The organism is Escherichia sp. 94.0001, from assembly GCF_013369155.2.
Taxonomy (GTDB): Bacteria; Pseudomonadota; Gammaproteobacteria; order Enterobacterales; family Enterobacteriaceae; genus Escherichia; species Escherichia coli_F.
In genome coordinates, this window is record NZ_JABWMS020000001.1 from 170870 (window position 1) to 228334 (window position 57465).

Here is a 57465-nt window from a genome sequence, read left to right on the forward strand (position 1 = left end):
CAACGGCAAATTCACCCAGGCCCAGCGTGAAATCTACGACATTGTGCTGGAGTCTCTTGAAACCAGCCTGCGGCTGTATCGTCCGGGAACTTCCATTCAGGAAGTCACTGGTGAAGTGGTGCGCATCATGGTTAGCGGTCTGGTAAAACTCGGCATCCTGAAAGGTGATGTTGATGAACTGATCGCTCAGAACGCCCATCGTCCTTTCTTTATGCATGGCCTTAGCCACTGGTTAGGACTGGATGTCCATGACGTTGGCGTTTATGGCCAGGATCGCTCGCGCATTCTGGAACCGGGCATGGTACTGACCGTAGAGCCGGGGCTGTATATTGCGCCGGATGCAGAAGTGCCAGAACAATATCGCGGTATCGGCATTCGTATTGAAGACGACATTGTGATTACCGAAACCGGTAACGAAAACCTCACCGCCAGCGTGGTGAAAAAGCCGGAAGAAATCGAAGCGTTGATGGCAGCTGCGAGAAAGCAATGAGCGTAATCATCGTCGGTGGCGGCATGGCGGGCGCGACGCTGGCGCTGGCTATTTCCCGGTTAAGTCACGGGGCGCTGCCGGTACATTTGATTGAAGCGACCGCGCCAGAGTCTCATGCTCATCCGGGCTTTGATGGACGAGCTATTGCGCTGGCGGCGGGTACTTGTCAGCAACTGGCGCGCATCGGCGTCTGGCAATCTCTGGCTGATTGCGCAACCGCCATCACCAGCGTGCATGTCAGCGATCGTGGTCATGCCGGATTCGTCACCCTCGCCGCAGAAGATTACCAACTGGCGGCGCTGGGGCAGGTTGTCGAATTGCATAATGTCGGGCAACGGCTGTTTGCATTGCTGCGCAAAGCACCTGGCGTAACGCTGCATTGCCCTGATCGCGTGGCTAACGTTGCCCGTGCTCAGAGTCACGTTGAAGTGACGCTGGAGAGTGGCGAGACGCTGACGGGCTGCGTGCTGGTAGCCGCTGATGGCACCCATTCCGCGTTAGCCACCGCGTGCGGCGTTGACTGGCAGCAGGAGCCTTACGAACAACTGGCTGTGATTGCTAACGTTGCGACTTCCGTTGCGCACGAAGGGCGCGCTTTTGAACGCTTTACGCAACATGGCCCGCTGGCGATGTTGCCGATGTCTGACGGACGCTGTTCGCTGGTCTGGTGTCATCCACTGGAACGGCGCGAAGAGGTGCTGTCGTGGAGCGACGAGACGTTTTGCCGTGAACTCCAGTCGGCCTTTGGTTGGCGACTTGGGAAAATTACCCACGCTGGTAAACGCAGTGCTTACCCGCTGGCGTTAACCCGCGCCGCCAGACCTGTTACCCATCGTACCGTGCTGGTGGGCAATGCGGCGCAAACTCTGCACCCGATTGCCGGGCAAGGGTTCAACCTCGGTATGCGAGATGTGATGAGCCTTGCGGAAACGCTGACTCAGGCTCAGGCACGTGAAGATGACATCGGTGATTACGGCGTATTGTGCCGTTATCAGCAGCGTCGGCAGAGCGATCGAGAAGCAACCATCGGCGTCACGGACAGCCTTGTACATCTTTTTGCCAACCGTTGGACGCCGCTGGTTGTCGGGCGCAACATCGGGCTGATGGCAATGGAATTATTCACTCCGGCACGCGATGTGCTGGCGCAGCGCACCCTCGGTTGGGTGGCGCGTTGAAGGCGGTTTTAAGGAATAAACAATGCAAAGTGTTGATGTAGCCATTGTTGGCGGCGGCATGGTGGGGCTGGCGGTTGCCTGCGGCTTGCAGGGCAGCGGCTTACGCGTTGCCGTACTGGAGCAGCGCGTACCGGAACCTCTGGCGGCGGATGCACCACCACAACTGCGCGTTTCGGCTATCAATGCCGCCAGCGAAAAATTACTCACCCGTCTTGGCGTCTGGCAGGAGATTCTCTCCCGCAGAGCCAGTTGCTATCACGGCATGGATGTGTGGGACAAAGACAGTTTTGGTCACATTTCGTTTGACGATCAAAGCATGGGCTATAGCCATCTTGGGCATATCGTTGAAAATTCAGTCATTCACTACGCGCTGTGGAACAAAGCACAGCAGTCCTCAGATATCAGCCTGTTAGCCCCTGCAGAATTACAGCAGGTCGCCTGGGGAGAGAACGAAACCTTCCTGACGCTGAAAGACGGCAGCATGTTAACGGCGCGTCTGGTGATTGGCGCAGACGGCGCTAATTCCTGGTTGCGCAACAAAGCCGATATTCCGCTGACTTTCTGGGATTATCAGCATCACGCGCTGGTGGCGACCATTCGCACGGAAGAACCGCATGATGCGGTGGCGCGACAGGTTTTCCATGGCGAAGGCATTCTGGCCTTTTTGCCGCTTAGCGATCCGCATCTTTGCTCAATTGTCTGGTCACTGTTCCCAGAGGAAGCACAGCGGATGCAGCAGGCAGGCGAAGACGAATTTAATCGCGAGTTAAATATCGCTTTTGATAATCGCCTGGGCTTATGCAAGGTTGAGAGTGAACGCCTGGTGTTCCCGCTGATTGGGCGTTATGCGCGCCAGTTTGCCGCGCACCGTCTGGCGCTGGTGGGCGACGCCGCGCATACCATTCACCCGTTGGCGGGGCAGGGGGTGAATCTCGGCTTTATGGATGCTGCAGAGCTGATTGCTGAACTGAAACGGTTGCATCGTCAGGGTAAAGACATCGGTCAGTACATTTACCTGCGTCGCTATGAGCGTAGCCGCAAGCACAGTGCGGCGCTGATGCTGGCAGGTATGCAGGGATTCCGCGATCTGTTTTCCGGGGCTCATCCGGCGAAAAAACTGCTGCGTGATATTGGCCTGAAACTGGCCGACACGCTTCCTGGCGTTAAGCCACAACTTATTCGTCAGGCAATGGGATTAAACGATTTGCCTGAATGGCTGCGCTAAAAATTTCTCTTCTGCTGTTTATTTGATACCCATCACACTTTCATCTCCCGGTTTTTTCGCCGGGAGATTTTCCTCATTTGAAATAAACTAATTTCACCTCCGTTTTCGCATTATATTTTCTAATGTCACGAATTTTTGATTTGGTGTTTTTTGACATTTTTTCAGTTCTTAATGTTGCCTTATTCAAATTAACTTTCTCATCTAATTATCTTTGTATAGAGATTGGTTCTTTTTTTGGTTTTTTATTCTGTTGTGATTTTGGCGTTTTTTAACCATAAGCTAATGTGATGATCAATTTTACCTTATGGTTAACAGTCTGTTTCGGTGGTAAGTTCAGGGAAAAGAGAACGATTGCGTTGGGGACCGGGAGTGGCTCCGATGCTGGGTTTCGTGGTGATAATTTCACCATGAAAAAGTTGTCAGCCCCGCTTATTCAATGAGGACAAGATGGCACAACAGACTCCTTTGTACGAACAACACACGCTTTGCGGCGCTCGCATGGTGGATTTCCACGGCTGGATGATGCCGCTGCATTACGGTTCGCAAATCGACGAACATCATGCGGTACGTACCGATGCCGGAATGTTTGATGTGTCACATATGACCATCGTCGATCTTCGCGGCAGTCGCACCCGGGAGTTTCTGCGTTATCTGCTGGCTAACGATGTGGCGAAGCTCACCAAAAGCGGCAAAGCCCTTTACTCGGGGATGTTGAATGCCTCTGGCGGTGTGATAGATGACCTCATCGTTTACTACTTTACTGAAGATTTCTTCCGCCTCGTTGTTAACTCCGCCACCCGCGAAAAAGACCTCTCCTGGATTACCCAACACGCTGAACCTTTCGGCATCGAAATTACCGTTCGTGATGACCTCTCCATGATTGCCGTACAAGGGCCGAATGCGCAGGCAAAAGCTGCCACACTGTTTAATGATGCTCAGCGTCAGGCGGTGGAAGGGATGAAACCCTTCTTTGGCGTGCAGGCGGGCGATCTGTTTATTGCCACCACCGGTTATACCGGTGAAGCGGGCTACGAAATTGCGCTGCCCAATGAAAAAGCGGCGGATTTCTGGCGTGCGCTGGTGGAAGCGGGCGTTAAGCCCTGCGGTCTGGGCGCGCGTGACACGTTGCGTCTGGAAGCGGGTATGAATCTGTATAGCCAGGAGATGGACGAAACTATTTCTCCTTTAGCCGCCAACATGGGCTGGACCATCGCCTGGGAACCGGCTGATCGTGACTTTATCGGTCGTGAAGCTCTGGAAGCGCAGCGTGAACATGGCACAGAAAAACTAGTTGGTCTGGTGATGACCGAAAAAGGCGTGCTGCGTAATGAACTACCGGTACGTTTTACCGATGCGCAGGGCAATCAGCATGAAGGCATTATCACCAGCGGTACTTTCTCCCCGACGTTGGGTTACAGCATTGCGCTGGCACGCGTGCCGGAAGGTATTGGCGAAACGGCGATTGTGCAAATTCGCAACCGTGAAATGCCGGTAAAAGTGACGAAACCTGTTTTTGTGCGTAACGGCAAAGCCGTCGCGTGATTTACTTTTTGGAGATTAATTGATGAGCAACGTACCAGCAGAACTGAAATACAGCAAAGAACACGAATGGCTGCGTAAAGAAGCCGACGGCACTTACACTGTTGGCATCACTGAGCACGCTCAGGAGCTGTTAGGCGATATGGTGTTTGTTGACCTGCCGGAAGTGGGCGCAACGGTAAGCGCGGGCGATGACTGCGCGGTTGCCGAATCGGTAAAAGCGGCGTCAGACATTTATGCGCCAGTAAGCGGTGAAATCGTGGCGGTAAACGACGCACTGAGCGATTCTCCGGAACTGGTGAACAGCGAACCGTATGCAGGCGGCTGGATCTTCAAAATCAAAGCCAGCGATGAAAGCGAACTGGAATCACTGCTGGATGCGACCGCATACGAAGCATTGTTAGAAGACGAGTAACGGCTTTATTCCTCTTCTGCGGAAGAGGATTAGGGTGAGGAACATTTACGCCTCACCCTCACTCTCTTCGCAAGGAGAGAGGTTCACAATTCACTGCACGTTTCAGGAACCATCGCTCATGACACAGACGTTAAGCCAGCTTGAAAACAGCGGCGCTTTTATTGAACGCCATATCGGACCGGACGCCGCGCAACAGCAAGAAATGCTGAATGCCGTTGGCGCACAATCGTTAAACGCGCTGACCGGCCAGATTGTGCCGAAAGATATTCAGCTTGCGATACCACCGCAGGTTGGCGCACCGGCGACCGAATACGCCGCGCTGGCGGAACTCAAGGCTATTGCCAGTCGCAATAAACGCTTCACGTCTTACATCGGCATGGGTTACACCGCCGTGCAGCTACCGCCGGTTATCCTGCGTAACATGCTGGAAAATCCGGGCTGGTATACCGCGTATACTCCGTATCAACCTGAAGTCTCCCAGGGCCGCCTTGAAGCACTGCTCAACTTCCAGCAGGTAACGCTGGATTTGACCGGGCTGGATATGGCTTCGGCTTCTCTTCTTGACGAAGCCACTGCTGCTGCCGAAGCAATGGCGATGGCAAAACGCGTCAGTAAACTGAAAAATGCCAACCGCTTCTTCGTTGCTTCTGACGTGCATCCGCAAACCTTAGATGTAGTACGTACACGCGCAGAAACCTTTGGTTTTGAAGTAATTGTCGATGATGCACAAAAAGTGCTCGATCACCAGGACGTCTTCGGCGTGCTGTTACAGCAGGTCGGCACTACCGGTGAAATTCACGACTATACCGCGCTTATCAGCGAACTGAAATCACGCAAAATTGTGGTCAGCGTCGCCGCCGATATTATGGCGCTGGTGCTGTTAACCGCGCCGGGTAAACAGGGCGCGGATATTGTCTTTGGTTCGGCGCAACGCTTCGGCGTGCCGATGGGCTACGGTGGCCCACATGCGGCATTCTTTGCGGCGAAAGATGAATACAAACGCTCAATGCCGGGCCGTATTATTGGTGTATCGAAAGATGCTGCGGGCAATACCGCGCTGCGCATGGCGATGCAGACTCGCGAGCAACATATTCGCCGTGAGAAAGCGAACTCCAACATTTGTACTTCCCAGGTACTGCTGGCAAACATCGCCAGCCTGTATGCCGTTTATCACGGCCCGGTTGGCCTGAAACGTATCGCTAATCGCATCCACCGTCTGACCGATATCCTGGCAGCGGGCCTGCAACAAAAAGGTCTGAAGCTGCGCCATGCGCACTATTTCGATACTTTGTGTGTGGAAGTGGCCGACAAAGCGGGCGTGCTGGCGCGTGCCGAAGCGGCTGAAATCAACCTGCGTAGCGATATTCTGAATGCGGTGGGGATCACCCTTGATGAAACCACCACGCGCGAAAACGTGATGCAGCTTTTCAGCGTACTGCTGGGCGATAATCACGGACTGGACATCGACACGCTGGACAAAGACGTGGCTCACGACAGCCGTTCTATTCAGCCTGCAATGCTGCGCGATGACGAAATTCTCACCCATCCGGTGTTTAATCGCTACCACAGCGAAACCGAAATGATGCGCTATATGCACTCGCTGGAGCGTAAAGATCTGGCGCTGAATCAGGCGATGATCCCGCTGGGTTCCTGCACCATGAAACTGAACGCCGCCGCCGAGATGATCCCAATCACCTGGCCGGAATTTGCCGAACTGCACCCGTTCTGCCCGCCGGAACAGGCCGAAGGTTATCAGCAGATGATCGCGCAACTGGCTGACTGGCTGGTGAAACTGACCGGTTACGACGCCGTCTGTATGCAGCCGAACTCTGGCGCTCAGGGCGAATACGCGGGGCTGCTGGCGATTCGTCATTATCATGAAAGCCGCAACGAAGGGCATCGCGATATCTGCCTGATCCCGGCTTCTGCGCACGGCACTAACCCGGCTTCCGCGCATATGGCAGGAATGCAGGTGGTGGTTGTGGCGTGTGATAAAAACGGCAACATCGATCTGACTGACCTGCGCGCGAAAGCGGAGCAGGCGGGCGATAATCTCTCCTGCATTATGGTGACCTATCCTTCCACCCACGGCGTGTACGAAGAAACGATCCGTGAAGTGTGTGAAATCGTGCATCAGTTCGGCGGTCAGGTTTACCTTGATGGCGCGAACATGAACGCCCAGGTTGGCATCACTTCGCCGGGCTTTATTGGCGCGGACGTTTCGCACCTTAACCTGCATAAAACTTTCTGCATTCCGCACGGCGGTGGTGGTCCGGGTATGGGACCGATCGGCGTGAAAGCGCATTTGGCACCGTTTGTTCCGGGTCATAGCGTGGTGCAAATCGAAGGCATGTTAACCCGTCAGGGCGCGGTTTCTGCGGCACCGTTCGGTAGCGCTTCTATTCTGCCAATTAGCTGGATGTACATCCGCATGATGGGCGCAGAAGGGCTGAAAAAAGCAAGCCAGGTGGCAATCCTCAACGCCAACTATATTGCCAGCCGCCTGCAGGATGCCTTCCCGGTGCTGTATACCGGTCGCGACGGTCGCGTGGCGCACGAATGTATTCTCGATATTCGCCCGCTGAAAGAAGAAACCGGCATCAGCGAGCTGGATATTGCCAAGCGCCTGATCGACTACGGTTTTCACGCGCCGACTATGTCGTTCCCGGTGGCGGGGACGCTGATGGTAGAACCGACTGAATCTGAAAGCAAAGTGGAACTGGATCGCTTTATCGATGCGATGCTGTCTATCCGCGCAGAAATCGACCAGGTGAAAGCCGGTGTTTGGCCGCTGGAAGATAACCCGCTGGTGAACGCGCCGCACATTCAGAGCGAACTGGTCGCCGAGTGGGCGCATCCGTACAGCCGTGAAGTTGCAGTATTCCCGGCAGGCGTGGCAGACAAATACTGGCCAACAGTGAAACGTCTGGATGATGTTTATGGCGACCGTAACCTGTTCTGCTCCTGCGTACCGATTAGCGAATACCAGTAATTTACTGATCCGACTATCTTCTAAAGGCGCTTCGGCGCCTTTGACACTGATGTCAAACTCAACATTGCCTGATACACCTCGTTTATCAGGCCTACATAGTCTGTGCAATGTATTGAATTTGCACGATTTTGTAGGCTGGATAAGGCGTTCACGCCGCATCCGGCATAATAAAAGCACTTTGTCATCAATAATTTGAAAGGCGCTTCGGCGCCTTTATTTTTTTAGGAAAACAAATGACTATAGCACTTGTGACCGGTGGCAGTCGCGGCATCGGGCGGGCAACTGCATTACTGTTGGCGCAAGAAGGATATACGGTGGCGGTTAATTATCAGCAAAACCGCCACGCAGCGCAGGAAGTTGTGAACTTAATAACTGAAGCAGGTGGCAAAGCGTTTGCGCTCCAGGCGGATATCAGCGACGAAAATCAGGTCATCGCAATGTTTACAGCAATCGATCAGCACGATGAACCGCTAGCCGCGCTGGTCAATAACGCCGGGATCTTGTTTACCCAGTGCACCGTAGAAAACCTTACCGCAGAGCGAATCAACCGGGTACTTTCCACCAATGTGACGGGATATTTTCTCTGTTGCCGCGAGGCGGTAAAACGCATGGCGCTTAAAAATGGCGGTAATGGCGGTGCTATCGTCAACGTCTCTTCAGTGGCCTCACGGCTGGGATCTCCGGGGGAATACGTTGATTATGCGGCCTCGAAAGGGGCGATTGATACGTTAACCACAGGGCTGTCGCTGGAAGTCGCCGCGCAGGGGATCCGCGTTAACGGCGTGCGGCCAGGGTTTATTTATACCGAAATGCACGCCAGCGGTGGCGAACCTGGACGCGTTGATCGCGTTAAGTCGAACATCCCCATGCAGCGTGGCGGACAGGCGGAAGAGGTCGCGCAGGCCATCGTCTGGCTGTTAAGTGATAAAGCCTCTTATGTCACGGGAAGTTTTATCGATTTGGCGGGTGGAAAATAAAACAGGAAAGTTATCTGACCGGATGCAACGAGTATTGCATCCGGTACTTCATCGACTTAAAGCTTCTCGCCGTTGCTGGCAATCACCTCTTTGTACCAGTCAAAGCTCTTCTTACGTGAACGCGACATATCGCCAGTACCGTCGTCATGTTTATTCACATAGATAAAGCCGTAGCGTTTGCTGTACTGCCCGGTGGTGAAAGATACACAGTCGATGCAGCCCCACGGTGTGTAGCCCATCAGGTCCACGCCATCGTAAGTCACCGCTTTTTTCATCTCTTCGATATGGGCGCGCAGGTAATCAATGCGGTAGTCGTCGTTGATGCTGCCGTCTTCTTCCACTTTGTCGTAAGCGCCAAAACCGTTTTCGACAATAAACAGCGGCTTCTGATAACGCTCATACAGTTCGCATAGTGCATAGCGCAGACCCACCGGATCAATCTGCCATCCCCAGTCCGACGCTTTAACAAATGGGTTCGGTACACTGCCTTCAAAACCAGAGATCGCATCGCCGGTGCCGCCTTCGGCCTTCACTGCGTTGGTCATGTAATAGCTGAAACCAAGATAATCGCAGGTGCCTTCACGCAGTACATCGAGATCGCCGTCTTCCATTTTGATGTTAAATCTGCGACGCTCCCACTCGTTCAACACATACGACGGGTAATAGCCGCGTAGCTGCACATCGGTAAAGACGTAGCGTTCGCGCATCGACTCCTGAGCGAACATCACATCGTCCGGGTTACAGGAGTAGGGATAGAGCGGCACCATCGCCAGCATACAGCCGACTTTCATCTCCGGGTTAATACGACGCGCGGCTTTCACCGCCAGGGCGCTGGCGACAAACTGGTGATGCAGCACCTGATACATCGTCTCTTCCGGGTTTTCATGTTCGGTATACACCACGCCAGAGCAGCAGTAACCGAACAGAGGTGCACGCCAGTTACGCTGGTTGTTAATTTCGTTGAAGGTCATCCAGTATTTGACTTTATGCTTATAGCGTTCAAATACCACTTCCGCGAAACGTACAAAGAAATCAACCACTTTACGGTTAGTCCAGCTACCGTATTGCTGCACCAGATGCAGCGGCATTTCAAAGTGGGAGAGGGTGATCACCGGTTCGATGTTGTATTTCAGCAGTTCATCGAACATATCATCGTAGAACTTCAGCCCTTCTTCGTTTGGCTGAGTTTCATCACCTTTTGGGAAAATGCGCGTCCAGGCGATGGAAGTGCGAAAACATTTGAAGCCCATTTCGGCAAATAGCTTGATGTCTTCCTTGTAGTGACCATAAAAATCAACGGCTTCATGGTTTGGATAGTATTTTCCTGGCAAGACTTCTTTGGTGATTTCGCGCGGCACGCCGTGTGCGCCACCGGTCAGAACGTCACAAATGCTCGGCCCTTTGCCGCCTTTGTTCCAGCCGCCTTCGACCTGATGAGCGGCAACTGCGCCGCCCCATAAGAAATCTTTCGGTAAGGTGAGTTTTTTCACTATCATAGGCTCCAGATGAGTCAATTCTTACAGGAAATAGTACCATGCAGCCAAACGACATCACTTTTTTTCAACGTTTCCAGGATGACATTCTGGCTGGGCGTAAAACCATCACCATCCGCGACGAGTCTGAATCGCACTTCAAAACGGGTGATGTGCTTCGTGTCGGGCGCTTTGAAGATGACGGTTATTTTTGCACGATTGAAGTCACTGCAACCTCAACCGTAACGCTGGATACACTGACGGAAAAACATGCAGAGCAGGAAAATATGACCCTGACTGATCTGAAAAAGGTCATTGCCGATATCTATCCCGGCCAGACACAGTTTTATGTGATTGAATTTAAATGCCTTTAAATTGAACTCACGCCTGTTAGTTGAAATTTCGCATTTAATTTCATGATTTTTCGGAGATTAGTCTCAAATCAGAATTTATTTTAGCTAACAGGTGTTCACTGGAACTATTCTCAGTTACGCTGGAGAGGTATACATGTGCGTGTACGTTTCTCCGGAGTAAGTTATGGTTCAGAAGCCCCTCATTAAGCAGGGATATTCGCTGGCAGAGGAAATTGCCAACAGCGTCAGTCACGGCATTGGGTTGGTGTTTGGTATCGTTGGGCTGGTGTTGCTACTGGTTCAGGCGGTGGATCTCAATGCCAGCGCCACAGCGATAACCAGTTACAGCCTCTATGGCGGCAGTATGATCCTGCTGTTTCTTGCTTCGACGCTTTATCACGCCGTTCCCCATCAACGGGCAAAAATGTGGCTGAAGAAATTTGACCACTGTGCCATTTATCTATTGATTGCCGGAACCTACACGCCGTTTTTGCTGGTGGGGCTGGATTCTCCGTTAGCGCGCGGGTTGATGATTGTTATCTGGAGCCTGGCGCTGTTGGGGATTCTGTTCAAGCTGACCATCGCGCACCGATTCAAAATTTTATCTCTGGTGACTTATCTGGCGATGGGCTGGCTGTCGCTGGTGGTGATTTATGAAATGGCCGTTAAGCTCGCGGCGGGCAGCGTTACCTTACTGGCGGTAGGCGGAGTGGTTTATTCGCTCGGGGTGATTTTCTATGTCTGCAAACGCATTCCGTACAATCATGCCATCTGGCACGGCTTTGTGCTCGGCGGCAGCGTGTGCCACTTTCTGGCGATCTATTTGTATATTGGGCAGGCGTAATAATTTACCCCAGCCGTGTCAGGCTGGGGATTAAGCATTTTGGCAGTTATCAAGCAAAATCCACATATTTGGCTCATCATAACCTGCAATCGCGCCGAGAATGTTTGCTCCTGGCCCTAAACTGACACCGTGTAAATAGGACGTTTTTATATTGGCACAGAACAAGCGATCGCCAATGCGGCAGATAGTCCCTTGTGGGTAAAAGTACTGAATGGTGGCTTGTATAGCCATTCCGGGAACATACTTCAGTTTCTCTTCGTGCCATTTTTCACGTTCAACTGCGGTGGCTTCTTGCCACACAGACTCGAATTGCTCGCAGGTAATGATTTCGCAATCATTATGTGTATCAACATACTGATCGGCCAGGTAGGGTCCCAAACATGAAACATCAATTTTTCCGCTGGACTCCTCAATAGTTACCTGACGTAATGCCGTTCCTTCTTCATCTACCTCAAACCAAATCTTAAAACCTTCAAAATCGACAAATATGTAGATCATTCTCTTTCTTTCCTGAAAGATTTGTTAATGCGACGTATCTGGCCACTGCCAGCATAAAATCCCTTTGCTACTTATCTGCGCCAGCTCGCGGCGCCATGGATGACTGAATGTCGGCGAAAATCCGGCAATTAAACCTGCCCGTGATCCTTGTTCTATATCCCAGACAGACAGTCCCTCCGCATTGGCTGAAAACAGATGGATGCCATCGGAAAAAAATCGTCCACCGGCTCCTGCAATGGGCGAAATCTCGTCAGAGGAAATATGACAAAGAAAGGCAACCTGGTTTTTTGCTGATGCTTTGTTGGAAAGGAGCACCTGAATTACGAATTGCTCATCATTTATCCAACTAATGCCAATATCCCAGTCTTCCCGCTGGAGGGGAAAATTTTGCGCCCGGACTTTATCTTCTGTTTCCCAGACGTTACCAGAAAGCCAATTTTCAGGTTCGAAGTGGGCAAGCACGCCAACGGGACTCCATACCCAGCCATCATCAAGCATCCAGGTACCTGATGGTGAGAGATAAAGACCTCCGTGAAAATAATCGAGATAATGCGCTGGCTGTTCTTCACCGCTCTGGTAGGTTGTCGGACCCCGTGCAGTCAGTAAACGGCCCGTTTCAGGATCGGAGGCATCCAGACGGTTCCATGCTGTGCGGTGAATTATCACGGGGCGTTCATTATGAATGATAAAACTTAGCGAGAAAGGAACGGTTTCCGGGTGATAGTCTCCGCCATCCAGCGTCATAGTGATGCGCTTTTCCAGCAGATCGATAACAAGGCCGTAGCGCCCATAATCATGAACTAACGCCGCGAAACGCCCGGATGGATCGCAATGCAGGCGGGGCGTAAGATGCCGATTGCACCATGCCTCGTCCGTTTCTTCGGGTAGCGAGACTGACATCAGCGTTTTTCGGAGCCCGGTGTCCGGGTCGAAAATAGCCAGCTCATGAGAGGCACTGTAGAGCAACCAGTACCTGTCCGGCAGTGCAGTCATGGTTAACACGGGAGTGCCGGAAAGTTCTATAAAGCGAACAGGAGGTAAATGAGATACCGGGCATTCGTGAACAGTGATTTCACCAGAAACACCGTCAAGATATCCCTCCTGATTGATTAACTTAAGCTCATCCTGCCCAATACGCCTGACATTTAATTTTACGCCTTCGTGGGTGACGTCTTTACGGCACGCCTCACACAGAAGAAAGGACTCGGGACCCTTCCTCGTAAAGTACCAATAATAATCGCTTTCGGGATTCGCGAGTAAATGTTCGCATGCGCTAACGTTACTATTATCGTCCATGATCAATTTTCCTTTGGCTGTTAACGCTACTCTTCCAGCGAATAGGGCAGCGGCTCGATATGCAATGTATTCGCATCGTCGCGTACGCGGAAGATGCTGTCCGGTTCCATATCGTTATTCATGACGACCTGTACCACGACCTGACCATCTTCCAGTTTTACCGCAGCCAGCACCGTACCGGTACGACGCCAGTTCTCGCCCATTTTCAGCTCTAAATCTTCACCCGCTTCCGGCAGTCGGCTGGCGCTACCTGCCAGCAGCCAGAGGGCACGTTTGTTGGCACCGCGGAATTTAGCTCGTGCCACCATCTCTTGTCCGGTATAACAGCCTTTTTTAAAGCTGATGCCGCCCAGCGCCTGGAGGTTGGTCGCCTGTGGGATAAACTGCCCGCTGTTGGCGGCATCAATCACCGGAAAACCCGCTTCAATGTTTAATGCCAGCCACTGTTGGCTATTGTTCAGTTCCGCTTCACCGCGCAGTTTATCGGTCAGCGTATTGGCGGTAGCTTCATCGGTTACGATCAGGAAACGTTCTGCTGGGTGTTCAAACCATAGCAGGGTAGTCGCACCTTCTCTGATAACCTGCTTTTCCTTCGAAGGTAATTCACTAAAGAGATTTGCCAGCGCAGCGCGTGCCTGAAAACCGGCAACACCAAGCAGCACACGCTCGTCGTCTGGCGCGATGGTCACTTTAGAGAACACCGCATATTTTTTCAGTTCAGTCAGTTGCGACTCGCGCACGCTGCGCCGTTCAATCCACGCAAAGCCGTCGCCGTCGCGGAACAGACGTAAATTGCTCCACATTTTACCTTTGGCGTCGCAATGGGCGGCGAGCAGGTGCTGATCTTCTGTCATCTGGCTGACATCTGCTGTCACCTGACCCTGCATATATTTTTCGCTGTCCGTGCCAGTAATGGTGGCAAGCGCCCAGTCATCAAGCGTCATCAGCGTCAGCGGTAAACGGGCAGAAGCCGTAGGCTGACGGGGAGGAAAAGGTGTAAAAGCCATAATGGAGTCCTGTTTTACAAACGGCGTATTTATGACTAATGGTAAAAGAGCTATGAGGCAATGCAAGTGCTTTCACTACGCGATCTGTGCCTTCTGATATGCTTTGCGAGGCGACTTCCAAAAAAATGAAGCCCTTGAAATATTGTGGGTTAATTTCGCGATCGCGATTGTGTTTACTGATATTCCCGCAAAAGAAGTCGAAAAACACGTTACAATAGCCTGGTACTGGATTTTCGTGAGACAGGAAGAAGATGGACATTAATAACAAAGCCCGCATTCACTGGGCATGCCGCCGTGGTATGCGCGAACTCGATATTTCAATCATGCCGTTTTTCGAACATGAGTACGACAGCTTAAGCGATGACGAAAAACGCATCTTTATTCGTTTGCTGGAGTGTGACGATCCGGACCTGTTTAACTGGCTGATGAATCACGGTAAACCGGCCGATGCAGAGCTGGAAATGATGGTCCGACTCATCCAGACACGGAACCGGGAACGTGGTCCTGTGGCAATCTGATCTGCGCGTCTCCTGGCGCGCGCAGTGGCTTTCCTTGCTGATCCACGGGCTGGTTGCCGCTGTTATTTTACTCATGCCCTGGCCGCTCAGTTACACCCCGTTATGGATGGTGTTACTTTCGCTGGTGGTGTTTGATTGCGTTCGCAGCCAGCGACGCATTAATGCTCGCCAGGGAGAAATTCGCCTGTTGATGGACGGGCGTTTGCGTTGGCAAGGGCAGGAGTGGAGCATCGTCAAAGCGCCGTGGATGATTAAGAGCGGCATGATGCTGCGTTTACGTTCTGACAGCGGTAAACGGCAACATTTATGGCTGGCAGCCGACAGCATGGACGAAGACGAATGGCGGGATTTACGGCGGATATTGTTGCAACAAGAGACGCAAAGATAAAGATGACGGCAAAGCCTGTGCGCTAAGCCGTCAGTGACGTCAGGCGTAATGCTCTGCCATTTCGTTGAGGATTTGCTCGCACCAGCTCTGAATACGCTCGTCGCTAAGGTCATACTGATTAGTTTCGTCCAGCGCCAGACCCACGAACAGTTGCCCGTCAGCAATCACCGGTTTCGGGCTGGTAAACTCATATCCTTCCGTTGGCCAGTAGCCGACGAACTTCACGCCTTTGGTCGAGAGTTTGTCATGCAGCATGCCGAGCGCATCGAGGAACCACTCGCCGTACCCCAGTTGATCGCCAAGCCCATACAGCGCAACAATTTTACCTTCGAGATTCAGGTCGTCGAGCTGATCCCAGACGGCTTCCCAGTCTTCCTGGATTTCGCCAAAATCCCAGGTCGGGATACCCAGAATGAGCACATCGTACTGCTCCATTAATTTCGGGGAGTCGTCCTTGAGGTTATGTAAGGTCACCAGTTCTGGGCCGATAATATCGCGGATTTTTTCTGCCGCCATTTCGGTATAACAGGTGCTGGAACCATAAAAAAGACCCATATTCATAACGTAAGCTTCTCGATTCTGCTGTGGCTTTTGCGGCTAGTGTATCAGAATCGCTTTAGTCACGGCACAATAAGGCATAATGGATCAAATGAGTGACCATAAGGGGCGCAAGTGAAACAGGATCTGGCACGCATCGAGCAGTTTCTTGATGCTCTGTGGCTGGAAAAAAATCTGGCTGAAAATACGTTGAACGCATACCGTCGCGATCTGTCAATGATGGTGGAGTGGTTGCATCACCGCGGGTTGACGCTGGCGACGGCGCAAAGTGACGATTTGCAGGCATTACTGGCAGAACGGCTGGAGGGCGGGTATAAAGCCACCAGCTCAGCGCGTTTGCTGAGTGCAGTGCGACGATTGTTCCAGTATCTTTATCGCGAAAACTTTCGTGAAGACGATCCCAGCGCGCATCTGGCTTCGCCGAAATTGCCCCAGCGTTTGCCAAAAGATTTAAGCGAAGCGCAGGTCGAACGATTATTACAGGCACCATTAATTGATCAGCCACTGGAGCTGCGCGATAAAGCCATGCTTGAAGTGTTGTATGCTACCGGGCTGCGTGTCTCTGAACTGGTCGGGCTGACAATGAGTGATATCAGCCTGCGTCAGGGCGTAGTGCGGGTCATTGGTAAAGGCAACAAAGAACGCCTTGTGCCGTTAGGTGAAGAGGCGGTTTACTGGCTGGAAACTTATCTGGAACACGGGCGACCGTGGTTGCTAAACGGTGTGTCGATTGACGTGTTGTTTCCCAGCCAGCGCGCGCAGCAGATGACGAGACAAACCTTCTGGCACCGCATTAAACATTATGCTGTGCTGGCGGGGATCGACAGCGAAAAGCTGTCACCGCATGTGTTGCGTCACGCCTTTGCCACTCATTTATTAAATCATGGTGCGGATTTACGCGTGGTTCAGATGCTACTGGGCCACAGCGATCTTTCCACCACGCAAATTTATACGCATGTCGCTACCGAGCGTCTGCGGCAACTTCATCAACAGCATCACCCGCGGGCGTGATGTCTGAAAAGAACGGGAAGATTTATGAAGAAAGGTTTTATGTTATTTACGTTGTTGGCGGCGTTTTCTGGTTTTGCTCAGGCTGATGACGCGGCAATTCAACAAACGTTAGCCAAAATGGGCATCAAAAGCAGTGATATTCAGCCTGCGCCCGTGGCTGGTATGAAGACAGTTCTGACTAACAGCGGTGTGTTGTACATCACTGATGATGGTAAACATATCATTCAGGGACCAATGTATGACGTTAGCGGAACGACTCCGGTCAATGTCACTAATAAGATGTTGTTAAAGCAGCTGAACGCGCTTGAAAACGAGATGATCGTTTATAAAGCGCCGCAGGAAAAACACGTCATTACCGTGTTTACTGATATTACCTGTGGTTACTGCCACAAACTGCATGAGCAAATGGCAGACTACAACGCGCTGGGGATCACCGTGCGTTATCTTGCTTTCCCTCGCCAGGGGCTGGAGAGCCAGGCTGAGCAACAAATGAAAGCCATCTGGTGTGCGAAAGATAAAAAGAAAGCGTTTGATGATGTGATGGCGGGTAAAGCTGCCACTCCGGCAAGTTGCGATATCGATATTGCCGATCATTACGCACTTGGCGTCCAGCTTGGCGTTAGTGGCACTCCGGCAATTGTGCTGAGCAATGGCACACTTGTTCCGGGTTACCAGCCGCCGAAAGAGATGAAAGAATTCCTCGACGAACACCAAAAAATGACCAGCGGTAAATAATTCGCGTGAAACAACAGATACAACTTCGTCGCCGTGAAGTCGATGAAACGGCAGACTTGCCCGCTGAATTGCCTCCCTTGCTGCGCCGTTTATATGCCAGCCGGGGAGTACGCAGTGCGCAAGAACTGGAACGTAGTGTAAAAGGTATGCTGCCCTGGCAGCAACTGAGCGGCGTCGAAAAGGCCGTTGAGATCCTTTACAACGCTTTTCGCGAAGGAACGCGGATTATGGTGGTCGGTGACTTCGACGCCGACGGTGCCACCAGCACGGCTCTAAGCGTGCTGGCGATGCGCTCGCTTGGTTGCAGCAATATCGACTACCTGGTACCAAACCGTTTCGAAGACGGTTACGGCTTAAGCCCGGAAGTGGTCGATCAGGCCCATGCCCGTGGCGCGCAGTTAATTGTCACGGTGGATAACGGCATTTCCTCCCATGCGGGGGTTGAACATGCTCGATCGTTGGGCATTCCGGTTATTGTTACCGATCACCATTTGCCGGGCGAAACATTACCCGCGGCGGAAGCGATCATTAACCCTAACTTGCGCGACTGCAATTTCCCGTCGAAATCACTGGCAGGCGTGGGTGTGGCGTTTTATTTAATGCTGGCGCTGCGCACCTTTTTGCGTGATCAGGGCTGGTTTGATGAGCGTGGTATCGCAATTCCTAACCTGGCAGAACTGCTGGATCTGGTCGCGTTGGGGACAGTGGCAGACGTCGTGCCGCTGGATGCTAATAATCGCATTCTGACCTGGCAGGGGATGAGTCGCATCCGTGCCGGAAAGTGCCGTCCAGGGATTAAAGCGTTGCTGGAAGTGGCCAACCGCGATGCGCAAAAACTCGCCGCCAGCGATTTAGGTTTTGCGCTGGGGCCACGTCTCAATGCAGCCGGGAGACTGGATGATATGTCCGTTGGTGTGGCGCTGTTGTTGTGCGACAACATCGGCGAAGCGCGAGTACTGGCAAATGAACTCGATGCGCTAAACCAGACGCGAAAAGAGATCGAACAGGGAATGCAGGTTGAAGCCCTGACCCTGTGCGAGAAACTGGAGCGCAGCCGCGACACGCTACCCGGCGGCCTGGCAATGTATCACCCGGAATGGCATCAGGGCGTTGTCGGTATTCTGGCTTCGCGTATTAAAGAGCGTTTTCACCGTCCGGTTATCGCTTTTGCGCCTGCGGGTGACGGTACGCTGAAAGGTTCCGGTCGCTCCATTCAGGGGCTGCATATGCGTGATGCGCTGGAGCGGCTAGACACACTCTACCCCGGCATGATGTTGAAGTTTGGCGGTCATGCGATGGCGGCAGGCCTGTCGCTGGAAGAGGATAAATTCGAACTCTTTCAGCAACGGTTTGGCGAACTGGTTACTGAGTGGCTGGACCCTTCGCTATTGCAAGGCGAAGTGGTGTCAGACGGTCCGCTAAGCCCAGCCGAAATGACCATGGAAGTGGCGCAGCTGCTGCGCGATGCTGGCCCGTGGGGGCAGATGTTCCCGGAGCCGCTGTTTGACGGTCATTTCCGTCTGCTGCAACAGCGACTGGTGGGTGAACGTCATTTGAAAGTCATGGTCGAACCGGTCGGCGGCGGTCCGCTGCTGGACGGTATTGCTTTTAATGTCGATACCGCCCTCTGGCCGGATAACGGCGTGCGCGAAGTGCAACTGGCTTACAAGCTGGATATCAACGAGTTTCGTGGCAACCGCAGCCTGCAAATTATCATCGACAATATCTGGCCAATTTAGCGTCATATTATCTATAAAAAAGAGCGTGGATTCGGTACAATCCCGCTCTTATCACCGCATTTTGACTAGCTCAATAAAAGAAATCAGACCATGTTTGAAATTAATCCGGTAAATAATCGCATTCAGGACCTCACGGAACGCTCCGACGTTCTTAGGGGGTATCTTTGACTACGACGCCAAGAAAGAGCGTCTGGAAGAAGTAAACGCCGAGCTGGAACAGCCGGATGTCTGGAACGAACCCGAACGCGCACAGGCGCTGGGTAAAGAGCGTTCCTCCCTCGAAGCCGTTGTCGACACCCTCGACCAAATGAAACAGGGGCTGGAAGATGTTTCTGGTCTGCTGGAGCTGGCTGTAGAAGCTGACGACGAAGAAACCTTTAACGAAGCCGTTGCTGAACTCGACGCCCTGGAAGAAAAACTGGCGCAGCTTGAGTTCCGTCGTATGTTCTCTGGCGAATATGATAGCGCCGACTGCTACCTCGATATTCAGGCAGGTTCTGGCGGTACGGAAGCACAGGACTGGGCGAGCATGCTTGAGCGTATGTATCTGCGCTGGGCTGAATCGCGTGGTTTCAAAACTGAAATTATCGAAGAGTCGGAAGGTGAAGTGGCGGGTATTAAATCCGTGACTATCAAAATCTCCGGCGATTACGCTTACGGCTGGCTGCGTACAGAAACCGGCGTTCACCGCCTGGTGCGCAAGAGCCCGTTTGACTCCGGCGGTCGTCGCCACACGTCGTTCAGCTCCGCGTTTGTTTACCCGGAAGTCGATGATGATATCGATATCGAAATCAATCCGGCGGATCTGCGCATCGACGTTTATCGTGCATCCGGCGCGGGTGGTCAGCACGTTAACCGTACCGAATCTGCGGTGCGTATTACTCACATCCCAACCGGGATTGTGACCCAATGCCAGAACGACCGTTCCCAGCACAAGAACAAAGACCAGGCCATGAAGCAGATGAAAGCGAAGCTTTATGAACTGGAGATGCAGAAGAAAAATGCCGAGAAACAGGCGATGGAAGATAACAAATCTGACATCGGCTGGGGCAGCCAGATTCGTTCTTATGTCCTTGATGACTCCCGCATTAAAGATCTGCGTACCGGGGTAGAAACCCGTAACACGCAGGCAGTGCTGGACGGCAGCCTGGATCAATTTATCGAAGCAAGTTTGAAAGCAGGGTTATGAGGAACCAACATGTCTGAACAACACGCACAGGGCGCTGACGCGGTAGTCGATCTTAACAATGAACTGAAAACGCGTCGTGAGAAGCTGGCGAACCTGCGTGAGCAGGGGATTGCCTTCCCGAACGATTTCCGTCGCGATCATACCTCTGACCAATTGCACGCAGAATTCGACGGCAAAGAAAACGAAGAACTGGAAGCGCTGAACATCGAAGTTGCCGTTGCTGGCCGCATGATGACCCGTCGTATTATGGGTAAAGCCTCCTTCGTTACTCTGCAGGACGTTGGCGGCCGCATTCAGCTGTACGTTGCCCGTGACGATTTACCGGAAGGCGTTTACAACGATCAATTCAAAAAATGGGATCTCGGCGATATCCTCGGCGCGAAAGGTAAACTGTTCAAAACCAAAACGGGTGAACTGTCTATCCACTGTACCGAGCTGCGTCTGCTGACCAAAGCACTGCGTCCGCTGCCGGACAAATTCCACGGTTTGCAGGATCAGGAAGCGCGCTATCGTCAGCGTTATCTGGATCTCATTTCTAACGATGAATCCCGCAACACCTTTAAAGTGCGTTCGCAGATCCTCTCTGGCATTCGCCAGTTCATGGTGAATCGTGGCTTTATGGAAGTTGAAACGCCGATGATGCAGGTGATCCCAGGCGGCGCGGCGGCGCGTCCGTTTATCACCCATCACAATGCGCTGGATCTCGACATGTACCTGCGTATCGCGCCGGAACTGTACCTCAAGCGTCTGGTAGTTGGTGGCTTCGAGCGTGTATTCGAAATCAACCGTAACTTCCGTAACGAAGGTATCTCCGTACGTCATAACCCAGAGTTCACCATGATGGAACTCTATATGGCTTACGCGGATTACAAAGATCTGATCGAGCTGACCGAATCGCTGTTCCGTACTCTGGCACAGGATATTCTCGGTAAGACGGAAGTGACCTACGGCGACGTAACGCTGGACTTCGGTAAACCGTTCGAAAAACTGACCATGCGTGAAGCGATCAAGAAATATCGCCCGGAAACCGACATGGCGGATCTGGACAACTTCGACTCTGCGAAAGCGATTGCTGAATCTATCGGCATCCACGTTGAGAAGAGCTGGGGTCTGGGCCGTATCGTTACCGAGATCTTCGAAGAAGTGGCAGAAGCACATCTGATCCAGCCGACCTTCATTACTGAATATCCGGCAGAAGTTTCTCCGCTGGCGCGTCGTAATGACGTTAACCCAGAAATCACTGACCGCTTTGAGTTCTTCATTGGTGGTCGTGAAATCGGTAACGGTTTTAGCGAGCTGAATGACGCGGAAGATCAGGCGCAGCGCTTCCTGGATCAGGTTGCCGCGAAAGACGCAGGCGACGACGAAGCGATGTTCTACGACGAAGATTACGTCACCGCACTGGAACACGGCTTACCGCCGACAGCAGGTCTGGGAATTGGTATCGACCGTATGGTAATGCTGTTCACCAACAGCCATACCATCCGTGACGTTATTCTGTTCCCGGCGATGCGTCCGGTGAAATAAGCATTACGTTATGCTCACAACCCCGGCAAATGTCGGGGTTTTTTAATTGTGCTGCGCGAAAGCAGACAACAATTTTCTTGCTTCACTATTGGCAGCCTGCATCACCATCCACGGACTGAACGCCCACGGCGTGGCATCAATACCGCGTAAAACCGCTGCTAAATCACACCATTGATAATCCATCACTTCATCATCGTTGATCTGTAACGCACTGGTCGTGCGTGCGGCAAATACCGGACATACTTCATTTTCTACAATGCCATTCGGATCGGTGGCGCGGTAGCGAAAGTCAGGATAGATAGATTCAGGAGGTGTAATTTCCACGCCAAGCTCATAACGGCAACGGCGGATCACCGCGTCTTCGTTGCTTTCTCCCAGTTGTGGGTGCCCACAAACCGAGTTAGTCCACACGCCCGGCCATGCTTTTTTGCTAAGGGCGCGGCGGGTAACTAATAATTGCCCTTTGGCATTAAACAGCCAGCAGGAGAACGCGAGATGTAAGAGAGTGTCTGCCGTGTGTGCGGCATACTTTTCCAGCGTACCCGTGGGAACTCCCTGTGCATTCAATAAAATGACGTGTTCCGTTTGCATAATTTCTCACATGTAATTCTAATCACTCATCATTATAGATAATTGAAGAGTGAAATGATTAACCAAGTGAGCGTTTATCGACAACCGCCCGTTTTGAGCGGATGTCGACAGGTAAAACCATTTAAAAAAGCAGCATCATATATTTGAAGCGACTTTCAATGGCCATTGCAACACAGTCAGAAATGACAGGAATAGAGAGAGTAAAAAGCAACAACAGACTGAATATAGCGCGCATTAAAAGATTCATATTATTCTCCATGCTCATTTTTCTTCAGCTTGCGCATCAGAAGCCACATACGTACTGTCCTGACTTTTAAATCTTTATCAGAGACGGATTCCTTCACCAGATCAGCATGATGCTGATAGCCATTAAAGAAGACGTTCAGCACAACGGCGCTAAGGGTTGCGAGCATAATGCCGCTATGCAGCAACGGTTGCAGTACGGCCGGTAACTTAGAAAAGAAATCGTGAGAGAGCGTCGGAGTCATGCCAACGCCGAGACTGATCGCCACAATATAGAGGTTGTAACGGTTAGTGGTGTAGTTACAGCGCGACAGAATTCGAATCCCCGTCGCCAGTACCATGCCGAACATCACCAGCCCTGCGCCGCCAAGCACAAATTGCGGAATCGAGGCTACCAGCACCGCCATTTTGGGCACCATGCCAAACATGATTAATATGATCCCCGAAGAAATACACACCCAGCGACTATGAACGCGAGTCACGCTAACCAGGCCAACGTTTTGAGAAAATGACGTGTGGGGGAAGCTGTTAAACGTTCCGCCTATCATTGTCCCTACACCATCGACACGCAGCCCGCGAATAATATCGTGCGAAGAGAGTTTACGACCGACTATTTCACCCAGTGCCAGGAACATCCCCATCGACTCGATAAACACGATGATTAACACAGCGGTCATGGTTAGAATAGAAACGGGGTCAAATACCGGCATACCAAACGACATTGGGGTGACAATCGCAAACCACGAAGCATCATGTAGCCCGGACAAATTGACTTCATTCATCATCCACGAAAGTAAAAAGCCAAATACAATCCCCAGTAATACGGCGACGTTGGACATAAATCCTTTCGCATAGCGAGTAATGAGCAAGATAAAAATTAAGACGGCAAAGGAGATACCTAAATAAACGGGATTACCATATTGCGGATTCCCTTTACCTCCAGCGGCCCAGTCAATACCGACCTGAATAATGCTAAGCCCGATAGAAGTAATAACCACACCGGTAACCAGTGGCGGGAATAAAGGCATTAAGCGACCGATAAGTGGTGCTAATAATGTGGTGATAAATCCCGCGGCGATAGTGGCACCAAATATCCCCAGCAGGCCGATATCCGGGTTCATGCCAATGGCTATCATTGGTGTTACAGCAGCAAAGGTTACCGACATAATCACCGGCAGACGGATCCCCATAAAGCGGCCGATACCGATACATTGTAATAATGTGACGATCCCGCAGCAAAAGAGATCCGAGCTAATGAGCATCGCAATAGCTTCTTTTGAGAGGCCCAGTCGGTCACCAATCATAAGAGGAACAGCGACTGCACCTGCGTACATTACAAGGACGTGTTGCAGACCGAGTATGATCAGCTTTCCTGGTGATAATATGCGGTCAACCTCATCAGTTGGGCGGTCTTGCCCTGAAGATGAGGGAAGTTGGGAATCTATGGCGCTCATCAGTGTTTCTCCTTTCGCCCGCCAGAGTAAAAAGCAACCGTTTACGTTATTGAAACTGTCTAAACATATGCTCGTGGAGTGCCAGTTTTTGCGAGGAAGGGGAGTCAGAGACAGGAATTGCGGAGGCAATCACATAATCGTGGTTAAACCACGAAAATGAGAAGAGAACCTGACAATGGAATTATCTGTAATTTTCTCATATTGATATTTTATTAATCATTCTGGCATGTCGCACTCTCGCATTTAATCGTTTTTATCTGGATAGCGCTCTTTTGGTCGGCAATGTTGAAATAATGAAAGCGGCACAGATTGAGGGGCAATAATTTGAACTCAGTCGCAAAATTATAATTAAAACGGTCATGCTACCTAATATATGCCCGTTTATTGCATCGCGAACTTTGAGAAGACATAACTCATTAAATGAAAGGGATGCAAATGAATAAGTTTATCGCTGCTGAAGCTGCGGAATGTATAGGCTGTCATGCTTGTGAAATTGCCTGTGCGGTGGCACATAATCAAGAAAACTGGCCGCTGAGTCACAGTGACTTTCGACCGCGTATCCACGTTGTAGGGAAAGGCCAGGCTGCGAATCTGGTGGCCTGCCATCATTGCAACAATGCCCCTTGCGTTACGGCTTGTCCGGTTAATGCTCTGACTTTCCAGCCCGATAGCGTACAACTGGACGAGCAAAAATGTATTGGTTGTAAAAGATGCGCAATCGCTTGCCCCTTTGGCGTCGTTGAGATGGTCGATACGATTGCGCAGAAATGCGACCTTTGTAACCAGCGCAGTTCCGGCACGCAAGCCTGTATTGACGTATGCCCAACACAGGCGTTACGGCTGATGGACGATAAAGGGTTGCAGCAGATAAAGGTGGCCCGCCAGCGCAAAACGGCAGCAGGAAAAGCGTCATCAGACGCTCAGCCATCTCGCAGTGCAGCGTTGCTCCCCGTTAACTCGCGTAAAGGCGCAGATAAAATTTCAGCGAGTGAACGGAAAACCCACTTTGGCGAAATTTATTGCGGGCTGGATCCACAACAAGCGACTTATGAGAGTGACCGCTGTGTTTATTGCGCCGAAAAAGCTAACTGCAACTGGCATTGCCCGCTGCATAACGCTATTCCGGATTACATCCGTCTGGTGCAGGAAGGAAAGATTATTGAAGCGGCAGAACTTTGCCACCAGACCAGTTCCTTACCAGAAATCTGCGGCAGGGTATGTCCACAGGACCGTCTTTGTGAAGGCGCATGTACTTTGAAAGATCACTCTGGCGCAGTCTCTATCGGGAATCTGGAACGCTACATCACCGATACCGCGCTGGCGATGGGCTGGCGTCCTGATGTCAGCCATGTTGTTCCCCGTATCGAAAAAGTGGCGGTGATTGGCGCAGGGCCTGCAGGGTTAGGGTGTGCTGATATTCTGGCGCGCGCAGGAGTTCAGGTTGATGTCTTTGATCGCCATCCAGAAATTGGCGGTATGCTGACTTTTGGCATACCTCCTTTCAAACTCGATAAAACGGTATTAAGCCAGCGGCGAGAGATATTCACCGCAATGGGAATCGACTTTCATCTTAACTGTGAAATTGGCCGCGATATTACCTTTAGCGATTTAACTTCTGAATATGATGCAGTTTTCATCGGCGTGGGGACTTACGGGATGATGCGAGCAGATCTGCCGCATGAAGATGCGCCCGGTGTCATTCAGGCTCTACCGTTCCTGACTGCCCATACCCGCCAGCTCATGGGGTTGCCGGAGTCTGAAGAGTATCCGCTGACGGATGTGGAAGGTAAGCGAGTCGTGGTATTGGGCGGTGGCGATACGACCATGGATTGTTTGCGGACTTCCATCCGCCTCAATGCCGCCAGCGTGACCTGCGCCTATCGTCGTGATGAAGTCAGTATGCCGGGCTCGCGCAAAGAGGTGGTCAATGCGCGCGAGGAAGGTGTCGAGTTTCAGTTCAATGTTCAGCCGCAATATATCGCTTGTGACGAAGATGGGCGTTTAACTGCGGTGGGCCTGATTCGTACCGCTATGGGGGAGCCGGGGCCGGATGGTCGCCGTCGTCCTCGTCCGGTAGCGGGTTCAGAGTTTGAGCTGCCCGCCGATGTTCTGATTATGGCCTTTGGTTTCCAGGCGCATGCCATGCCGTGGTTGCAAGGCAGCGGAATTAAGCTCGATAAATGGGGCCTGATTCAAACCGGGGACGTCGGGTATTTACCCACCCAGACGCATCTGAAAAAAGTCTTTGCTGGTGGTGATGCAGTTCATGGCGCGGATCTGGTCGTCACTGCAATGGCTGCAGGAAGGCAAGCGGCGCGCGATATGTTAACTCTGTTTGATTCGAAGGCATTGTGATGAAATCGTTAATTGTCGTTAATCCGGCTGATTGTATTGGCTGCCGTACTTGTGAAGTAGCCTGTGTGGTCGCTCATCCTTCAGAACAGGCGTTGAATGCCGATGTCTTTTTACCCCGGCTGAAGGTACAGCGACTGGACTGCATCAGTGCGCCGGTGATGTGCCATCAGTGTGAAAACGCCCCTTGTGTTGGCGCTTGCCCCGTGGGAGCGCTGACGATGGGCGAGCAGGTGGTGCAGGCCAATTCTGCCCGTTGTATTGGCTGTCAGAGTTGCGTCAGTGCGTGCCCGTTTGGGATGATAACCATTCAGTCGTTGCCGGGGGATACCCGGCAACAAATTGTGAAATGCGATCTCTGTGAACAGCGGGAAGAGGGGCCTGCCTGCGTTGAATCTTGCCCGACACAGGCACTGCAGTTGCTTACTGAAAGAGAACTCAGGCGAGTCCGCCAGCAGCGTATTGTTGCCAGCGGTGAGAATCCTCTCTGAAAGAATTCTCCGCGCTGAAAGGCGCGGAGAATCTATTAGATAGCCCATCCACCCGCGTAAAATGCGACCAGTGCGGCAGTAATGATTACCGTACCAATATTCAGCTTTTGCCATTCGCGTGCAAAGACGCGGCCTACGACCAGTGTCACAAAGCCCAGCATAATACCGGTAACGATATTACAAGTCAGAACGATAAACACGGCACACACCAGGCCAGCCATTGCGTCAATAAAATCGTTGAAATCCAGCTTCGAGACGTTACTTAACATCAGCAAACCTACGTACATCAGAGCGGGTGCAGTGGCGTAACCAGGGATCAAAAATGACAGTGGTGATAAAAACAGAATCAACAGGAATAACGCCCCCACTACGGTTGCGGTCAACCCTGTTTTACCCCCGGCGGCGGTTCCTGCCGCTGATTCGATATAAACCGCTGCGGGCGCAGCACCCACCAGGCCGGAGAATATTGAACTTACTGAGTCACTGGTCAGGGCTTTACCGCCGTTGATGATCTGGTTGTCTTTATCTAACAAATTCGCCTGACCGGCGACGGCACGGATGGTACCGGTGGCGTCGAACACTGCGGTCATCACCAATGCCAGTACACTCGGAAGTACAGTTGGCTGGAGTGCCCCCATAATATCGAGGCTGAAAATCAGAGACTTACCATCTTCGCCAGTCAGACTGGGCATCGCCACCAGACCGTGGTACTTCACCGCTGGATCAAAGATTAAGCCGATGATCGAAATTGCAATAATCACCAACAAGATCCCGCCAGGTACGCGGCACTTTTCCAGACCGAAGATGACCGCCAGACCCAGTAAGCTCATCATCACCGGGAAGGAGGTAAACGCGCCGAGCGCCACCGGCAAGCCTTCAATCGGGTTTTTGATAACCATTCCCACACCGTTAGCAGCAATCAGCAGCAGAAACAGGCCGATACCGATACCTGTGCCGTGAGCGATACCCATCGGTAAATTACGTAATATCCAGGTTCGCACACCGGTTACAGAAATGGCGGTGAAGATGACGCCCATCAGAAAGACCGCGCCCAGTGCGACAGGAACGCTAATTTGTTGCCCGAGTACCAGACTGAATGCGGTAAATGCCGTTAAGGAAATAGCGCAACCAATCGCCATTGGCAAGTTGGCCCACAAGCCCATCAGCAACGAGCCGAAGCCCGCGACCAGACAGGTGGCAACAAACACAGCTGCGGGAGGAAAACCTGCTTTGCCCAGCATTCCCGGAACGACGATAACGGAATAAACCATGGCCAGAAAGGTCGTTAAGCCAGCCAGTACTTCCTGACGAACGGTACTGCCACGAGCGGTAATTTTAAAATAATTATCCAGCGCGCCTTGTGGCTTTGGTGCGTCCGGTGTTTGTAGGATGTCTCCAGACATAATGATGTCCTCACGAGGATGTTAAAGTTTTATTATTAGTTGCGTTCGTACACCAGACGACCATCAACGTAGGTGCGGTAGATCGAACGGTCATCGCCCAACGTCATCATCACGAACAATTTGTCGACTAAAGAAACAGAGTTGTCATAGCGCAGCTGCTGTAGCGGGGTGGCGGTGGGTTCCATCACCACGAAATCAGCCTCTTTGCCAGGTAAAAAGTTGCCAATCAAATCGTCAAGGCCCAGAGATTTCGCCCCGCCGAGCGTGGCAAGGTAAAACGCTTCATATGCCGAGAGGCGATAGCCTTGTAATTGCAACACTTTGTAGGCTTCGTTCAGCGTTTGCAGCATGTTGAAAGTTGTTCCTGCGCCAATGTCAGTCCCCATGCCCACTTTGACTTTCTTCTGCCATGCTTTTTTCAAGTTGAATAAGCCACTGCCGAGGTAAAGGTTGGAGGTAGGACAGAAAGCAATGCTGGATTTGGTTTCGCTGAGACGATCCCACTCTTTCTCTTCGAGATGGACGCAGTGAGCAAAGACACAATTTTTACCTGTCAGACCGTACTGATGGTAAACATCCAAATAACCATCATGGTCAGGATAAAGCGATTTGACCCAGGCAATTTCATCTTTATTTTCACAAAGATGGGTATGTACCCATGTGTCGGGATACTCTTCTTTCAGGCGTTGCGCCATCGCCATCTGTTCAGGAGATGAGGTTGGGGCGAAGCGTGGCGTAATCGCATACAACAGACGACCATTTTTGTGCCAGCGTTCGATCAGTTCTTTGCTTTGGTGATAGCTGCTTTCGGCAGTGTCGAGCAGATAATCCGGTGCGTTGCGGTCCATCATCACCTTACCGGCAATCATACGCATATTGATATGACTGGCGGCTTCAAACAGCGCATCAACGGATTGCGGATGAACGGTACCAAACACCAACGCTGTGGTGGTTCCGTTACGTAAAAGCTGCTTGATGAAGAACGCCGACATTTCGCGGGCGTACTCTAAATCCTCATAACGACGTTCAGTAGGGAAGGTGTGTTTATTCAACCACTCCAACAATTGTTCACCATAGGCCCCAACCATTTCACTTTGCGGATAATGGATATGTGTATCGACAAAGCCCGGTACTACCAGTTTGCCGCGATAGTCGCGCACGCGAATGGTGTCAGGAATTTGATGCTTTCCGTCTTCCCATTCGCCAAACCATTCCACTTTTCCCTGTTTAATGAGTAATAAACCATCCTCAATAAACCGCAGCGCAGAGGCAATCTCTTCCGGGTTATCGACCGTACGGGTGACATCAATAAAACTGCCTCGTACCGCTTTTAACGTGTGTTCTCCTGACATCATTGACTCCTTTACTGTTAATCCATCTCTTCCGCTGAGGTAATACCAGGCAGAACGTTTTCCTGTCGGTAGCCACCAGGGAGGATAATATTTAATAAAATCGCAGTTAATCCACCAGCACAAATAGGGTTTTCAACTAATACATAAATAGAGGCTGGCAATATTTTAAAAATTTCCGGGTCGTAGGAGACGCCAAGCCCTAAACCTAAAGAAGTGGCGACAATAAGTGTTTCACGGCGCTTTAATCCGTTGGTGATGATGATGCGAATCCCAGCGATGGCAATCATGGAAAACATCAACGTCATTGCGCCTCCCAGAACAGCCGAGGGAATGGTCGTGAAGAAGCCGCCAATCATCGGAAACAAGCCGAGAATAACCAACATGACCGCGATGGTTCGCCCGACATAACGTGAAGCGACACCGGTCATCTGAATAACCCCATTATTTTGCGCAAACGTGGTTAACGGTAATGAACCGACAGCGGAAGCGATAACCGAAACCAGGCCATCTGCCAGTACGCCGCCTTTCAGACGCGACTGATACTCTTCTCCCTGGATGGGGCGGCGGGAAACCATTGCCGTGGCGGTGATATCACCGACAGCTTCCAGCACGCTAAGCAAATAAATCGTGCCGACCACCAGGAACTGATGGAAGCTGAAACTAAACCCGTATTTGAACGGATGCGGGATGGTGATTAACGGCAAATTGCGCATACTGCTGAAATCCACCATGCCCAGGCATAACGACGCGATATAACCGACACATAGCCCAATGGCAATCCCTCCCATGCGTAGTAACGGATTGCGGCAGCAGTTAAAGCCGATCACCACAATCAAAACCAATAAACCAACGCCGAGATGTTCGTAATTGCCGAACGTACCGCTGCTTTTGGCAGCAAATCCTCCACCAAAATCGATAATGCCGACTTTAATCAGGCTTAAGCCGATCATCAGCACCACAATGCCGCTAACGGTAGGTGTAATAACCCGACGTAAATAGGGCAGGATAAAAGAAGAGCCGACAACCAGAAATGCGCCAACGAAGGAGACGCCGAGAAGCGACGACATGATTAACTCTTCGTGAAAACCATCGCTTTTCATGCTGCTGCCCAGCGCAATCATGACTGTAACAAATGAAAAATTGACTGACTGAATTGAGAGTAGGCCAGAACCGACGATGCCATAGCGGTTTACCTGTAACCAGGTACCAATACCAGAGGCGATCATCGCCATAGAAACAAGATAGGCGGTTGTTTCAGCGGAAAGCTGTAAGGCCGCACCCACGATTAACGCAGGGGTTACCATCGGAACGAAAATTGCCAACAGATGGGTAATGGCACCAACGAGAGCCTGATGAAAGGGAGGGCGATCCTCCAGTTCAAATATAAGGTCAGAACCTGCATGGTTTATATCAGACATCCCTTCACTCCTTTTAAAGTAAATTTGATCATCTGAATCAGTAAAATAAATTCCCACGAATTTGGGGCGCAGGACGCCTTGAGAACGGCTTATCTCATTTTCGCAGTCAACTATTTAGTCATCGTTCAAACAGAGAAACAGGCCGCCGAAGCGGCCATTTATTATTTATATTTTTTCCAGCGCGGTGAGTATTTTCTCCGGTGTGAAATGCCATTCGCGTAACCAGATGCCGCAGGCATCGTGAATTGCGGTAGCAATCGCCGGAGCTGCGCCATTTACACCGATTTCTGAGATTGATTTCGCCCCGAATGGGCCGACTTTATCGTCGCTCGGCACCAGCACAGCGCGGAAATCACGCGGAATGTCACCAATTTTCGGTGCGCCGTAACTGCGTAAATCACGCGTTAACGGGTGGCCTTCGGCGTCATAAATGATTTCTTCGCTCATACTGTGCCCGATAGCACGCAGGGTGGCTCCGTAGATTTGTCCCAACGCTAACTCTGGATTGACCGGTGTACCACAGTCCAGCAAGGCGTAGAATTTATCCAGGCGGATTTCACCCGTACGTGTGTTGACGGCAACTTCAGCAAAGTTTGCGCCATACGGGAAGGCGAAATCAGGCGTGATATAACTGGCAGTTCCCACCAGTGAACCAAAACCGGTGCCGGTTTCGCCTTTATGGGCAATATCCCCGAAACTAACTTCGCCTTTCTTGCCGCGCACGACGCCCGGCGTTGCTAGTTGAACATCTGCCACTGGCTCACCCAACATTTGCGCGCCGTGGAACAGAATTTTATCCCGCAGATTTTCCGCTGCCAAACGCGCCGCGTTACCCGAGAAGCAAGTACCGGACGAGGCATATGCGCCTTTATCAAACAACGCATGATCGGTATCACCGGAGATAACATGCACGTCCTGCGGTGGGCAGTGCAGCACTTCTGCTGCCAGTTTCGTCACCACGGTATCCAGACCAGTACCAATATCCGCACCGCCAGAATGAACAATAAAGGTACCGTCCGATTCCAGTTTAATCATGCAGTTAGCCTGATCGATATCCGGGATCCCCGATTTCTGCATGATAATGGCGACGCCGCGACCGATGTGCCAGTCACCATTTTGCGGTTTTGGTGAAGACCATTGGATCATCTCGCGACCCTGACGCAGGATCTCTTCCAGCGCGCAGCTGGCGGCGGAAGGAACGGAGGTCGGCGCTTTACCTTCACCAATCGCACCGAGAATTTTCAGCTCTTGCCCTTCGTGTACCCGGTTACGTTCGATAATTTCCAGTTGGTCGATCTGTAACTGTTCAGCCAGTTCCGCTAATGCCATAGTGATAGCGAAGTTACCTTTCGGTGCACCATAACCCTGATAAGCACCATTTGGACAAATGTTGCTGTAGTAGGTGGTGACCTGGAAATCGACGTTATCGCACGGATATAACGGCAGCGACAGCGCCGGTCCGTTACACGGTACGGTGAGTGAGTGGTTGCCGTAAGGGCCTGTGTTGGCGCGGAAATCCATCTTCACAGCCGTCAGGCGACCATCTTTCTTTGCCCCCAGTTTGACGGTGACTTTCGCGACGTGACGAGAGGTGTTAGCAATAAACTCTTCTTCACGGGTGTAGCGGAACAGTACCGGACGCCCGGTCACGCAGGTTGCCCAGGCGCACACTTCTTCCAGCAGGATGTCCTGTTTGGAACCAAAACCACCGCCTACGCGTTCTTTAATGACATGAACTTTATGTTGTTTCATGCCCACGAGGCGCGCGACCTGGCGGCGTAAGTGCCATGGTACCTGGGTGGAGGCGTGGATAACCAGACGATCGCCGTCCATACGGGTAAAGCAGATATGAGTTTCAGTCGGGCATTGCTGCGCCTGAGTTGAGTTATAGGTTCGCTCAATGATCACATCGGCATCGGCAAAGCCTTTATCCATATCGCCAATATGACCATGAATACTGGCGGCGATATTTTTACGAGGGCGAGAACCGATAGGGAAGTTGATAATCATATGCTCGCCGCGCTGGGCTGCATGGCTGTTATCGTCTTCCAGAGTGTCTGGCGCACCCGCCACATACACCACCGGTTCATCGTGTACGACAGGCGCATCTTCCGCCATTGCCTCGTCAATCGACATTACAGGCTTAAGCACTTCATATTCAACGTCGATGAGCTTCAGTGCTTCGAGCGCAATTTCTTCACTTTCAGCGACTACCGCAGCAACGCGATCGCCGACGTGACGCATTTTCTTGCCGAACATACGGCGGTCAAGCGGTGACGGTTCCGGTGCGCTCTGACCACCCGGGGTGTAGTAGATATCCGGGCAATTCAGATGAGTAATAACGTGAACGACGCCTGGTAAGGCTTCAGCTTTGCTGACATCCAGGTGAGTAATCAGTGCGTGAGCGTGAGGGCTACGTAACATTTTAATGACGCAGGCGTCAGCCGTTACGCGGTCTTCAACATAGCAGGGTTTCGCCTGCACCATTTTTGCGGCATCAGTTTTAGGATAATGCTTACCAATGACTTCAAGGTCATCGCGGAAAGTCGGAGCGATATCAATGGTGGCCTGCGGGTTATTTTTACGTGCAACCGCCAGTTCAATGACCTGATAGTATTGTTGCCAGCCTGCATCGCGACTGAACAAACCAGAAAGCGCGTCGTCGATCTCTTCGCGGGTCGGTGCGGCGATACGCTCGAGCAGATCAGTGATAATCAGAGCAGCAGCTGGATCGTTATAACCAGACTGCACCACGCCAACATCAACCATTGCCTGTTGAACCAGACTTAACTCGTTCCATTTTCCCAGAGACTCTGCGGTACGAATATTAGCCTTCTCTATCTGTGCGGCAATAAGTAAGGACGCGTTGACGATATTACCGTTAAAGATAATTGCGTCAGAACCGGCAAAACCGAATCCATCATCGCTGTTGCGTACAGAGTGCATTCCCATGTTAAACAACAGCTTTTGCACGTTTTCACCAGGATTAACGGTTAGCTCCTGGGGCGTGCCATTTAATGTAAAGTGGATGATCATACGGCTTCCTCCCCAGCCTGTTGGCAGTCGGCATAAAGGTCGGCTACCAGAACTCCCGTGATATAGCGTTTATAGGCCACGCTGCCCCGCAAATCTTCCTGCGGGAAAATGGCGTTGGCGACAGCCTGTTCAAGGGCATCGCCTTCCAAGTTTTGTTTTTCAACATCGTGCAGACGCAGTGCTTTACTGGCCACGCCATCCAACGCAATTCGCATACCGTCGTGATCGGTTAACGCAACGGCTGCCGTTACTACCGTTAACCCAGCCTGAGAACGGCTAATTTTGCGAGTCGCACAGGTGCGATACGGATCTTTAATGATGATTTCGGTTAGCAGGCGATCGCATGGGCAGGCCAGGTACTCCTCAATTGACAGAGTTTCACCGTTGCCAAAAACCAGTTCGGCATCCAGTGCCAGCAGGACGGGAAGCAGCACCGACTCTTCCTGCCGGGCGGCGATTTCACCACCAATGGTCGACTGATTACGAATATGGCGAGAGTAGACAAAGCCGAGAGCCTCACGCAGTGCTGCAGGAATAAACCGTGCATCACGCAGTGTTTGCAAGCGAGACATCGCGCCAATCCGCAATGCACCGTTATCCCAGTCAACCCAGTCCAGTTCCAGATCCTGTAAGGATATGGCAATCTTTTTATCGGTACGGGTTGGTGTGGCGTTGAGTTTACTGCCTCCGGCAAACCAGACAGCTTCATCCTGATAGCGGCGCTTCAGTTCCAGCGCCTGTTCGACAGAGTCGGGCCTGAAAAATTGTTCAATCATCTTCTTTCCTTATTTAACCCTCTTCCTTTAAGGAAGAGGGTATCTGTCATTTATGCCAGCGCATCCATCCGACGCCACATAGCAGCGGCGGCTTTTTGGGCTTGCGCATAAATGGAATCGCAATCGAAGTTAAACTGACGGTCTTCATAGACCATAACGCCGTTGACCATCACGCTGTGGACGCTGCCTGAACCCATGCCGAAAGCGATATGCCCGGCGATATTGTCTGCCAGCAGCGGCGTCGGCGAGTTGTAATCGCAAATGGTTAAATCGGCTTTGTAACCGGCTTCCAGAAGGCCAAATTTCGCGCCAAAATTGCGGCTCATCAGTTCGTTGCCGTTAGCCAGTGCTTTGGCAAAACTGTCAGGCCACAGCGGACCACCCGCATCGCGATGTTTAAAGAAGGCAAATTTCATCTCTTCAAACATATCTGAACCAATACCGTCCGTACCCAACGCCAGATTGCGGATGTCGCAAAGATGATGGTTGTAGCCGACATGGTTGTTCATGTTTGAACGGGCGTTATGCACCAGGAATGCATCACGCTGATTGAGCAACGCGATGTCGTCTTTAGACAGATAAAGCCCATGAGCGACCAGCGTTTTGCTGTCGATGAGATCGAATTGCGCTAATCGTGCCAGCAGATCTTTGCCGTACCAGTGATGACTATGGGAAACATCGTAAAGGTCTTCCGCAGCGTGAATATGTAAACCACGGCCTGTGGCTTTCACGGCCTCACGCAGCATTTCCAGACCGGCATCCGGCACAGTAAACGGCGCGTGAGCACCAATATGAGCCTCTACCAGATACGGTTCAGTTGCCGCTTTCTTCGCATCATCAATCTGACGGGCGAAGCGGATATTTTCCTCTACTCCTTCCTGTAGTTCTTTAATGCCGTTGTTACGGTCAGTGGTTTCAAAACAGGTCATCGCACGCAGGCCAACTTTTAAAAATGCGTTGCGCAATGTGGAGAGCGACCCGCTGATATACGCCGGAGAGGCATGGTGATCGATAACAGATGTACAGCCGCTCTTAATCGCTTCCAGGGAACAAATCAGCCCGCTGTAATAGAGCGACTCTTCATCAAGGGCGCGATCGAGCCGCCACCAGAGATTTTTCAGCGTTGAAATGAAATCCGGGCAGGGGGCGATGTTTGCCATAATTCCACGGGAAAGCCCCGAGTAAAAATGGTTGTGCGAGCAGACAATTCCCGGCATCACAATCCGACCATGCATCTCTTTGTAGTTGGCATCGGGGTAGCGTTGCGTCAGCGCATCGCCGATAGCGACAATCACATCATTTTCGATGGCGATATCAACGCCTTCCTGCACTTTCGCCGGGTGTAACTGCACTGCGGTGACATTCTTCAGAATCAACATGATTACACCTCCACGCGGCCCAGCAGATAATGATGATGCTGGTGGACATGGCTAATGATGCGGCACATATCGTTCAGCTCCGGTGGTACGTTGTTGAACTGACCTTCGCTGTCGATGTTTAACACCCAGCTTTGGTTATTCAGACGTATGCGTACCTGGCAATCTTCCACAAGGAAGCCTGGGTTGCTGCTGTTATCAAAGTCTTGCGACAGGCTGAAGACGGTGATTTTGTCTTTATATGGTTTACCGTTCCACGGGCAGAACTGGGCGCAGTTGCCGCATTCGTTACAGTAAGCGTCGAGGTGCAGCGTCTGGAAACGGTTCTGGAATCCAGGGACCGCAATTGAGACATTGGCGCGGTTAGGGCAGACATCCACACACTTGCTGCAAACGTAGTTACATTCAAGACAGCGAGAAGCTTCCTGAGCGACAAACGCATCACGATCGTCGCTGTTCACCAGGGTGACTGAGATATCGCCTTTACGTTGGTAGATTTCCGCCGGATTGACGTTGTTCCAGTATTTATCGTTCTGGTGGGAACGGATATTTTCCCGACTCAGGATGGCATCGGTAGCCCGACGCGCAGTTCCGACAGCTGCAACGATAGAGGACGGTCCGCGCTGTACGTCGCCGATCATAAAGACGTCAGTCAGACGAGTTTCGCCATTATGGTCGACGTCTGGCCAGCCATTTTTGTCCAGCGGCACGCCCATGGCATTCAGGGTTTCAGTATCCTGCTGTTCGCCAATGGCGGTGATCAGGCTGTCTACATGCAGTGTTACTGTTTCGTTGGTTTCAACCGGACGGCGACGACCTTTCTCATCAGGTTCGCCAAGCGACATAACGCGCAAGGTTAAGGTGCCATCAGCATCGAAACGTTCCGGATTATTCAGGAAACGGAACTCCACGCCGTCGTGCAACGCTTCTTCATACTCTTCGCGCCATGCGGGCATCTCTTGCAGTGAACGACGATAAACGACCGTTGCTTTTTCTACGCCTGGAACGCGTAACGCCGCACGAGCGCAGTCCATTGCGGTGTTACCCGCCCCGACAACGACCACATGCTTGCCCAGCTTGAGCGTAGTGCCTTTGTTGTATTCACGCAGGAAGGGGAGTGATTTCCACACATTTTGGTTGTCGCCCGCCAATTTCACACCGCTATTTTTATCAGTGCCGGTGGCAATCAGAACATAGTGGAAGCCCTGATTTTTTAACTGTTCAACGGTCAGATCGGGTGAGCAGCCATACTCAAATTTCACGCCGTGAGCGGCAACAAAATCGATATCGTGCTGAATTAACTCTGCAGGAATACGGAACTGAGGAATGATATTTTTCACCACGCCGCCCGCATTGGCTTCGCGTTCAAACAGCGTAACCGGATGGCCCGCTCTGGCAAGGAAGTAACCTGCTGCCAGACCCGCCGGACCTGCACCAATCACGGCAACCGGATGGCGTGAACCAGAACCGGCTGGTTTGTGCCAGCGTTGCTTATATTCATCCCAACCTTTTTCCAGCGCGACTTTTTTCAGTTCGCGGATATTCAGCGCACTGTCGTAATCCAGGCGGGTACAGTTGTATTGGCACTGGTGATCGCAAATATGACCGGTAATGGCGGGCAGGGCGTTGCGTTGGTAGATGAGTTCCAGTGCGTCGGCATAGCGGTGTTCGCCAAGCAGACGGATGTATTCCGGAATATCCTGTTTAATGGCGCAAGCAGTAACGCACGGTGCAACGTAGCAGTCGGTCAGCGGCAGGTCTTCTGCCACTTCAATACGCTCTTCTGGCTTCCAGTGTTTCTGCGTGTATTCCATGGTTAACGCGTCTGCTGCCAGTTTGTTCAGTCGTTCGACGTCAACATGGTCAAGCCCCCAGGCGTCGGAGCCTTCCAGCTCGCGCATGCAGGCACTTAAGCGCAGATAGCCGCCAGGTTTCAGCAGGTCGGTTGCCATAGTAATAGGGCGAATACCAGTATCAAAAATATCGCGGATAGTCAGCTGACTGGCACCACCGGAATAAGAAATGGGCAGTTTGCCGTCAAAGGCGCGAGAGAGAACTGCTGCAACATTGATGGAGAGCGGGAACAGCGCACGGCCTGACATATACATCTCTTCACCAGGCAGTGCGCCTTTATTGTTGATGGTGCCGAGAGTGTTAGTCAGTTTGACGCCAAAACCGAGTGATTTTTCTTTTGCCAGTGCCATCAGGCGTTCCAGCATTTCCAGCGCTTGCGTCAGCTTGAGGTCGTGATCAAATGACTCTTCTTTTAAGCCTATGTAACCGAAACCGCAGACATCGAGGATCTCACGAACACGCGCGTACCCCAGTAAGGTCGGGTTGAGTTTCACAAAGGTATTGAGCCCTTTTTCTTCCAGCATGTAGCGGCAAATGGCTTCGATTTCATGCGGAGGACAGCCGTGCATCGTGGAGAGGGTGACGCCCTGCACCATGCTAGTGGGGATGCGAGCGGGTAAGGCCTGTAAGTTATCGCGTTTTTCCTGCAATCCGTGGCGGGCTAAAAATGCCTCATCCTGGAGCAGGTTATTAAGCGTATCGCGGTATTGAGCGAATTTTGGATGGTCAGATGCGTCCATCATATTATCGATGAACTGTTGCATCGGCGGTTGCTTAATACCTTCGAGGTTGTAACCGACGCTCATATTAAAGATAAAGGATTTACCGGAATCAGAAGGCTGGAACATTGCTTCGAGAAGATGCAGAGCAAACCAGGCTTTGAGGTATTCATCCCAGGCTTTAAGCAGGGTAAATTCGGTAGACCATTCGGTGTTAAAGCACTCGTCTTCGGCATCAATACAGGGCTTTTCCAGCTCCAGGCGGTCAAGAATTTGGACGGTTTTTAGTTCGATGAAGCGTCCGCCAGTCAGCCAGGATGTGACAATATTTTGCGCGAGCTGCGTGTGCGGACCAGCGGCAGGGCCGACGGGAGTGGCACAGGTTTCACCGAAGACGCTAACAGTTTTACCTTTTACGGGTGAGTAAAACTGTTGCTCGGGAATACCAAAGATTGAGCGTTGTTGTTGGTATTCATCAAATATGCGCGTCAAAAGTTCCTCAAACGGAATGGGACGCATAATATCCCCCATAACCCTCTCCTTAGCTTATACAGATATCATTGAGTGACCGGTGTTGAGAAATCCGGTGGTTTAGGGGGATAGAGCAACAATCGCACCACTCTTGCCAGGTTTGGCGGGAAATATAAAAAAATGTGAGGCGGCTCGAAACTTAAGGGCTTTTTGTGAATGAACTCACAGGTGCCAAATGAGAATTAAAATCACTCCTGGGAATTATTATTACCAGCCCATTTATCACTTTTTCTCTTTTCTCAAAATCAGTGATTCCTTATCATAATGATAAAGCAGGCTGGATGGTTTAAATATTTGAACGCAAACGTTTAACTACGTTTTCTAAATTTCAGTATACCTTTTTTGCGCTGTAATAAAGTCGTCCGGAGTATCAATATCTAAAATTATTTCTGCATTCTCTATTTCGACGGAATAATGTTCTCCCATAAGGAGTGCCTGACGCATATTGGTGACATTGGGTCGCTGGGTTGCCTGCATCAGGCATGGCTTTGACACTAAAATCGGATGGCCGGGGATACCTTTATGGAGTGGCAGTATTGCGCCATCATTACGTAACGACCAGATTTTTCTAAAAATATCGATGGTGAGGGTTGGCATGTCACCGTGGGTGAGAAAACAATGTTCGGTTTGCACCGCGGGTACTGCGGCCTTTACTGATGTCAGTAAACCCTGCGCATAATTTGGGTTGTGGATAATAGTGATATTACTCTGGTTCGCATAACGTTCGTGCAGTTCATTACCACGATAGCCGGTGACTAAAATAATTCGGCTACAAAACTGCAACGCATTTTTGATACTTGCATCAAGAATTGTTCCCTCTTGCCAGGGTAACATCATTTTCCATTGCCCCATTCTTGATGATAATCCGGCAGCGGTAATTATACAGTCGATGGCTGACATAGTGGTTCCATTATTAATAGGGGCTAATAACGCCTGTTAATTGCGTTACTTCCTGATGGATTAAGTTGGGGATAATTTATCCCAGAGAGGTCATAAAGACTCGTGAAAAGTATAGTTGACCCATCGGCATTATTCATTGATTTAGGCGCGCAGAAACGTCCCACTGTGATTTCTGTTGTTGGGGCTGGGGGGAAAACCAGCTTGCTTTTTTGGCTGGTAGAACTGCTCCAGGCTAGCGGCAGGCGTGTGTTAATCACTACAACGACACATATGTTTATGCCAACGTCTCACTGGCCCGTGGTTTTCTGTCGTGATCCCGCCATGCTTCCTCATGCGTCTCTTACATCCCCCATTTCATTTTGTTTTCACAGCTGGAAAGCGAACCAGGGAAAAGTGCAGGGATTTATGCCAGAAGCGATTGATGCACTGGTGCAACGACCAGAGTGTGACGTAATTCTCATTGAGGCAGATGGCTCGCGTGGAATGCCGTTAAAAGCGCCTGATGAGCACGAACCTTGCATACCCAAAAGCAGTTGCTGCGTGATTGCTGTGATGGGAGGACATATTTTGGGTGCGAAAGTGAGCACAGAAAATGTCCATCGCTGGTCGCAGTTTGCTGATATTACCGGGTTAACACCTGATGCAACCTTGCAACTGAGCGATCTCGTTGCGCTGGTTCGCCACCCTCAGGGCGCATTTAAAAACGTACCGCAAGGTTGTCGGCGAGTCTGGTTCATTAACCGTTTTTCTCAATGTGAGAATGCGATTGCGCAAAGCGAGCTCCTTCAACCGCTGCAACAACACGACGTAGAGGCAATCTGGCTGGGCGATATACAAGAACATCCTGCAATCGCGCGCAGATTTGTGAATTAGCGGCCCGGGTATTCCGGGTTACTGAAAGGATATCCATTGAGGTTGGTATGAATATTTTCACAGAGGCTGCAAAACTTGAAGAGCAAAATTGTCCGTTTGCGATGGCGCAAATTGTTGATAGCCGAGGCTCGACTCCCCGCCATTCTGCACAAATGTTAGTGCGCGCCGATGGTTCTATCGTCGGTACAATTGGTGGTGGAATGGTTGAGCGGAAGGTGATTGAAGAGTCGCTTCAGGCATTGCAGGAACGTAAGCCGCGATTATTCCATGGACGTATGGCTCGTAACGGTGTGGATGCTGTCGGGTCAGATTGTGGAGGTGCAATGTCCGTGTTTATCAGCGTCCATGGTATGCGTCCTCGTCTGGTGTTGATTGGCGCGGGGCATGTCAACCGGGCGATAGCCCAGAGTGCGGCGCTATTAGGATTTGATATTGCCGTTGCCGATATTTATCGCGAAAGCCTTAATCCTGAATTATTCCCACCATCAACCACGCTTCTCCATGCTGAGTCGTTTGGTGCGGCAGTGGAAGCACTGGATATTCGCCCTGATAATTTTGTCCTGATTGCCACGAATAATCAGGATCGTGAAGCCCTCGACAAACTCATTGAACAGCCCATTGCATGGCTGGGGTTGCTGGCAAGTCGCCGCAAGGTTCAGCTTTTCCTACGTCAATTGCGTGAGAAAGGCGTGGCTGAAGAACATATTGCCCGTTTACATGCGCCCGTTGGTTACAACATAGGTGCGGAAACGCCGCAGGAGATCGCCATCAGCGTGCTGGCAGAAATATTACAGGTGAAAAATAACGCGCCGGGTGGGCTGATGATGAAACCTTCTCATCCTTCCGGACACCAGCTGGTGGTGATTCGCGGTGCGGGGGATATCGCCAGTGGTGTGGCGCTACGTCTGTATCATGCGGGTTTTAAAGTGATCATGCTGGAAGTGGAAAAACCGACAGTGATTCGTTGTACCGTGGCGTTTGCCCAGGCCGTGTTCGATGGCGAAATGACGGTCGAAGGCGTCACTGCCCGCCTGGCAACCAGCTCTGCGGAAGCGATGAAACTTACCGAACGCGGATTCATCCCTGTGATGGTAGATCCCGCCTGTTCATTGCTTGATGAACTGAAACCGCTTTGCGTGGTGGACGCTATTCTGGCGAAACAGAATTTGGGTACGCGGGCAGATATGGCACCAGTAACAATCGCGCTTGGGCCGGGCTTTACTGCTGGGAAGGATTGCCATGCGGTAATTGAAACAAATCGCGGGCACTGGCTCGGTCAGGTGATTTACTCTGGTTGTGCGCAGGAGAATACCGGTGTTCCCGGCAATATTATGGGGCATACCACCCGACGGGTGATCCGTGCTCCTGCTGCAGGCATTATGCGATCCAACGTGAAATTAGGCGATCTGGTGAAAGAGGGCGATGTGATTGCCTGGATTGGTGAGCATGAAATTAAAGCACCGTTGACGGGGATGGTGCGTGGCTTGTTGAACGACGGACTGGCGGTGGTCGGTGGTTTTAAAATTGGTGATATCGATCCACGTGGTGAAACGGCTGATTTCACCAGCGTTTCTGATAAAGCCCGGGCAATTGGCGGCGGCGTACTTGAGGCGTTAATGATGTTGATGCATCAGGGCGTTAAAGCGACAAAAGAAGTGCTGGAAGTGGCTTAAATGAAAATGGCCGGATGGTATTACCCACCCGGCCTTTAAATTACTGACAAATCACCGTTCCGGTTTTGCCTTCAATCCCTTCTTTCGCTTTGCTCAATACGGTAATCAGTGCTTCGCGTCCAGCGCGAGAGCGAGCAAACGAGGCGGCTGCTTCCACTTTAGGCAGCATAGAACCTTTCGCAAAATGACCTTCTTCGATAAAGCGTTCAGCATCACTTAATGACAGGCGATCGAGCCACTGTTCGTTCTCTTTACCGAAGTTAATGGCCACTTTTTCTACCGCAGTCAGAATGATCAGCATATCGGCATCAATCATTTCTGCTAAACGGGCGCTGGCCCAGTCTTTATCAATAACCGCGCTGGCACCACGCAGATGGTTACCTTCACGAATAACAGGAATACCACCACCGCCAACGGTGATCACTACCTGGCCTGCATCTACCAGAGCTTTAACCGTTTCTTTTTCAATGATATCAACCGGTTTTGGCGAGGCAACAACACGGCGATAGCCGCGACCAGCATCTTCTTTCAGAGTGTAACCCTGTTTTGTCAGTTGCTCTGCTTCCTGCTCGGTAAAGAACGAACCGATCGGCTTGGTCGGGTTGAGGAATGCCGGATCGTTAGCGTCGACTTCGACCTGGGTAACCAGCGTTGCTACAGGTTTATTAATGCCACGAGAAAGCAGTTCTTCTCTTAAGGCGTTTTGTAGATCGTAACCAATATAACCCTGGCTTAAGGCAACACAGACAGACATCGGCAGCATTGGCGAGTGCGCTTCAGTTTTTGCCGCGGCTTCAAAGGCCTGGTTAATCATGCCTACCTGCGGCCCGTTACCATGAGTGACGATGACCTCATGTCCCTGGGCAATTAAATCAACAATTGCCTGAGACGTAATTTTTACCGCTTTCATTTGTCCGGCTAGATCGTCGCCCAGCGCATTCCCGCCCAGGGCGAGAACAATTTTCTTACTCATTTTTCCTCACTCATCATTCTTGATTGTGTATAGATCCCTGGCAGTGGTTAGAGCACGGGAGGGACAAACGGTTTGCGTCGCAGGAAACGACCTCGCCCGGCTTTACCTGTAAAGGTGCCGTCACAGAAAATCGTTTCACCACGGGATAATGTTCTGACAATTGCGCCCTGACAGGTAAAACCCTCCCAGGGCGAGTAGTCGGCGTTGTCGTGGAGATGGCGGTGTTGAATTTGTTGACTCTGACGTGGGTCGATAATTACCACATCACCATCTGAGCCGGGCGCTAATAATCCTTTTTGTGGCCACAGGCCAAATAGCCTGGCGGGCATCGCACTGGTCAATTCAACAAAACGCTCCGGTGTGATACGTCCCGTCATCACGCCACTGGAGAACAGCAACTGCATGCGGTTTTCCACACCGGGCAAGCCATTTGGGCAGCGGCTGAAATCGCCTTTAGAAATTTGCTGGCGCTGGGCCATCGAGAAGGTGCAGTGATCGGTCGCCACCACGTCAATCGCACCATCACTAATGCCACACCACAGTTTGTCCTGCTCACGCACGTTACGCAGCGGTGGGCTAAGAATGAACTTCATGCCGTCTTCTGTATCGTAACTGCGTTCGTCCAGCAGGAGATATTGCGGGCAGGTTTCAACCCAGACTGGCTGGTGATTCGCTCGGGCAAGACGCAGATAATCCAGACCTAAGCCGTTAGAGAGGTGGACGATATAGAGCGGGGCGTTACCGGCAATTTGTGCCAGGTTAATCATGCGGGCGATTGCTTCCGCTTCGCATTCCAGAGGGCGACTCAAGGCGTGATAGCGCGGCGCGGTTAACCCTGCGGCAATAAACTCCGCCCGCTTGCTGGCGATAGCCGCGTCATTTTCCGGGTGCACGGTGGTCAGTGCGCCAGACTCATGCAAGCGGCGTAATGCCTGCAACACTTCATCATCGTTGAGTTTATATTGATAGGTTAAATAGAGTTTAAAACTGCTCAGCCCTTCTTCGACCATCATCGGAATTTCGTCGAGGATGGCGTGATTAATGTGCTGGATAACACCGTGAAAGCTGTAGTCAATAACCGCTTTATGGGCGGCATAACCACGATAAACTTCCAGTTGATGGCGTAATCGGCAGCCATTTGGTCCAAATCCCATATGGTCAATAATGGTTGTTGTACCGCCACACGCAGCTGCGCGGGTACCGGTAAAAAAATCATCACAACTGCGCGCGATGCCGACATCAATATTGAAGTGTGTATGGACATCTACGCCGCCAGGGAAAACGTAACAGCCAGTAGCATCAATTTCTTCATACGGGAGCTGCGGCGAAATATCGGTGCCCAACTGGCGAACAATCCCGCTTTCAATCAGCAAATCCTGTTTGGCTTGTCCATCTGCGTTAACGATAGTGCCGTTTTTGATCAATACGCGCATAGCAAACTCCAAAAACCCTCCGGCGAACCGGAGGGGAATAAGTGAAGAATAATTATTCGGTTGCCAGCCAGCTTAACGGGATTGCAGCGTACATAGCGGCACAGGTCACCAGGTGAGATTTCCAGGTTTTTTCGTTAGGTGCGTGCGCTTCAGGTTCTTTACCAGGGCCAAAACCGATCACCGGAATGCCGTGACGACCCATGATGGAGACGCCGTTAGTTGAGAAGGTCCACTTATCAACAACCGGCGCTTTGCCAAACAGCCCTTCGTAGGCGTTTACCAGGGCTTTAACAGTGAAGTGATCTTCTTCCACTTTCCAGGTCGGGAAGTAGCATTCGGTTGGGTAAACCAGGCCAGTCCAGGAAGGACGGTCGTAGTTGTACATAGAAACAACCGCGTTAGCTTTCTGTACCGCAGGCAGGGCGCGGATTTCGTCCAGCGCGCCTTCCCAGGTTTCGCCCCAGGTCAGACGACGGTCAATTGAAACTGCGCAGCTGTCTGCTACAGCGCAACGGCTTGGAGATGTGAAGAAGATTTCAGAAACGGTGAGGGTGCCTTTGCCTAGGAATTCGTCATAGCCCAGGCGCTGGGAGAGTTCCTGTAATTCGCCAAGAATCGGACCCATTTTGAAAATAGCGTTATCACCGCGTTCTGGCGCAGAGCCGTGGCAGCTAACGCCCTGAACATCAATGCGAATTTCCATACGACCGCGCTGACCACGATATACCTGGCAGTCGGTTGGTTCGGTACTGACCACAAATTCCGGGCGAATGCCAGATTGTTCAATAATGTACTGCCAGCACAGACCGTCGCAGTCTTCTTCCTGCACAGTGCCGGTGACCAGCAGGGTGTATTCATCTTCCAGACCGAGGTCTTTAATGATTTTACCGGCATAAACCATAGATGCCATACCGCCTTCCTGGTCGGAAGTACCACGGCCGCCGATCAGCTCATCAGTTTCCATGCCTTCGTACGGATCGAAGTCCCAGTTTTTGATGTTGCCAATGCCGACGGTGTCGATATGCGCGTCCATCGCCACCAGACGCGGGCCGTGACCGATATAACCGAGCACGTTGCCCATCGGGTCGATTTCAACTTTATCGAAGCCGACTTTTTCCATCTCTTCTTTAATACGATGCACTACGCGTTTTTCGTCGCAGCTTTCGCTGGGGATCGCAACCATGTCGCGCAGGAAGCGAGTCATGTCTGCCTGGTAATCTTTTGCTTTTTCAAGAATCAGTTTGAATGGAATATTCTTAGCCATTATTTTTCTCCAGATTTTTTACTCCCCGTTTTGCGGGGAGCAGTTCCAATAGGGTGATTAAGGTGCTACAGAGTGTTTGCCTTCCCAGACAACTTCGCGGTAGTGCTTCACGTCGGTGTCGCCTTCAGTGCTGATAACCAGCACCACTGCATCTTTGTTCAGCGCCAGTTTTTCCATCAGGCTTTGACGTTGCGGGTGATAATGAACCGCCGCGAGAACGCCTAAACCGACAGCGCCGGATTCACCGGAGATGATGCGCGGGTCGTTGCCGTACGGATTACCCAGCACGCGCATACCTAATGCGGCAACGCTGTCCTGGCAGGAGATGAATTGGGTGGCGCAGTTACGTAGGATTTCCCAGCCCAGTGGGTTAGGTTCGCCGCAAGCCAGGCCCGCCATGATAGTGGCCATATCGCCGCCAACGTTGACGATGTCGCCTTTGACACCAGAACGATAGATACAGTCAGCTTTGTCAGGTTCAACGATAATGCTGTGCAGATTTTGCGGGCTGTAGACGTCGACCAGATAACCCAGTACGCCGCCGGCCATCGCGCCGACACCGGCTTGCAGCAGAACGTGAGTTGGGGTTACGCCCATTTCACGCATTTGCTCGACGGCTTCATCTGCCAGAGTGGCATAGCCCTGCATGATCCAGGTTGGGATTTTGGTGTAGCCTTCCCAGGCGGTATCTTGCACCACTTCCCAGCCGTGTTGCTGCGCGTGTTGCATGGTCAGACGAACGGTATCGTCATAGTTCATATCAGTGACGATGCACTCGGCTCCGAGGTTCAGAATGGCGTCAACGCGTTCCTGAGCGGAACCTTTCGGCATGTAAATAACCGCGTTCTGACCGAGTTGCTGTGCTGCCCAGGCAACACCGCGCCCGTGGTTGCCGTCGGTCGTTGTAGCAAATGTCATTTTTTCGCCGATGGCATTTTTCAGATGCTCGAATGACAGTGTTTCGATATCAAGATGATATTTTTCGCACAACAACTGAGCGATGGCATATGCGCCGCCGAGCATTTTGAATGCGTTCAGACCGAATCGTTTTGATTCGTCCTTAACGAGAATTTTTTTTACCCCAAAAAGGTTTGCGAGATCGTCCAGCGCGCAAAGTGGTGTTGGGCGATAGCCAGCAATTTTCTGGTGGAACTGGCGCGCCAGTTTTGCCTGGCTTTGCGAAAAGAGCGGTGATGTTTCGCCGTTGAAAAATTTGTTATCGGCGATATCAATCTTCAATGAGAAAACGGACATATCCTATCCTTTTGGCCTCTGGAAATAGAGAGCCGACCAGTCGATCGGCCCGAGGGGGTTATTTCACGCGTTCTTGCGCTTCTTTCAGCAGTTGTTCGAGCAGTGCGCCTGGTTTGGAATATTTACGGGAAAGGATCATTGCTGCGATGATGTATGGCTTCCAGCTGGCTTCTTTGTAGGTCGCGATACGGTATTTTTCGAATACGCCTTCAGTGACTTCACCTTCTTTGCAGGATACGCCGCTGATATCTGCTGGCAGGCAGTGCATGTACAGGGCTTCGCCATCACGGGTCAGTTCCATCATCTCTTCAGTGCAATGCCAGTCTTTGTGTTGCGCGTTCTGTGCCAGACACTGTTTTTCCAGTGCTTTTAAGCCTTCGTGATCGTTCGCACGCAGCAGTTCAGTACGCTCTTCCATCACTTTGTAAGGTGCCCATGACTTCGGATAAACGATGTCTGCGTCTTTGAAGGCTTCTTCCATGCTGGTGACCTGACGGAAGCTACCGCCAGAGGCTTTAGCATTATTTTTAGCTACTTCAACTACATCCGGGATCAAATCGTAGCCTTCCGGATGGGCCAGGGTGACATCCATACCGAAGCGGGTCATCAGGCCGATAATGCCTTGCGGTACAGAGAGCGGTTTGCCGTAGCTTGGGGAGTATGCCCAGGTCATGGCGATTTTTTTACCTTTCAGGTTTTCGAGCGAACCAAAGTGTTCACGCAACCATGCCAGGTCAGCCATTGACTGAGTCGGATGGTCGATATCGCATTGCAGGTTCACTAAAGCCGGACGCTGTGGAAGCACGCCCTGCTTGTAGCCGTCATCAAGCGCAGCGCCAACTTCACGCATATAGGCGTTACCTGCGCCCAGATACATATCGTCACGAATACCAATAGCGTCGGCGCAGAAGGAGATCATATTGGCGGTTTCACGTACGGTTTCGCCGTGAGCGATTTGTGATTTGCCTTCGTCGAGATCTTGCTGCGCAAGGCCGAGCAGGTTAAGCGCGGAAGCATAAGAGAAGCGGGTACGGGTGGAGTTGTCGCGGAATACGGAAATACCTAATCCACTATTAAAGACTTTGGTTGAGATGTTTTCAGCACGCAGTGCTTTTAATGCTGCGGCAACGTCCAGTACTTGTTTCAGTTCATCAGGCGTCTGTTCCCACGTTAACAAAAAATCTTTCTCGTGAAGGTGAGAGGTCAGCGAATTGATATCCTTAATCAGCTCATTAACAGTTTTCATCATAAAGTCCCGGTAGTGGAATGACAGGCAAAGTGGTTTATTTCACTGTGACTTGCCAAAGTGATTGGTGTTTTCACAGCTATACCAGGGACTAACAATAAGTGTGCCAGAATTATCCACGCGGCTATAAAAGACTAATTTGACGGGTAATGTGTGGTGTAGATCACAAATTGATGCCAGCTTCCGGTTGTGTGTAAAATACGAAAACGTTTGGCTTTTTTTATTGCGTTGTTTATTTGCTGCTAAGTATCAGAAATAAGATAAAGGGGCAGGCTATCCCTCGTCAGTTTGATAAACTCACCGCTGTAATTCTCATATTGATATAGAAATGTGATATCTCTTCCATAATTTCATTAGAAAGTGATAAAAACCTTATGTTTTTATCAAAGCCAATTTCGCCTGAGTTAATATCATGATGATCTGTGAACCATCAACGTCTTCAATGATCGACTTTTAAGTAAGTCTGGAAGGTAAAGCTATGGAGCTTGCTACTACGCAGTCAGTATTGATGCAAATTCAACCGACAATTCAGCGTTTTGCCAGAATGCTTGCCAGCGTTTTGCAGCTTGAGGTTGAGATCGTTGATGAAAACTTGTGTCGCGTCGCCGGAACGGGCGCGTATGGGAAGTTTCTTGGCCGCCAGTTGAGCGGCAACTCACGCCTGCTCCGCCACGTCCTGGAAACGAAAACTGAAAAAGTTGTGACACAGTCTCGCTTCGATCCCCTTTGCGAAGGTTGCGATAATAAAGATAATTGTCGCGAAAAAGCATTTCTGGGTACGCCTGTCATTTTACAGGATCGTTGTGTTGGGGTGATAAGTTTGATTGCAGTTACCCACGAGCAACAAGAACATATCAGTGATAATTTACGCGAGTTTTCTGATTACGTTCGCCATATATCCACCATTTTTGTTTCGAAACTTCTGGAGGATCAGGGACCAGGAGATAACATCAGTAAAATATTCGCGACCATGATCGATAATATGGATCAGGGCGTATTAGTTGTTGATGACGATAATCGGGTTCAGTTTGTTAATCAGACGGCCTTAAAAACACTCGGTGTTGTGCAAAATAATATTATTGGGAAACCTATCCGTTTCAGACCATTAACATTTGAGAGTAATTTTACCCACGGACATATGCAACATATTGTTTCGTGGGACGATAAAAGTGAATTAATCATTGGTCAATTGCATAACATTCAGGGCAGACAATTATTTTTAATGGCGTTTCACCAATCGCATACCAGTTTTTCTGTAGCAAATGCACCTGATGAACCGCATATTGAACAATTGGTTGGCGAGTGCCGTGTTATGCGGCAATTAAAACGACTCATTAGCCGTATTGCGCCCAGCCCATCCAGCGTTATGGTGGTTGGTGAAAGCGGCACGGGTAAAGAAGTCGTCGCGCGTGCAATCCATAAGTTGAGTGGAAGACGAAATAAACCCTTTATTGCTATCAACTGTGCCGCGATTCCTGAACAACTTCTGGAGAGCGAACTGTTCGGTTATGTTAAAGGCGCATTTACTGGCGCTTCAGCCAACGGTAAAACAGGGTTGATTCAGGCGGCGAATACGGGCACGCTGTTTCTCGATGAAATTGGTGATATGCCGTTAATGTTGCAGGCTAAATTACTGCGCGCTATTGAGGCGCGTGAAATACTGCCGATTGGTGCCAGTAGCCCAATTCAGGTCGACATCCGTATCATTTCTGCAACTAACCAGAATTTGGCCCAGTTCATCGCCGAAGGTAAATTCCGCGAAGATCTCTTCTACCGACTCAATGTTATCCCGATCACTCTTCCACCGCTGCGTGAACGTCAGGAAGATATTGAACTGCTGGTACATTACTTTTTACATCTGCATACCCGTCGTCTGGGATCGGTTTATCCGGGTATTGCTCCCGATGTCGTCGAGATATTGCGTAAGCATCGTTGGCCCGGAAACCTGCGCGAGTTAAGCAATTTAATGGAATATCTGGTTAACGTTGTTCCTTCAGGTGAAGTTATCGACAGCACGCTATTGCCTCCAAATTTGCTGAATAATGGCACAACGGAGCAAAGTGATGTAACAGAGGTCAGCGAGGCGCACTTGGCACTCGATGATGCGGGCGGCACGGCGCTGGAGGAGATGGAAAAGCAAATGATCCGCGAGGCGCTTTCACGTCATAACAGCAAGAAGCAAGTTGCTGATGAACTGGGTATCGGCATTGCTACGCTCTATCGCAAGATAAAGAAATATGAGTTGTTAAACGCATAACCTCAGTAAATCCGGCCTGAGTTCAGGCCGGATATCCTTTTACTTCGTTTTCTCGCAATCCAGAACTGTATTTACAATCATCTGATACCCCGTGCAGCGACAAAGATTTCCCGCCAGGCCGCGACGAATCTCCGTAATAGTTAATGGCTTCTCGCGTGGTTTCGCCAGCATTGCCGTGGTAGCCATAATCAGGCCAGGCGTACAAAACCCGCACTGCACCGCGCCGGATTTCGCATAAGCTTGCTGGACATGAGAAAGTTTTCCGCCTTTCGCTTCACCTTCCAGCGTGCGGATTTCTTTGCCTTCAGCCCAGGCGGCAAGGTATAAGCAACTGTCTATCGCAGTACCGTCGACCAGCACCGTACAGGCACCACATTCACCCACGCAGCAACCTTGCTTGACGCTTAGCAGTCCTTGTTCGCGGAGTAATTCCGAGAGCGGCGTGCCTGGCGCGGCGTGAAGCTGAAAAGGTATCTCGTTAATGGTGCATTCGATGGTAATTGTTTCGCTGTGATTCATTGCAATTTTCCCCCCGCCGCGGCGACGGCTTCACTAATCACTTTTTTGGTCATCGTCTGGATGAGATGCAGACGAAACTCTTTGCTGGCCCGCCATGATGAACGCGGGGCGACATCCTGCAGGACTGATTCGCTGATGGCTTCCAGCGTTTGCAGGTTTAATGGCGCATTTTGTGCAGTTTGTTCGGCATGTTGGCAGCGAATCGGCGTTGGCGCGGCAACGCCAAATGCCAGGCGTAATTCGCTGAAATTGCCGTTATCCAGTCGGCAATGTGCGGCACAGCCAATCGTTGAAATATCCATCGCATCGCGCATGGCATATTTGAAATGCGCGTTGCCTGCGTGTTCTTTCGGCTGGGGCGGAAAATGAAAGGCGACAAGGATTTCGTCATGCTCAAGGGACACTTTGCCCGGTCCGGTGTGGAAGCCATTAATCGGGACGAAACGAACACCGCGCGGGGAGTGGATCTCCAGCTTCGCATCATAAATTAGCGTTGGCGTGGCAGAATCCGCGCTGGTGGCTCCGTTGCAAATATTTCCTCCGTAGGTCGCGACGTTACGGATCTGCGGCCCGGCAATGGATGATGCCGCAGCACATAATGCCGGGAGATGACGTTGAGTTACAGGATCTTCAATGAGCTGGGTAAATGTCGTTGCTGAGCCGATGCGTAGCGAGTCATCTTCCGCTAGCGTAATTCCACGAAGCTCCGCCAGATTGTGGATATCAACAATATGGCGATAACGGTCATTGTGATGGTGGAGCTGAATCAGTACGTCAGTGCCACCGGCGAGCAGTTTGGCCTGTGGGTTGTCAGCCAGCAGGTTTATTGCATCGGCAAGGGATGCTGCGCGATGGTAAGAAGCAAAATCAAACATGATGTTATCCTCAAATCAATCCTGCCAGATGGAACTCTTCATATAACCGTTTTGGCGTCAGCGGCAGTGTATTGATTGCAACACCGGTAGCCATTTTCACCGCGTTACGAATAGCAGCGGCAACAGGAATTATTGGTGGCTCACCCAGTGACTTATGTCCGTATGCGGATTGCGGCTCATTGATTTCGACGAACGCGCTTTCCAGTTGTGGCAGATCTGGCATGGTCGGCATTTTGTAATCCAGCAGATTGGGGTTACGGACCACGCCGCTTTTCGCATCGATGATCATCTCTTCAAATAGCGCCCAGCCAATGCCCATCCCCATTCCGCCGTGTACCTGACCTTCTGCCAGCAACGGATTAAGAATATGACCCGAATCATGAACGTTGAGGATTCGGTTGATGGTGACTTTGCACAGCGCAATATCGACCGTCAGATCAACAAAGGTACAGCCAAATGCTGGTGGGTTAGTGGTGGTTTTGATGGAGCTTTCGGCAGAGAGCTGCCCGCCGCGTTCAGGGTGGTAGAAGGCGTCCATCGCCAGATCTTTTAACGACAATAACGATTCCTCCGGTCGTTCAACCAGCACGATATGGCCTTTTATTAGGGTCAGATTCATTGCTGACTGATGTAGCATGACAGCGGCGTGAGCGATGATTTTCTCTTTTAATAACAGTGCCGCACTGCGCAACGCAGGCGCGGCAACATAGCTCTGGCGTGAGGCAAATGCGCCGGGATCGAACGGCGTAACGTCGGTATCTTGTGTTGAAATAACGCGAACGTCGCTGACCGGAACCCCTACGGTTTCTGCCACCATTTGCGAGAACACGGTGTCGGCACCCTGGCCGATTTCCGTCGCGCCGCTTTGCACATTGATGGTTCCATCCTGATTCATCAGAAGGCGCGCGCCGGCTATTTCTACGCCGACAGGCCAGGTGTTAGAGGTGTAGCTAAAACAGGCGACGCCAACGCCGCGGCGTAAATTGCCTTGCTGGTTCTGGCATTCTGCACGGCGTTTTTCCCATTCAAAGATTTTCCGGCCTTTTTCAAGACACTCCGGCAACCCTGCGCTGTAAATACGTTTGCCCGTGAGCGGATTAGCATCTCCTTCGCGGGCAGCGTTGCGTAAACGAATTTCAATAGGATCAATATTTAACGCTGTCGCGGCGTCATCAAGCATTGACTCAACGGCAAATACGACTTGTGGCGCGCCATAACCGCGCATCGCTCCAGCCGAGGGGAGGTTGGTATAAAAGGTCTTTGAACTGTAAGCGTAGGCACAACGAGGATAAAGGTAAGCGACTTTATTCCCGCCCGCAGAAGCGATGGAGTGCCCGTGAGATGCATAAGCGCCTGTGTTAGACAGAACATCCAGACTATAGCCTTTCAACGTTCCGTCTCGGTTTACGCCCATTTGCCCGTCAATAGTAAAAGCGTGGCGGGTACGGGTTGCGAGGAAACACTCTTCACGGCTAAGGGAAACTTTCACCGGAATGCCGCCGAGCTTGCTGGTCAGAAAAGCCGCCATGGGCTCTTCCAGCACATCCTGTTTATTACCAAAACCGCCACCGACAAACGGTTTGATAACTCGTACGCATGACCAGGGAATATCCAGCGCCTGACCAACTACGCGGCGAACAATGTGCGGGATCTGGGTGCTGGAAACGATGGTAATTCGAGAGTCATCCTCCATCCATGCCAGCGATGTCACGCTTTCCATATGACAATGTTGAATGACCGGCGTCTGATAGTGCCCCTGGACCTGGTGATCGGCGGCATCAATTGTTTGTTGGACATTGCCCGTCGACATCGTGCTTTGTTTAAGTAAATTACCGCCGTTATGGATTGGTGCTGCATCTTCTGCCAACGCCGCTTCTGGTGTGGTGATAACAGGTAATTCTTGCCACTCAATGCTGACCAATTGCGCCGCTTTTTCTGCAGTAAGTTCATCGCGGGCAACGACGATGGCAACTGCGTCACCATGATGACGAACATGGCGAGTTAGTAGTGCGCGATCAGCGGTATCGCGCTTATTTTCGTCAAGTGTCCAGGCATGCCCCGCTGTAGCGAATGGGATATCAGGCACATCTTCCCAGGTAAAAATCGCCAGTACGCCAGGCAAACTTCTGGCTTGTTCATCATTAATACTTACAGCATAACCATGTGCGATAGGGCTACGTACATATTTCGCGTAACACATGCCCGCCATAACATAATCGTCAGTATATCGTGCCCGCCCAGTGACCTTAGCAATGGCATCGACGCGCATGCATGATTCACCCGTAGCGGTTGCTTCCCGCGCTTCCATAGAAATCCCCTCGATTTGAACATTTGGTTCTTATGGCAAAGATTTAGTCTAAGCAGGCAAGATTTACGCCAGAAACGACGATAAACGTTAGGGGAGGAAGGAAGTGTGATGACGTTAAAAAAATACAGATACGATACGAAACAGGACCCTGAATAGGGACAGTGATACGTATCAATATGAGTGGCGATAAAATCAATGTGATAAATCAGGATTATTACGCATCAGGATGGGAAATAGGGTAAAAGAGTCAGGAACTTCGATACCACCACAGCAAATATTTTGCTTATGATACTTCCCTTTGCCAAATGAAATTAATCTCTTTCTCAATTACCTCGTTTTTCCAGAAGCGAGAGATTGGGTATCCAGAGGCTGGCTGCTATGATATGGCGTCTTGTTTTTTAAGCGAGGAAAGATTTTGAGTGCGGGACGCCTGAATAAAAAATCTCTGGGTATCGTGATGTTGTTATCGGTTGGACTGCTTTTGGCGGGCTGTTCGGGTAGCAAATCATCCGATACAGGAACGTATTCCGGCTCCGTTTACACCGTGAAACGGGGGGATACGCTATATCGTATTTCGCGCACCACGGGAACCAGCGTAAAAGAGCTGGCGCGGCTGAACGGCATTTCCCCCCCTTACACCATTGAAGTTGGTCAGAAACTAAAACTGGGTGGGGCGAAAAGTAGCAGTACACGTAAATCAACCGCCAAATCAACGACCAAAACCGCATCGGTTACACCGTCATCAGCAGTACCGAAATCTTCCTGGCCGCCAGTAGGGCAACGTTGTTGGTTATGGCCAACGACAGGGAAAGTTATCATGCCGTATTCGACAGCTGATGGTGGCAATAAAGGGATTGATATCTCTGCTCCACGGGGTACACCTATTTACGCCGCGGGTGCAGGAAAGGTGGTGTATGTGGGCAACCAGCTGCGTGGCTACGGTAATCTCATCATGATTAAACACAGTGAAGATTACATTACGGCTTACGCCCATAATGACACGATGCTGGTAAATAATGGGCAAAGCGTGAAGGCTGGGCAAAAAATCGCCACTATGGGGAGCACTGATGCGGCATCTGTTCGCTTGCATTTCCAGATTCGTTACCGTGCTACGGCAATTGATCCGCTGCGTTACTTGCCGCCTCAGGGCAGCAAGCCAAAATGCTGATGGCGAATTAATCAGCAGTCAGCAGCGCGGCACTTGCTAAGGAGAGCGTAAGGTTTATAATGCCTTACGCATCTCGAAGCGGGCGTAGTTCAATGGTAGAACGAGAGCTTCCCAAGCTCTATACGAGGGTTCGATTCCCTTCGCCCGCTCCAATTTATCTTCACCTCATCAACCTGCCATTTTTGTTGTATCTGATTTTCTATATTATCTTAATTCAATCGCTTCAGACTTTTCGCAATCGCCGTAATACTTCCCCATTTTTTTGTAAATAAAAGCGTTTACGCAATGCAATCCATTTGTAACAACCCAGGTAAAATACCTTATTTTCAAGTTGTTAAATAAGTGGTTATCTACGCTTTTAACAAACGATAGATGGAATATTTTATGAAAGGGAAATCTGCATTAACTCTTCTGCTCGCTGGTATATTTTCGTGCGGCACATGCCAGGCGACAGGGGCAGAAGTGACGAGTGAATCTGTATTTAACATTCTTAATTCCACGGGGGAAGCAACAGATAAAAGTTATTTATCGTTAAATCCAGATAAGTATCCTAATTATCGTCTTCTGATTCACTCAGCCAAATTACAAAATGAAATAAAGAGCCATTATACCAAAGACGAAATTCAAGGATTGCTAACATTAACAGAAAACACACGAAAGTTAACGTTGACGGAGAAACCCTGGGGAACGTTTATTCTTGCTTCTACTTTCGAAGATGACAAAACAGCGGCAGAAACCCACTATGATGCTGTCTGGCTGAGGGATAGTTTATGGGGCTATATGGCATTAGTATCAGATCAGGAAAATAGGGTAGCTGCAAAAAAGATTCTGCTCACCCTGTGGGATTATATGTCTACGCCCGACCAGATTAAGCGGATGCAGGACGTCATTAGCAACCCAAAACGACTGGATGGAATTCCCGGGCAAATGAATGCTGTGCATATCCGATTTGACAGCAACTCCCCCGTGATGGCAGATGTGCAGGAAGAAGGCAAGCCGCAGCTGTGGAACCATAAACAAAATGATGCGTTAGGTCTTTATCTTGATCTCCTTATACAAGCAATCGACACTGGTACTATTAACGCTTAAGATTGGCAAAAAGGTGACCGATTAAAATCGATTGTGAACCGCCCCGGTTTTCCTGGAGAGTGTTTTATCTGTGAACTCAGGCTGCCAGA

48 protein-coding genes, 1 tRNA gene and 1 pseudogene (1 of these 50 running past the window's edge) are annotated in these 57465 nt (G+C 51.0%); 25 read left to right on the plus strand and 25 right to left on the minus strand.

Annotation, left to right across the window (positions count from 1 at the left end; all coding sequences use genetic code 11):
• The 3 genes in view from pepP to ubiI are tightly spaced (at most 22 nt apart) and all read left to right on the plus strand, a layout consistent with a single transcriptional unit that may run on beyond the window.
• Window positions 1-490: the 3' portion of a Xaa-Pro aminopeptidase gene (gene pepP, locus HEN33_RS00810; RefSeq protein WP_087891052.1), read on the plus strand. It extends 836 nt beyond the left edge of the window; the window shows 490 of its 1326 coding nt (coding positions 837-1326); its start codon lies off the left edge, out of view; its stop codon occupies window positions 488-490.
• Window positions 487-1665, plus strand: a complete 1179-nt coding sequence (gene ubiH, locus HEN33_RS00815; RefSeq protein ID WP_176262821.1) for a 2-octaprenyl-6-methoxyphenyl hydroxylase — start codon at window positions 487-489, stop codon at window positions 1663-1665. The genes pepP and ubiH overlap by 4 nt, the downstream gene beginning before the upstream one ends.
• A 22-nt stretch (window positions 1666-1687) precedes the next feature.
• Window positions 1688-2890: an FAD-dependent 2-octaprenylphenol hydroxylase gene (gene ubiI / locus HEN33_RS00820; protein ID WP_176262820.1), complete on the plus strand. Its 1203-nt coding sequence runs from the start codon at window positions 1688-1690 to the stop codon at window positions 2888-2890.
• Between the two features lie 73 nt (window positions 2891-2963).
• On the opposite strand, the gene HEN33_RS00825 is transcribed toward ubiI, so the two are convergent.
• Window positions 2964-3047, minus strand: a complete 84-nt coding sequence (locus HEN33_RS00825) for a hypothetical protein (protein WP_122633141.1) — start codon at window positions 3045-3047, stop codon at window positions 2964-2966.
• 290 nt (window positions 3048-3337) lie between these two features.
• On the opposite strand from HEN33_RS00825, the gene gcvT reads away from it, so the two are divergent.
• From gcvT to HEN33_RS00845, 4 genes are all read left to right on the plus strand, one after another.
• A complete protein-coding gene (gene gcvT, locus HEN33_RS00830) occupies window positions 3338-4432 on the plus strand; it encodes a glycine cleavage system aminomethyltransferase GcvT (RefSeq protein ID WP_000068706.1) in 1095 nt (364 codons plus the stop codon).
• 22 nt (window positions 4433-4454) lie between these two features.
• Window positions 4455-4844, plus strand: a complete 390-nt coding sequence (gene gcvH, locus HEN33_RS00835; RefSeq protein WP_001295377.1) for a glycine cleavage system protein GcvH — start codon at window positions 4455-4457, stop codon at window positions 4842-4844.
• Between the two features lie 118 nt (window positions 4845-4962).
• Window positions 4963-7836: an aminomethyl-transferring glycine dehydrogenase gene (gcvP, locus tag HEN33_RS00840; protein ID WP_000194991.1), complete on the plus strand. Its 2874-nt coding sequence runs from the start codon at window positions 4963-4965 to the stop codon at window positions 7834-7836.
• Window positions 7837-8069: 233 nt separating this feature from the next.
• Window positions 8070-8813, plus strand: a complete 744-nt coding sequence (locus HEN33_RS00845; protein ID WP_105271618.1) for an SDR family oxidoreductase — start codon at window positions 8070-8072, stop codon at window positions 8811-8813.
• Between the two features lie 56 nt (window positions 8814-8869).
• Here HEN33_RS00845 and bglA read toward each other — a convergent pair whose 3' ends face one another.
• Entirely contained in the window at window positions 8870-10303 is a 1434-nt protein-coding gene (bglA, locus tag HEN33_RS00850) for a 6-phospho-beta-glucosidase BglA (RefSeq protein ID WP_176262819.1), read from the minus strand.
• Window positions 10304-10347: 44 nt separating this feature from the next.
• Between bglA and yqfB the strand changes: the two genes are divergently transcribed.
• Entirely contained in the window at window positions 10348-10659 is a 312-nt protein-coding gene (gene yqfB / locus HEN33_RS00855; RefSeq protein ID WP_001182952.1) for a N(4)-acetylcytidine aminohydrolase, read from the plus strand.
• A 163-nt stretch (window positions 10660-10822) separates the two neighbouring features.
• Window positions 10823-11482, plus strand: a complete 660-nt coding sequence (gene trhA / locus HEN33_RS00860; RefSeq protein WP_000250283.1) for a PAQR family membrane homeostasis protein TrhA — start codon at window positions 10823-10825, stop codon at window positions 11480-11482.
• Between the two features lie 30 nt (window positions 11483-11512).
• Here trhA and HEN33_RS00865 read toward each other — a convergent pair whose 3' ends face one another.
• The 3 genes from HEN33_RS00865 to ygfZ are packed head-to-tail and all read right to left on the minus strand — an operon-like array spanning window position 11513 to window position 14283.
• Window positions 11513-11980: a hypothetical protein gene (locus HEN33_RS00865; RefSeq protein ID WP_105271616.1), complete on the minus strand. Its 468-nt coding sequence runs from the start codon at window positions 11978-11980 to the stop codon at window positions 11513-11515.
• Window positions 11981-12004: 24 nt separating this feature from the next.
• Window positions 12005-13276 carry a hypothetical protein gene (locus tag HEN33_RS00870; RefSeq protein WP_176262818.1) on the minus strand — a complete coding sequence of 424 codons (1272 nt, stop codon included), beginning with the start codon at window positions 13274-13276 and terminating at the stop codon, window positions 12005-12007.
• 26 nt (window positions 13277-13302) lie between these two features.
• Window positions 13303-14283 carry a tRNA-modifying protein YgfZ gene (ygfZ, locus tag HEN33_RS00875; protein WP_103253718.1) on the minus strand — a complete coding sequence of 327 codons (981 nt, stop codon included), beginning with the start codon at window positions 14281-14283 and terminating at the stop codon, window positions 13303-13305.
• A 251-nt stretch (window positions 14284-14534) separates the two neighbouring features.
• Between ygfZ and sdhE the strand changes: the two genes are divergently transcribed.
• Both sdhE and HEN33_RS00885 read left to right on the plus strand, forming a co-directional pair.
• Window positions 14535-14801, plus strand: a complete 267-nt coding sequence (sdhE, locus tag HEN33_RS00880) for an FAD assembly factor SdhE (RefSeq protein WP_000354046.1) — start codon at window positions 14535-14537, stop codon at window positions 14799-14801.
• On the plus strand, window positions 14782-15189 hold the full coding sequence (locus HEN33_RS00885; RefSeq protein WP_105276711.1) for a protein YgfX: 408 nt from the start codon (window positions 14782-14784) through the stop codon (window positions 15187-15189). The genes sdhE and HEN33_RS00885 overlap by 20 nt, the downstream gene beginning before the upstream one ends.
• A gap of 39 nt (window positions 15190-15228) precedes the next feature.
• Here HEN33_RS00885 and fldB read toward each other — a convergent pair whose 3' ends face one another.
• Complete coding sequence (gene fldB, locus HEN33_RS00890) at window positions 15229-15750, minus strand: flavodoxin FldB (protein ID WP_001055874.1); 522 nt, start codon at window positions 15748-15750, stop codon at window positions 15229-15231.
• Between the two features lie 111 nt (window positions 15751-15861).
• Between fldB and xerD the strand changes: the two genes are divergently transcribed.
• From xerD to lysS, 5 genes are all read left to right on the plus strand, one after another.
• Window positions 15862-16758 (plus strand): site-specific tyrosine recombinase XerD, encoded by an 897-nt coding sequence (gene xerD, locus HEN33_RS00895; RefSeq protein ID WP_000806645.1) that lies wholly within the window; start codon window positions 15862-15864, stop codon window positions 16756-16758.
• A 24-nt stretch (window positions 16759-16782) separates the two neighbouring features.
• Window positions 16783-17493, plus strand: coding sequence for a bifunctional protein-disulfide isomerase/oxidoreductase DsbC (dsbC, locus tag HEN33_RS00900; RefSeq protein ID WP_000715223.1), 711 nt, complete (start codon window positions 16783-16785; stop codon window positions 17491-17493).
• Window positions 17494-17498: 5 nt separating this feature from the next.
• Window positions 17499-19232: a single-stranded-DNA-specific exonuclease RecJ gene (gene recJ / locus HEN33_RS00905; RefSeq protein WP_000813234.1), complete on the plus strand. Its 1734-nt coding sequence runs from the start codon at window positions 17499-17501 to the stop codon at window positions 19230-19232.
• Between the two features lie 90 nt (window positions 19233-19322).
• Window positions 19323-20421 (plus strand): peptide chain release factor 2 gene (gene prfB, locus HEN33_RS00910; protein ID WP_001701073.1). Its coding sequence is split into 2 segments (ribosomal slippage): window positions 19323-19397 and window positions 19399-20421, totalling 1098 coding nucleotides; the frame shifts between segments, so codons are not numbered across the junction.
• A 9-nt stretch (window positions 20422-20430) separates the two neighbouring features.
• On the plus strand, window positions 20431-21948 hold the full coding sequence (gene lysS, locus HEN33_RS00915; protein ID WP_000003061.1) for a lysine--tRNA ligase: 1518 nt from the start codon (window positions 20431-20433) through the stop codon (window positions 21946-21948).
• 42 nt (window positions 21949-21990) lie between these two features.
• Here the strand turns inward: lysS and idi are convergent, their stop codons facing one another.
• Entirely contained in the window at window positions 21991-22539 is a 549-nt protein-coding gene (gene idi / locus HEN33_RS00920; protein WP_176262817.1) for an isopentenyl-diphosphate Delta-isomerase, read from the minus strand.
• A 54-nt stretch (window positions 22540-22593) separates the two neighbouring features.
• Here idi and HEN33_RS26240 point away from each other — a divergent pair, with 54 nt between their 5' ends.
• Window positions 22594-22686 carry a hypothetical protein gene (locus tag HEN33_RS26240; RefSeq protein ID WP_223344823.1) on the plus strand — a complete coding sequence of 31 codons (93 nt, stop codon included), beginning with the start codon at window positions 22594-22596 and terminating at the stop codon, window positions 22684-22686.
• On the opposite strand, the gene yqfG is transcribed toward HEN33_RS26240, so the two are convergent.
• On the minus strand, window positions 22661-22786 hold the full coding sequence (gene yqfG / locus HEN33_RS00925) for a protein YqfG (protein WP_001050745.1): 126 nt from the start codon (window positions 22784-22786) through the stop codon (window positions 22661-22663). The genes HEN33_RS26240 and yqfG overlap by 26 nt on opposite strands.
• 1 nt (window position 22787) lies before the next feature.
• Window positions 22788-24236 carry a urate/proton symporter UacT gene (uacT, locus tag HEN33_RS00930; RefSeq protein ID WP_001354956.1) on the minus strand — a complete coding sequence of 483 codons (1449 nt, stop codon included), beginning with the start codon at window positions 24234-24236 and terminating at the stop codon, window positions 22788-22790.
• Between the two features lie 435 nt (window positions 24237-24671).
• Between uacT and ygfT the strand changes: the two genes are divergently transcribed.
• Complete coding sequence (gene ygfT, locus HEN33_RS00935) at window positions 24672-26591, plus strand: formate-dependent uric acid utilization protein YgfT (RefSeq protein ID WP_176262816.1); 1920 nt, start codon at window positions 24672-24674, stop codon at window positions 26589-26591.
• The gene (locus HEN33_RS00940; protein WP_176262815.1) at window positions 26591-27079 is read left to right on the plus strand and encodes a 4Fe-4S dicluster domain-containing protein; all 489 of its coding nucleotides are present in this window, start codon (window positions 26591-26593) and stop codon (window positions 27077-27079) included. The genes ygfT and HEN33_RS00940 overlap by 1 nt, the downstream gene beginning before the upstream one ends.
• 35 nt (window positions 27080-27114) lie before the next feature.
• On the opposite strand, the gene ghxQ is transcribed toward HEN33_RS00940, so the two are convergent.
• The 8 genes from ghxQ to mocA all read right to left on the minus strand — a co-directional run bounded on the left by ghxQ (window position 27115) and on the right by mocA (window position 40444).
• Window positions 27115-28482 (minus strand): guanine/hypoxanthine transporter GhxQ, encoded by a 1368-nt coding sequence (ghxQ, locus tag HEN33_RS00945; RefSeq protein ID WP_000012163.1) that lies wholly within the window; start codon window positions 28480-28482, stop codon window positions 27115-27117.
• A gap of 35 nt (window positions 28483-28517) precedes the next feature.
• Window positions 28518-29834, minus strand: a complete 1317-nt coding sequence (guaD, locus tag HEN33_RS00950) for a guanine deaminase (RefSeq protein ID WP_001352959.1) — start codon at window positions 29832-29834, stop codon at window positions 28518-28520.
• A 17-nt stretch (window positions 29835-29851) separates the two neighbouring features.
• Window positions 29852-31252, minus strand: coding sequence for a xanthine/proton symporter XanQ (gene xanQ, locus HEN33_RS00955; protein WP_176262814.1), 1401 nt, complete (start codon window positions 31250-31252; stop codon window positions 29852-29854).
• Between the two features lie 165 nt (window positions 31253-31417).
• A complete protein-coding gene (locus HEN33_RS00960) occupies window positions 31418-34288 on the minus strand; it encodes a molybdopterin-dependent oxidoreductase Mo/Fe-S-binding subunit (protein ID WP_176262813.1) in 2871 nt (956 codons plus the stop codon).
• Window positions 34285-35064, minus strand: coding sequence for a molybdopterin-dependent oxidoreductase FAD-binding subunit (gene ygfM / locus HEN33_RS00965; protein WP_000572477.1), 780 nt, complete (start codon window positions 35062-35064; stop codon window positions 34285-34287). Before ygfM ends, HEN33_RS00960 begins: the two co-directional genes overlap by 4 nt.
• Before the next feature lie 50 nt (window positions 35065-35114).
• Entirely contained in the window at window positions 35115-36443 is a 1329-nt protein-coding gene (gene ssnA / locus HEN33_RS00970; RefSeq protein WP_088541706.1) for a putative aminohydrolase SsnA, read from the minus strand.
• Window positions 36444-36445: 2 nt separating this feature from the next.
• The gene (gene ygfK / locus HEN33_RS00975) at window positions 36446-39544 is read right to left on the minus strand and encodes a putative selenate reductase subunit YgfK (protein ID WP_176262812.1); all 3099 of its coding nucleotides are present in this window, start codon (window positions 39542-39544) and stop codon (window positions 36446-36448) included.
• Window positions 39545-39865: 321 nt separating this feature from the next.
• Complete coding sequence (mocA, locus tag HEN33_RS00980) at window positions 39866-40444, minus strand: molybdenum cofactor cytidylyltransferase (protein WP_032185058.1); 579 nt, start codon at window positions 40442-40444, stop codon at window positions 39866-39868.
• A gap of 102 nt (window positions 40445-40546) precedes the next feature.
• On the opposite strand from mocA, the gene yqeC reads away from it, so the two are divergent.
• Both yqeC and yqeB read left to right on the plus strand, forming a co-directional pair.
• Window positions 40547-41317, plus strand: a complete 771-nt coding sequence (gene yqeC / locus HEN33_RS00985) for a selenium cofactor biosynthesis protein YqeC (protein WP_001364452.1) — start codon at window positions 40547-40549, stop codon at window positions 41315-41317.
• Window positions 41318-41364: 47 nt separating this feature from the next.
• Complete coding sequence (gene yqeB, locus HEN33_RS00990) at window positions 41365-42990, plus strand: selenium-dependent molybdenum cofactor biosynthesis protein YqeB (RefSeq protein ID WP_001020405.1); 1626 nt, start codon at window positions 41365-41367, stop codon at window positions 42988-42990.
• A 40-nt stretch (window positions 42991-43030) separates the two neighbouring features.
• Here yqeB and arcC read toward each other — a convergent pair whose 3' ends face one another.
• From arcC to ygeW, 5 genes are read right to left on the minus strand one after another with little or no spacing between them, the layout of a single operon-like run.
• Window positions 43031-43963 (minus strand): carbamate kinase, encoded by a 933-nt coding sequence (gene arcC, locus HEN33_RS00995; RefSeq protein ID WP_000037992.1) that lies wholly within the window; start codon window positions 43961-43963, stop codon window positions 43031-43033.
• Between the two features lie 47 nt (window positions 43964-44010).
• Entirely contained in the window at window positions 44011-45396 is a 1386-nt protein-coding gene (gene hyuA / locus HEN33_RS01000; protein WP_176262811.1) for a D-phenylhydantoinase, read from the minus strand.
• Between the two features lie 52 nt (window positions 45397-45448).
• Complete coding sequence (locus HEN33_RS01005) at window positions 45449-46660, minus strand: YgeY family selenium metabolism-linked hydrolase (RefSeq protein ID WP_001107125.1); 1212 nt, start codon at window positions 46658-46660, stop codon at window positions 45449-45451.
• A gap of 57 nt (window positions 46661-46717) precedes the next feature.
• A complete protein-coding gene (gene dpaL, locus HEN33_RS01010; RefSeq protein WP_000110494.1) occupies window positions 46718-47914 on the minus strand; it encodes a diaminopropionate ammonia-lyase in 1197 nt (398 codons plus the stop codon).
• Window positions 47915-47972: 58 nt separating this feature from the next.
• Window positions 47973-49160 (minus strand): knotted carbamoyltransferase YgeW, encoded by a 1188-nt coding sequence (ygeW, locus tag HEN33_RS01015; protein ID WP_001360948.1) that lies wholly within the window; start codon window positions 49158-49160, stop codon window positions 47973-47975.
• A gap of 478 nt (window positions 49161-49638) precedes the next feature.
• Between ygeW and HEN33_RS01020 the strand changes: the two genes are divergently transcribed.
• Complete coding sequence (locus HEN33_RS01020; RefSeq protein ID WP_000417774.1) at window positions 49639-51417, plus strand: sigma-54 interaction domain-containing protein; 1779 nt, start codon at window positions 49639-49641, stop codon at window positions 51415-51417.
• Window positions 51418-51456: 39 nt separating this feature from the next.
• On the opposite strand, the gene xdhC is transcribed toward HEN33_RS01020, so the two are convergent.
• The 3 genes from xdhC to xdhA are packed head-to-tail and all read right to left on the minus strand — an operon-like array spanning window position 51457 to window position 55119.
• Window positions 51457-51936 carry a xanthine dehydrogenase iron sulfur-binding subunit XdhC gene (xdhC, locus tag HEN33_RS01025; RefSeq protein ID WP_176262810.1) on the minus strand — a complete coding sequence of 160 codons (480 nt, stop codon included), beginning with the start codon at window positions 51934-51936 and terminating at the stop codon, window positions 51457-51459.
• Entirely contained in the window at window positions 51933-52811 is an 879-nt protein-coding gene (xdhB, locus tag HEN33_RS01030) for a xanthine dehydrogenase FAD-binding subunit XdhB (RefSeq protein ID WP_176262809.1), read from the minus strand. The genes xdhC and xdhB overlap by 4 nt, the downstream gene beginning before the upstream one ends.
• 10 nt (window positions 52812-52821) lie before the next feature.
• The gene (xdhA, locus tag HEN33_RS01035; protein ID WP_103253730.1) at window positions 52822-55119 is read right to left on the minus strand and encodes a xanthine dehydrogenase molybdenum-binding subunit XdhA; all 2298 of its coding nucleotides are present in this window, start codon (window positions 55117-55119) and stop codon (window positions 52822-52824) included.
• Between the two features lie 415 nt (window positions 55120-55534).
• Between xdhA and actS the strand changes: the two genes are divergently transcribed.
• From actS to ygeQ, 3 genes and pseudogenes are all read left to right on the plus strand, one after another.
• On the plus strand, window positions 55535-56287 hold the full coding sequence (gene actS, locus HEN33_RS01040) for an amidase activator ActS (RefSeq protein WP_001309712.1): 753 nt from the start codon (window positions 55535-55537) through the stop codon (window positions 56285-56287).
• A gap of 78 nt (window positions 56288-56365) precedes the next feature.
• Window positions 56366-56439 (plus strand) — tRNA-Gly (locus HEN33_RS01045).
• A gap of 220 nt (window positions 56440-56659) precedes the next feature.
• Window positions 56660-57373: pseudogene (gene ygeQ / locus HEN33_RS01050) on the plus strand (protein YgeQ); the annotation flags it as partial.
• Between the last annotated feature and the right edge of the window lie 92 nt (window positions 57374-57465).

Excerpts from the sequence above, each read along its gene's own strand:
- ubiH (WP_176262821.1), top strand. The coding sequence starts at position 487 with ATGAGCGTAATCATCGTCGGTGGCGGCATGGCGGGCGCGACGCTGGCG.
- ubiI (WP_176262820.1), top strand. The coding sequence starts at position 1,688 with ATGCAAAGTGTTGATGTAGCCATTGTTGGCGGCGGCATGGTGGGGCTG.
- HEN33_RS00825 (WP_122633141.1), bottom strand. The coding sequence starts at position 3,047 with ATGTCAAAAAACACCAAATCAAAAATTCGTGACATTAGAAAATATAAT.
- gcvT (WP_000068706.1), top strand. The coding sequence starts at position 3,338 with ATGGCACAACAGACTCCTTTGTACGAACAACACACGCTTTGCGGCGCT.
- gcvH (WP_001295377.1), top strand. The coding sequence starts at position 4,455 with ATGAGCAACGTACCAGCAGAACTGAAATACAGCAAAGAACACGAATGG.
- gcvP (WP_000194991.1), top strand. The coding sequence starts at position 4,963 with ATGACACAGACGTTAAGCCAGCTTGAAAACAGCGGCGCTTTTATTGAA.
- HEN33_RS00845 (WP_105271618.1), top strand. The coding sequence starts at position 8,070 with ATGACTATAGCACTTGTGACCGGTGGCAGTCGCGGCATCGGGCGGGCA.
- yqfB (WP_001182952.1), top strand. The coding sequence starts at position 10,348 with ATGCAGCCAAACGACATCACTTTTTTTCAACGTTTCCAGGATGACATT.
- trhA (WP_000250283.1), top strand. The coding sequence starts at position 10,823 with ATGGTTCAGAAGCCCCTCATTAAGCAGGGATATTCGCTGGCAGAGGAA.
- HEN33_RS00865 (WP_105271616.1), bottom strand. The coding sequence starts at position 11,980 with ATGATCTACATATTTGTCGATTTTGAAGGTTTTAAGATTTGGTTTGAG.
- HEN33_RS00870 (WP_176262818.1), bottom strand. The coding sequence starts at position 13,276 with ATGGACGATAATAGTAACGTTAGCGCATGCGAACATTTACTCGCGAAT.
- ygfZ (WP_103253718.1), bottom strand. The coding sequence starts at position 14,283 with ATGGCTTTTACACCTTTTCCTCCCCGTCAGCCTACGGCTTCTGCCCGT.
- sdhE (WP_000354046.1), top strand. The coding sequence starts at position 14,535 with ATGGACATTAATAACAAAGCCCGCATTCACTGGGCATGCCGCCGTGGT.
- fldB (WP_001055874.1), bottom strand. The coding sequence starts at position 15,750 with ATGAATATGGGTCTTTTTTATGGTTCCAGCACCTGTTATACCGAAATG.
- dsbC (WP_000715223.1), top strand. The coding sequence starts at position 16,783 with ATGAAGAAAGGTTTTATGTTATTTACGTTGTTGGCGGCGTTTTCTGGT.
- lysS (WP_000003061.1), top strand. The coding sequence starts at position 20,431 with ATGTCTGAACAACACGCACAGGGCGCTGACGCGGTAGTCGATCTTAAC.
- idi (WP_176262817.1), bottom strand. The coding sequence starts at position 22,539 with ATGCAAACGGAACACGTCATTTTATTGAATGCACAGGGAGTTCCCACG.
- HEN33_RS26240 (WP_223344823.1), top strand. The coding sequence starts at position 22,594 with ATGATTAACCAAGTGAGCGTTTATCGACAACCGCCCGTTTTGAGCGGA.
- yqfG (WP_001050745.1), bottom strand. The coding sequence starts at position 22,786 with ATGAATCTTTTAATGCGCGCTATATTCAGTCTGTTGTTGCTTTTTACT.
- uacT (WP_001354956.1), bottom strand. The coding sequence starts at position 24,236 with ATGAGCGCCATAGATTCCCAACTTCCCTCATCTTCAGGGCAAGACCGC.
- ygfT (WP_176262816.1), top strand. The coding sequence starts at position 24,672 with ATGAATAAGTTTATCGCTGCTGAAGCTGCGGAATGTATAGGCTGTCAT.
- HEN33_RS00940 (WP_176262815.1), top strand. The coding sequence starts at position 26,591 with ATGAAATCGTTAATTGTCGTTAATCCGGCTGATTGTATTGGCTGCCGT.
- ghxQ (WP_000012163.1), bottom strand. The coding sequence starts at position 28,482 with ATGTCTGGAGACATCCTACAAACACCGGACGCACCAAAGCCACAAGGC.
- guaD (WP_001352959.1), bottom strand. The coding sequence starts at position 29,834 with ATGTCAGGAGAACACACGTTAAAAGCGGTACGAGGCAGTTTTATTGAT.
- xanQ (WP_176262814.1), bottom strand. The coding sequence starts at position 31,252 with ATGTCTGATATAAACCATGCAGGTTCTGACCTTATATTTGAACTGGAG.
- HEN33_RS00960 (WP_176262813.1), bottom strand. The coding sequence starts at position 34,288 with ATGATCATCCACTTTACATTAAATGGCACGCCCCAGGAGCTAACCGTT.
- ygfM (WP_000572477.1), bottom strand. The coding sequence starts at position 35,064 with ATGATTGAACAATTTTTCAGGCCCGACTCTGTCGAACAGGCGCTGGAA.
- ssnA (WP_088541706.1), bottom strand. The coding sequence starts at position 36,443 with ATGTTGATTCTGAAGAATGTCACCGCAGTGCAGTTACACCCGGCGAAA.
- ygfK (WP_176262812.1), bottom strand. The coding sequence starts at position 39,544 with ATGGGGGATATTATGCGTCCCATTCCGTTTGAGGAACTTTTGACGCGC.
- mocA (WP_032185058.1), bottom strand. The coding sequence starts at position 40,444 with ATGTCAGCCATCGACTGTATAATTACCGCTGCCGGATTATCATCAAGA.
- yqeB (WP_001020405.1), top strand. The coding sequence starts at position 41,365 with ATGAATATTTTCACAGAGGCTGCAAAACTTGAAGAGCAAAATTGTCCG.
- arcC (WP_000037992.1), bottom strand. The coding sequence starts at position 43,963 with ATGAGTAAGAAAATTGTTCTCGCCCTGGGCGGGAATGCGCTGGGCGAC.
- hyuA (WP_176262811.1), bottom strand. The coding sequence starts at position 45,396 with ATGCGCGTATTGATCAAAAACGGCACTATCGTTAACGCAGATGGACAA.
- HEN33_RS01005 (WP_001107125.1), bottom strand. The coding sequence starts at position 46,660 with ATGGCTAAGAATATTCCATTCAAACTGATTCTTGAAAAAGCAAAAGAT.
- dpaL (WP_000110494.1), bottom strand. The coding sequence starts at position 47,914 with ATGTCCGTTTTCTCATTGAAGATTGATATCGCCGATAACAAATTTTTC.
- ygeW (WP_001360948.1), bottom strand. The coding sequence starts at position 49,160 with ATGAAAACTGTTAATGAGCTGATTAAGGATATCAATTCGCTGACCTCT.
- HEN33_RS01020 (WP_000417774.1), top strand. The coding sequence starts at position 49,639 with ATGGAGCTTGCTACTACGCAGTCAGTATTGATGCAAATTCAACCGACA.
- xdhC (WP_176262810.1), bottom strand. The coding sequence starts at position 51,936 with ATGAATCACAGCGAAACAATTACCATCGAATGCACCATTAACGAGATA.
- xdhB (WP_176262809.1), bottom strand. The coding sequence starts at position 52,811 with ATGTTTGATTTTGCTTCTTACCATCGCGCAGCATCCCTTGCCGATGCA.
- xdhA (WP_103253730.1), bottom strand. The coding sequence starts at position 55,119 with ATGGAAGCGCGGGAAGCAACCGCTACGGGTGAATCATGCATGCGCGTC.